The organism is Bacillus sp. 2D03 (assembly GCF_003946765.1).
Taxonomy (GTDB): domain Bacteria; phylum Bacillota; class Bacilli; order Bacillales; family Bacillaceae_G; genus Bacillus_A; species Bacillus_A cereus.
Genome location: NZ_RPSJ01000013.1, coordinates 1 through 57,671 on the forward strand (window position 1 = coordinate 1; position 57,671 = coordinate 57,671).

The following is a 57,671-nucleotide window of genomic DNA, read 5'->3' on the forward strand; positions in this document are numbered from 1 at the left end:
ACAACATTCTTGAAAATAAGAATACATACGATGCCCTTTTTTAATCCAAATTTGAAGAGTTTTATAGTTTGACGGATTTTCCTTTGTCATTTTATTCACCTCCTTGTTAAGGATATTATAGCAAAAAAGAACATACGTTTCCGTTTTTTTCTCAAAAATAAAATATTTCTTTCGATTCACCTCACCACCTTCATTTACGTTTAGAGATGGGAGTCCTCTCGAAAGGCATGATAGAAAAAATCGTTTTTATAGCAAAACATATTTATTGTCTGTACACCTAATTAACTATATAATAACATGTAGTAAGAAAGCCTTTTCAAAACATTATTATTCTTCTAGGAGGTACTTATAATGGAGCGAGTTCAAATGGCTGAGACGCTAGAATTTTCTCGTATTATTCAAGGATTTTGGCGTTTAGCAGAATGGAATATGACGAAACAAGAATTACTTTCTTTCATTGAAGATTGTATGGATATGGGAATTACTACTTTTGATCACGCTGATATTTACGGCGCATATACGTGTGAAGGGTTATTTGGCGAAGCTTTACAATTAAAGCCTTCCTTACGAGAAAACATGCAAATTATTACAAAGTGTGGAATCGCTCCCCCATCACCGAAATTTCCAGAGCGATATGTTGCTCACTACAATACTAGTACAGAGCATATTATGCAAAGTGTAGAAGCATCACTTAAAAATTTACATACAGATTATATTGACGTATTACTTATTCATCGTCCCGATCCTTTTATGGATCCAAATGAAGTGGCAAAAGCATTTTCACAATTAAAACAAGAAGGGAAAGTTCGTCACTTCGGTGTATCTAACTTCTTACCTTCACAATTTAATATGTTAAGTTCGTACTTAGATTTCCCACTTATTACGAACCAGATTGAAGTTTCTGCATTACAGCTTGAGCATTTTGAAAAAGGGACAATTGATTTATGCCAAGAAAAACGAATCAATCCAATGATTTGGTCACCTCTTGCTGGTGGGGAGATTTTTACTGGTCAATCAGAACGCGCCGTACGTGTACGTGAAACTGTGCAAAAAGTTGCTACTGAGCTAGGTGTTTCTAGTATCGATACGGTTATGTATGCTTGGTTACTTGCTCATCCAGCTAATATGATGCCAATCGTTGGCTCTGGTAAATTAGATCGCGTAAAAACTGCCGCTCTTGCTACAAAAGTTAACTTAGACCGTCAACAATGGTTTACAATTTTCGAAAGCTCTAATGGACATCCTGTACCATAATGCATAAAAAGAAGAGCTGTTTTTTTACAGCTCTTCTTTTTCATATGTATTTCTAGTCATGGCAAATACACACATATCCCTTAATCCGTTTCCATCTACCGCAACACTCGCACTTTCTAACGTACCTTCTAACTTAAACCCTAATTTCTCAGGTATCGCTCTACTCTTCTTATTTAAAGAATCACAACGAATTTCTACACGGTTTGCTTTTAATTCAGAAAAAGCGTAATCCGTTATACCTTTCGCAGCCTCTACCATATAGCCTTTTCCGCTAAACCTTGTATCAATCCAATATCCGATTTCAAATTGAGGTATATCCCAATTAATACGATGTAATCCGGCTGAAGCAATAAATTCACCTGTTTCTTTCGAAAATACTAGTAATCTTAAATCCTCACGTTGCAAAAATTGAATATGTGATTTTCTAATACTTTCTTCTACTTCTTGCTCTGTTTGCTCTTTTTGTGCAAACATCATCCAAGGTTTTAGTTCTTGTATTGAAGCCTGAATTGCATCATATACAACTTTACCATCTCCTGGTTTCGGCATTCGAATAAAAAGCCTGTCAGTATAAAATTCAGAAGGAAAATCGAATAATAACGGATTCACTGTAAACACTCCCTATATTTCTTTTATATATAATAATATCCATCTCAAGTTATATGGTAAAGAATTTTCTGAATTAAAAACCTTTTACTCATTCACTTCCACCGCTACACGAATTCCAGATTCAATCGCACCTTGAATCCATCCGTGATATAGCGTTGTATGATCTCCAGCGAAGAATATTCTCCCCTCTGGTTTGACAATCGCTGGTTGCAGCTCAGATTCTTGACCTGCTTGAAAAAGTGCAAATCCTCCAAGCGCATACGGATCCAATGTCCAGCTTTTTGAAATTCCAGATATGAACTCATCATACACTTGACCACCTAATATTGTTGCTAAGTTGTGTAATGCGTAATAAATACGATCCCCTTTTGATAAACCATCCCATAACAACGCGTCATAAGACCATGTATAGCTACCTAACATCATAGCCGGTCCTTTCTCCCCAATTCCATAACTTGGATAATAGGCATAACGAATTGGCAAATCTGTTATAATTCTGCCACCTAATTGTCCTTGTTCTTCCCAAAATCGGCTTTTAAATTGAATTCCTATTTTCGTTGCAGGCATATAATGTAATTCACGAATTGCTTTCCATTTTTCATGAGATATAGAATCAAACGGATCTACTTCTACAAAACGCATTGTCGAAAACGGAATGGTAACAATAACTAAATCTCCTGTAATACTACTATATTCAAAAGTTTCCTCGTTCCGATAGAAAGCTGTCACACCATTATCGTGTTGATGTAACTTCATTAATTTTTGATTATATATAATATTTTCTTCTAATTGCGGTAAAAATGACTTTGGCAATCTATCATTCCCGCCCACAATTTCACAAAATCCGCTCTCCTCTTGCATAATGTATAGAAAGCGTAAAGTCTCTACAAACGATCGTTCCAAAAAACCTTCTAAATCTAATAGAACACCAATCATCTCAATTGTTACTGGCGAAAAGTAAGTATTATACTGATAAGGATGATACTTTAAAAATTGTCCAGTAGAGTATCTTCCAAAATCCTTTACAACAATATCCCAATTTTTTTCTGGGTTCTTTTTTATAAAATTTATAATGGGCTGTACCGCTAACATTAATAATTCCTCTGACGTTTTTCCAACTTCATTCATTTCCACAGGATATCTTAGAATACTTGGATCTTTTTCATATTGTTTTAACGTCGTTTTCCGTCCATTTACGTATATAATATCCGTCTCATTCCTATTAATAAAAGGTCTCACCTGTAGCCCAAATTTTCTTATATATGCCATCGTTAATGTATGCGAATACGGAATCCTCATTGCTCCAACATCTAAATATAATCCGGTATCTTCCATTCTCACTGTTTCTATACGGCCACCTACCCGGTTATTTGCTTCAAAAATTTTCACATCATGTCCTGCAGCCTTTAATAAAGATGCTGAAACTAACCCAGCCATACCAGCTCCCACTACAATAATCTGTTTTGGGCTTATCGTCTTCTTCAATCCTTTATCTATAACTTTTAACGCTTCATCCATTTCAGTGTTATACATTATATCTTTCTGCACAATTCCACCCCTTACTTCATCAAATGGACGTTAGTGGTTTAGTGCATTTTATTCATAAATCCCCATAAACATAACACCATTGCAATTTGAATATTCACTAAAAGTACATAAGAGACAGATCTCACTTTTCTTTATACTTCGTATAATATAGCAATTGCAAAGAAGGAGTGGTTAAAAATGAAACATACTTATGACTACGATGCTACAAAAAAACATTTAGAATTAAAGAAACAAAGCTTATGTAAAAAACTTAGCAATATGAAGCTATCTGAAAAAGAACGTGAACAACTAAAACGTGAAATTGACAACTATGAATATATTTTAAATCTAGTCGAAATGAATCATTACGAACGCGGATTTTCTCGTTAAAAGCGGAAATAAGATTATCCGCTTTTCATTTTGAGCATTTCACTACGCATTTTTCATAAGTAAATATATAATAGGATGTACATTAAGATTGAGAGGTATATTCTATGATCAAGTTAAGTGTATTAGACCAATCACCTATTTCAGATGGTAGCACAGCAGCCCAAGCTTTTTCACATACAGTTACGCTTGCACAAGAAGTTGAAAAACTCGGATTCACACGTTTTTGGGTATCCGAACATCATAATTCCGTAAGCTTAGCTGGTTCAAGTCCAGAAATACTTATTTCTCATATTGCCGCAAAAACGGAACGTATTAGAGTCGGTTCAGGTGGTGTTATGTTACCGCATTATAGCCCATATAAAGTTGCTGAGAATTTCCGTGTTCTAGAAGCACTGTATCCGAACCGCATCGATCTCGGTGTTGGTAGAGCTCCTGGTGGTATGCCAATAGCAACTCGCGCACTTCAAGAAGGGAAAATGGTCTCACTTGATCAATACCCAGAACAAATTGCAGACGTTGCAATGTACTTACATGATCAAGTACCAGAAAACCATCACTATGCAAACTTAAAAGCCACTCCAGTTATCCCAACGTCTCCTGAAATGTGGATGCTCGGTTCTAGCGGAGAGAGCGCTAAAATTGCTGCAAACAACGGAGCTTCTTTCGCATTTGCACAATTTATTAACGGCTTCGGAGGCCCTGAAGTTATGAGGGCTTACCAAGAACAATATGAGCCTTCATTTTTAGGAGATAAGCCTAATTCAATCGTTGCCATCTTTGTTATATGCGGAGAAACAAATGAAGAAGCGGAAAAAATTGCTTCTAGTTTAGATTTATCAATCTTATTATTAGAGCAAGGAAAACGAACTACTGGTACACCTTCTATTGAAACTGCTCAAAATTATTCATACAGCGCTTATGATTTATTCCGTATAAAAGAAAATCGTCAACGTATGATTGTTGGTGATCCGTCTTCTGTAAAAGAAAAAATAATAAACTTAAGCAAAGCATACAATACTGACGAATTTATGATTGTCACGATTACTCATCAATTTGAACATAAATTAAATTCTTATCGCTTACTAGCAAATGCTTTTAATTTATAATTCTAAAAAGAGATGCATCACATGTGATGCATCTCTTTTTCTTACTACTTATTGTTTTCATTTCCTATATATTCAATAGCTTCTTTTAATAGCTCTTCAAAGTTAATAGGATAATCATGATCTAAGTCAGACACAACTTTATACTTATGTTCTATATTTTTCTCTCTTAATAGTTGTACAAATTGCTGCGTGGATTCGAAACAATCTTCATCTTGATCCCCGCATACTATATATCCTTTTATATGTTTATCCTTCAGCACTCTTAGCAACTCATCCCATTCTTCAATCTCGGGAAGCCATGGTGCAATAAAAACAAAACCATCTACATTTATATCTTGTTGTAAAATCGTATATAAAGCTACTCTCGCCCCTGCAGAAAAACCACCAATGATTACACTTTCTACTATATGATTTTCTATAAACTTATTGTAATGCTCTTTTAATTCCTCTTTCCCTCTCTCTATATCCTCCCAAACAAATCCATCTGAAAACTCAATTTGTGAAGACTGTGGTAAAGCTAACGTATAATCTTGTATCAAAACAGATTTCCAATATGGTTCTACTATTTGCATATTTTCTTGGTTACCATGCAATGTAAGTAGTAGATTTCCTTCTTTCTTGCTGTATATATATTTCACATCTGGTCTTTCCTTTTTATGTGCTAATTCTTCTCTTTCTTTACATAATTGCACCATTGTATGAAATTCTTCAAATTTATGTAGTGATTTTAAATCTTCGTCGGAAATTAAATACTCATTTCCATACCAGAATCCCTTTTCTATAATGGCCTCTCTCATTAAATGTAATGCTTCTTTTTCAAGTCCCGATGCACTTGCGAGTGCATACTTAAAATTATATATTTGCGCCTCATTCCCTATTACACCTGTAGCGTTTTCCATTATATAATTGTACGCTTCAAAACTTCCTTTATTTACATAACAACGTAACGTTTCATTTAATAATTGAATGTAAGTCATACTATTTTTCATGTACCAATTCCCCCGCAACTTTTTATAATATTTATTTTGCGAATCTTTATACCACTTTGTATAACCCACGCTAACAATACCTTATTCTCAGAATGATGCTTAATAGTTGCTCTTCCCTGTCCAATACATTTAGTATAAATAAGAATAGACTGAAAAATCAATATTTTAACAAACAAAAAAAGACAACAATATATGTATTGTTGTTTTCATTACGTCTACCCACTCTTTTGTTTTTTTCTATCTGGTTTACTTGAAACTAAATAATGTTTTTCTGAAATATATAAGTCTCTTTTTAAGCTACGATTTAAGTAAGGTCCTAATTTCATTCCACATATGAGGCGATCTTCGCTACCTTCAACAATTGGGAACATTTCTTTTTCTGTTACGTATTGATCTACTGCTTTTTGTACGACATCAATTTCTTTCACTAGGTTTAAATTTTCTGCTGTATGTTCAAATACCTCAAGCGTTTCCTTCGTTATGAGAAAAACATTTGTTGGAAATGCAGGTAAATATGGTTTTAACAAATCATAATTTACTGTATAATCATCATTTACTAATACTGTATAAACGATATTAGCATTCGTTTCTAAAAACTGAGCCATCGCTTGTTCTAATTCATCTTTCGTAATTTCCCGCTCTTCTTTTCCAGTTCTGAAAAAGCGAAACATCGCATCGCCTCCTTTTTACTATATTATAGCATAAAAGAAAACTGAAAAATCATAAAAAAACCCATTGAAATAATTTTTCAATGGGTTTCTATATATTTATCGTTATTTTAAGAATGCACTTAGCATCCATACATGCTGTTCTAATGTTGTATGAATTGCTAACAGCATGTCAGCTGATGTTTCATCGCCAGCTTCACCCGCAACTTCCATACCTTCTTTTAATTCTTGAATAAGTGCAGAATAATCATTCACTAATGTTTGCACCATTTCTTCTGCAGATTCTTTGCTTGTCCCTTCGCTGACACTAGATGTTGCGAGATATTCTTTCATTGTCGCTAATGGTTTACCTTCTAAAGCTAAAATACGTTCTGCTAACTCATCAATATACGTTCCAGCCTCATTATAAAACTCTTCAAATTTCTCATGTAATGTAAAGAAGTGTGGCCCTGTCACATACCAGTGATAATTATGTAGTTTAACATATAACACATTCCAGTTTGCTACCTGCTTGTTTAATACTTCAACAACATTTGTTTTCGTACTCATACAATCACTCCTCTTATCATTTTGTAATGTTTATCTTTTAATAACTTAATTACATTTTACCATACATTCCCTTTCCTTTCGAACAATTGGCTTATATGTAACAAAGTTTTAACACCTTTAATGCTTCCCTAATATCATTTAATTCATGTATTTTTTCAAACACTTCATACGTCTAATTGTCCAAGCTCATACATATGCATAATAGTACATCAAGCTCATCATAGTAGAAAGAGGGATAACATGGACAATCAACAATGGCAAGTAGCAAAGAAAGTAGCTGCTACTTATATCGGAACTGTCGTTGGAGCTGGATTTGCTACTGGACGAGAAATTGTTGAATTTTTCACAGTGAATGGATTATACGGGACAATTGGCATATGTGTAAGTGGATTTTTTTTTATTTGGCTTGGCACAAAGATGATGTTACTTTCATCACAAATCGGGGCATTTTCAGCGCAAGAATTTAACAAATATTTATTTGGGGATGTATTTGGGAATGTTGTAAACACATTATTATTACTCGTTTTATTCGGCGTAACGAGCGTTATGTTATCAGGGGCTGGTGCAGTATTTGAAGAGCAACTTCGCTTACCAAGACAACTCGGTATTCTCATTACAGTTATCGCTTGTCTCATTATAAGTAGCCGCGGGTTACAAGGTGTTTTTGAAGTAAATACACTTGTCGTACCTATTATGATGATTTTTATTATAGGACTTGCTATTACAACCTTTTTTCACGGTACACCTCCTATTAATAACACTATTCCTGCAGAGAGCTGGAATATGAAATGGATTACTAGCCCTATTACATATGTCGCCTTAAACCTTTCTCTCGCCCAAAGTGTTCTCGTCCCATTAGCCAGTGAAGTAAAGGATCGAAAAGCCATTTTTTGGGGTGGGATTTTAGGTGGTGCTGGACTTTCTTTAATTTTATTATGCAGCCATTTAGCAATCTTATCAGTCGATCAATTTTATCAATATAACATCCCAATGGCTGAAGTCATAAGAAGATTTAATGCAACTTTTCACTTCTTCTTCGTCCTCATTATTTTCGGTGAAGTTTTCACAACTTTAGTTGGTAATGTGTTCGGAATGACAAAACAGATGCAATCTATTACTGGGTGGAAGAATCACAATATTATTTTCTTCATTTTACTAATTAGTTATTGCTTTAGTTACATCGGTTACAGTGACTTACTTCACATTCTATATCCTATCATCGGATGGGTAAGTATTGTTATACTTCCAATCATTGCGTTTAAACAACTTCAAAAAACATAAAAAAGCATCCATGTTATTGGATGCTTTTTTATGTTCATTCACAATCATCACATACTTCCCAGTACAGTCCCATTTCTAATGCTAAATACGGCTTTAACTGCAACCGAATCATTCGACTAGGCATGCGTTCTAAAACAAATTGAATACCTTCTTCATCTTCGTCTAATTCAACTTTTGAAATCGTAATTTTTTGCATAGTCGTAATGGGAATTCCATCTTTATATAAAGTGATTTTCACCTCATCGTATTCATTAAAATACAATTCGACACTCATTTGATTTTTCAGTATTTCATCATCAATTTTAAATGTATCATTTTGTTCTTGGATTATATATTTCCATCCGCCTCTATCTTCTTTCGGAGCTGTTTGAAATAATGTCTCCAAATCCTCGTATAGCATAAGATAACCCCTCTCTTACTAAAAAACGATGAGTATTTTATATACCCTTTATCTCTATCACTATCCATAGCTATTGTACCATATATCACCGTTCTTACCGTATTCATTTGCTTCATACACACTTATAAAATAACTAATTCTATCTCCATTATTATGTATATTACCTCATTACTCCATACACTCTTATAAGTTCAAATAACGACAGACTTTAATCCATGCAAATATTGTCTACTCTCCGCTTTTATTAGCTCACAGCATTCACAACTTTTACATATAGTAAGACTACCACAAATAAAAAAGGAGAGTGACTTATACCACTCCCCTTAAAAGAACTTCCCTATAGCTGCTAAAACTAATACGATTATTAAAATTGCAAATAATAATGAGACAATGAAACTAAAAATAGGTAACGCTTTCTTTTCATTTTTCTTAAATAGTAACTTTAAACTAAGAAAAATATTTACTGGTACAAGTATAAAATAAAAATATTTAACAATTTGCACCGAGCTATTCGAAAGTGTTTTTAATATAAACACTTCAATTAGAAAAACAATAAAAAATGAAATACTTAGCCAAAATGAGACGTAACTAAGCCAAGAATGTCTTTTTGTCCCCCAATACACTCCCATAATACTCTCCTTTTATTTGTATTCTATAGGTTAATAATTATACACAAAGCTAACAAATACCTCTATTTTTCGACAAATATTATACAAAATACCATTTTAAACGTCATAAAGGAAGTTTACATCTCCATTTGATTTTACATAATAAAACAGACTACCCTCTAGTGTCATAATGCTACTAGGGGTAGTCTGTTCTTTATTAAACTTTAAATCTCTCAATTAATACTTGCAACTCTTCAGCCATTTGAGATAGCGTACCCGCCGCTGATCCAATTTCCTCCATCGAAGCTAGCTGTTCTTCAGCTGAAGCCGCAACATTTTGTGTGCTTGTCGCATTATTTTGTGCTGTCATTGCAATTTGTCCTACTGAAATAGATACTTCATTTGCCCCTTTTGACATTCCATTAGCCGTTTCAACCATCGTCTTAATTTGATTAGCTATTTCATTTGTAGATTGTAAAATTTCAGCAAAATTTTGCTTTGTTTCATTTGCAATAACAAGTCCAGATTGAACTTCTTCATTTACATGATTCATTGATTTGACTGTCTTACCCATATCGTCTTGTATTTCGCCTATTAATTTACTAATTTCACTGGAAGATATGCTAGACTGCTCTGCCAATTTACGTACTTCATCTGCAACAATTGCAAAACCTCTTCCATGTTCACCAGCTCTTGCAGCTTCAATTGCCGCATTTAAAGCTAGAAGATTTGTTTGATCTGCAATGTTTTGAATTACTTCTAATATATCACCAATTTGTTTTGATTTATTATTTAATAACTGTATAACAGCATCTGATTGTGAAACCGATTCTGCAATAGACTGCATCTGGTTTACTGTTCTTCCTACTAGTTTCCCACCATCTTCTGCTTTTTCACGAGTATGAGCAGAAGCGATATTAATAGATGATGAACTATTTGCTACATGCTGAATTCCTTCCGTTACATCAAACAGTAACATAGCACCATTTTCTACACTTGTTGTTTGCGTCGTTGCCCCACTTGATATTTCATCCATTGCTGTTGTAATTTGCTCAGTTGCTTCACTCGCTTGTCTTACACTTGCAGTTAGTTCTTCTGATGCTGCTGCAACATGTCCTGCCGAAGTGTTAATCCTTCCAATTAACGTCCGTAATGAATTTGTCATCTCGTTAAAACCTTTCGCAAGTTGACCAATTTCATCATTAGAATGAATTTCAATTGTTTGCGTTAAATCCCCTTCACTTATTTCTTTAGAAGTGATAACTAATCTCTTTAAAGGCTTCGTAATTGAAAGTGTCACAAAATAAATAAGTACTCCACCTACTACTAACGAAATAAGCATAACAATTAACATATTATAAAATACAGGTTGAGCAGCTTCAATTACTTCAGTTGCGTACATCGTCCCACCAATTTTCCAACCTGTTTTTACGTTTGTAGCAAATACCATATTCTTTTCACTACCACCATAAGAATATGTAAAAGCACCATGATTATCTTCATAAATTTTCTTTGCCCAAGAATCAGCTGCTTTATCCCCTGATTTTTCTTGTGGATGAGCAATGATTTTTTGCTTTCCATCTAAAATGAAGGCATATCCTTTTTTACCAATATTGATTAACTTTGTTGTTTTTAATAAATTGTCTAAACTTAAATCTAGCGCAACAACCCCATTTTTATCTTCTGTTTGTTTTGCAATCGTTACGACAATATGTCCATTTCCTTTTGCCTTATATGGCTCGCTAACAACAATACCACCTTGTTTTGCCACTGCATCTTTATACCAAGGTCGTGTTGTTGGATCATAATCTGCTGCCATTTGTATATTTGGTTCCTGTACAAATTTCTTATCATTACCGGCAACATACACTTGTTCAACATCTATATTCAAATTGATATACTGAGATAACGTCTTTCTTAGCTCATCCTGATTATCCCCTTGATACATATTCCCTTGAATTACTCGTGCAAAGTTATTCACATCGTTAAATTTTGCTTCAATCATTTGATTGATTAAATTATCTAATATTTTTATATTATCGTTAGCACTACTCGTAATTTGTGATTCAAAATTCTTTTTAGCAGTTTGATAAGACATGCCCCCGATTATAGAAACGGCTGCAATTAAAATTACAAAGAATGAAATTAATAGCTTTTTTGCTACTTTCATATCACGAAACAAATTTAATAGTTTACCCATTATGAACCTCCTAATTTTCAAATTTAAAAGTTAAATTGAGTTAATTATGAATATTTCCCATTCCTTAATTATTATTTTCATAACCTATTATGGTGAATACTTTGTAAAGTTTAAACAATTAATTTCCCTTTGTCTATATATATGAATAATATTATTATAAAATTTACAAATAGAAAAAACCAAAGGGGCCCCTTTGGTTTTTACATTTTTTTATGTTGTTTAGAAATTTTCTTCCATTTATCACGCTCTGCTCTGGCAAGGATGGCATCTTGTTTCCTCATAAAATACGCCAGTTCTCTTTGTAATTTTTTATAGCTTTTCAAACGATCTATCGTAATAAGTCCGTTTTCAATTGCACTATACACCGCGCATCCTGGTTCATTCTCATGCTTACAATCACGGAAACGACATGTTGTCGCAAGTTCTTCAATATCAGAGAATGCTGTTTGAATCGCTTCGCTGCCTTCCCAAAGTTGCAATTCCCTCATGCCAGGCGTATCAATAACGAGAGCGCCACTAGGCAATTGGAATAATTCTCGATGCGTTGTCGTATGCCTCCCCCTACTATCCTCTTCACGTATATCTCCCGTTTTTGCTACATCAATTCCTATTAAAGCATTTAACAAAGTTGACTTTCCTACCCCTGATGATCCAACTAAAGCAATTGTTTTCCCTGAAGAAACGAATTGTTTCAACGAATCTATACCTGTATGCTCTAAACTATCAACAACGAAAATAGGAACACCAATTGCTATAGCTTCCGTTTCTACAATTTTCTCTTCCACATCATTACATATACTACTCTTTGTTAAAACAATAACTGGCATAGCGCCGCTTTCATACGCTAATAATAAATAACGTTCCATCCTTCTAACATTAAAATCATGATTAAGTGCATTCACTAAAAATAAATAATCTACATTTGCTGCTATAATCTGTTCTTCTGTTCTTGTTCCAGCCTCTTGTCTTGAGAAAGAGCTTCTTCGCTGGAAAATACGATGAATAATCGCTTTCTTTTCATCTTCTAATTTCTTTATATACACCCAATCACCAACTGCTGGATAATCGCCTTTCGTAACCGCTTCATGCCGAAACTTCCCAGACAGTTCTGCCATATATTCACCATCATTACAAATAATGCGATATATATGCTTATGCTCAAGTAAAATACGACCTACTTCATAATTTTTCTCTGTAACTTGTTCTTCAAAAAATGAATCCCAGCCGAAAGATTCTAAAATATTTTGATTCAAATAAATATCCTCCCTAGTTTGTACTAAGTGGAAGGATTGCGAATTACCTTATATAATATCGCCCTTTCCATCCACCTTTGTATTTGGTTGATTATTCATATAAGTTATTTTCGCCATAATACATCACCCCGTTCTTATTTTAATTATTCTCATTATATGGAATTCTCCTATAAAAAGCTACATTATTTTACGTAATTTTCAAATAACTTGTTTTTGAGCATTCTAATTTGTCCTCGATGACTAATTTCATCTTCTAGCACATGAAACCATAGTTAGGCCACTTTCTTTCTAACATGAGCCACTCATCACCTTGTTCACTTAAATACTTCAGAGATTCTTCTCGAACACTTTGTAGAAGTTGTACATAATATTGTATTTCATGACCACGGATTGCTCTACCCGCTTCCCCTAAATACAGTGCATCTTCCCATATTTCTAATTCTTCTTTTGTAAATTCATGATCTTGAAATGAAATAAGCTGATGAACTTTTTCAATAGCTGCTATATGCTTTAATAAGGCGCCAATTGAATTTCCGCTGCTTTGCATAATTAAATCTAATTGCTCAACTGATAAATTTTTTACTTCGCCTAATGTTACAGCTCTCGTATGCTCAAGCAGGCTTACTAATTCCCCTATTTTTTTTGTATAACCATCTACACTTCTTATTCGATAATCTATATTCATATCACGCACCCCTTTCTGCATTCATATTATTGTAAAAATGATTCATATAATAGACTGAAATATATCTAAATTTTCTGTTACAATTAATTTGAATACAAATTATACCCAAACAAACTTTCTCAATATGCTTATATGAAATATTAAAAGGAATCAATATAAAATAATCGAATCTTATTCACTAAAAGGAGTGGATTCGATGGAGATGTATCAATGGCTAACCGCTGTTCTCGTTGGTGGCATTACCGGCTTCGTTTCCCATCTAATCAATAACCAAGGTAAGTTATTGCTTCCACGCCGTTTGAAAACATTTTTTCATTTTGGATTTTTAACTGATATTTTTACTGGTAGCCTAGCCGCACTTCTTGGGCTCGTTTTATTCGATGTCACCGCAATAAAAGAAATTATAAAAGTATCCATTGTAACTGCTATTTCCGGTCAAACTTTTTTACTACATCAAGCTCTTGGTGGCGAACAGGCTAAAAATACGCAAATTGGGAAAGCTGATGAGAAGATTCAAGAAATTGACAAATTATTGCGACGTTAGTGTATACTTTCTTTTAAAATTATTGTTATAATGAGAAATAAATATTTTCTATTGCGTCGTTTGTCAGGAGAAAGGGTGTTTCGTATGACAAAAAAGAAAATAGAAGATTTCTTAACAAACTCCGAAAAAGAGGAACTGCTAGAAAACTATAAATGTTTACGAGAAGCCCGCACAAAAAGCGAAGCTAACTATTTTGGCGAAGCAGTAAACCATCTATTAAATAAAGCAAAACAACGAATTATAAAAGATGCAGGTATACATGATGAAAATGCTGCAACTGTTCAATCAAAGAGAAAAGCACTGTTTTAGCTACATTAGCTAAAACAGTGCTTTTTATTACAATACTTTTCACATTACTTTCACATCTATTTCACAATTATAAGTACTCCTATATGTTAAACTAAGTATATCCTTTTCCAAGGAACTATATGCCGATATATAAATCCCTATCTTTATAGGGATTTTTATTTTTTGATTCCTCATAACTTTGTTACAATACATTTCTTCTACTATTTCTATACTTTTAGTAACCACTTTAATTAAAAGCACATTCATGTATTCACACTCTTATTAATTCTGATTTGCGAAATATTTATACAAGCTTTATGATGCAATTCCTGTTTCACTATTTTCAGTAATTTTTTCACTTTTTCTAAACAAAAATAAAGCTCCTATATATAGTAACGCAGTAAAACTACCTATAAGTATAAAATTGTGAGATATTGCAAATAACATTCCAGCTATTGCCGCACCAATCATTTGACCAATGTACATAGAAGCATTTGCAAGCGCGGCTCCTGTTCCTCTTGCTACACTAGACATGTTTTGTAAGTGCCTCATCATTAATACAAACAAAATTCCTGTCACAAAAAATAAAGCAAAGAACAATAACTCCACCAATACAATGTTCTTTACATGAGGAAGTAATACATATAGCACTGCTGTAAATATAATTCCACCATAGAAAGAAAGGTTATAACCAATTTTATTTACGATTCTAGGACCAAAAATATTACCAATTAAATTTCCTAATCCTAATACGAGCATAGCTGTACCTACTTCATCAACTTGTAAGCCAAATTGAATGGAAAGCCATACACCAAAAAATGAAAATGCAGCAAAATTTCCGGTTTGAAAAACAAAGTATGCAAAATAAGAAAGTGAAACCTTTGAATCTGTAAGTAATTGTTTATAACGCTGTAAAATCGCTTTTTTATTTCCACCTATATGAACCGACTGTATTTCTGGTAATACAACATAAATAAGAATGACAAGTAGTGCTGATAATATACCAATGAAATAGAATGGAATTGTATAATGTATCGTTGCTAAATAAGCTCCCAGTGGCAGCCCTAAAATTTGAGAGATTGATAACCCTGCTGTTGCAACCCCAATTGCTTTCACAATTTGCTTCTTCTCTATAAGGAGCGGAATAGATGCCCACACTTGTGGAGATACAAAAGCTGCACTTACACCTGCTAAAAATCTAAATGTTAGCATCCATAAAAAACTCGGTGCAATTCCACAAAAAAACGTACTTATTGCAAAAAAACTCATACCTAGTACCATTACTTTTTTTCTGTTTAATCCATCTGATATAGGACCAGCCACAAGTGCAAATCCAGCATACCCTAAAGCATACGAACTCACCATCCATCCTGACAACTCAGTTGAAACATGATACGCCTGTTGCAATGTCGGCAACAGTGGTGAAATTAAGAAAGTATCTGTACCGATCATAAACATTATCATAAAAAATACAGCTAGTACTCTGTTCATTTAGACCTTCTCCTTATATAAACAGAGGGTACTCTCCCTCTGTTTAACTAATCTTCTAAAATAGATTGGATTTCTTTCATGACTCTTTCATTCAATGCAACATCTACCGCTTTCACACTTTCTCTTACCTGCTCTGCCCGCTTTCCACCAGGTATAACAGTATCAATCCCTTCTTTATTTAATAACCATGCTAACGCTAAATGAGACACTTCAATATCATTTTCTTTAGCTAGCCCTTTTAACTTATTCACTTTCTTAAAATTACTCTTATATGTATTTTCTTCAAATAGATTTACATTTTGACGCCAATCGACTTCATTTAATTTAAAATCTTCTGTATATTTTCCGCCTAATATTCCAAAAGCAAGAGGCCCATATGGAATAAATGAAATACCCGCTTCTATACAATACGGCAACAGTTCTTCCTCAGCTGTACGTTCTAACATATTGTATGGAGATTGTACAACATCTATATGACCATGTTGATTCGCCTCTTTTAATTGTTCTATGTTTACGTTCGATATTCCAATTGAACGAATTTTCCCTTCTTCTTTTAAATGAGTAAGCTCTCCGATTGAATCTATGTAACTTGTTTCAGGATTTGTAAAGTGTAAATAATATAAATCAATATATTCAGTCTGTAATCTTCTTAAGCTATTTTCCACAGCATTCCTTAAATAACTTGGTTCATTGTTAATATAAGTTTCTCCATTTAACAACGGTTGAATTCCACCTTTTGTAGCAAGTATAAACTCATGACGTTTTCCCTTTAATACTTCTCCTACTAATTCCTCCGATCTACCGAAACCATATGAATCTGCTGTATCAAAAAATGTAATCCCTTGCTGAATAGCTTCTTCTACTAATCGCTTTCCTTCTTCTTCATTCACATCAGCATATAAATTATGTCCCCCTACTGCATTTGTACCTAAACCCAACTTTGAAATATTTAATCCTGCCTTTTGCAATTTTATATACTTCATTTTTTCTCCCCCTATATTTCTATTGTTCGAATATATTCGAACAATAGAAATATACCACTTTATATGTTATAGTGCAAATATCTTAACTTATACAAGTAGGTGAAATATGCGTACACTCTATCATCCAAATCGAGAAGAAATTCAATTTTCTTCTGTCTTATATGCACTTAGCGATCAAATTCGTTTACAAATTGTAAATATGTTACTAGAGAAAAATGAACAATCTTGTGGTGCTTTAAACATCCCTGTTGCAAAATCAACTTTATCTCACCATTTCAAAGTTTTACGTGAGTCAGGTGTTATGTACACGCGCCTTGAAGGAACACAACGTTTCATTTCAATTCGTGAAGAAGATTTAAACGCTAGATTCCCAGGTTTATTACAAGTTGTATTACATGCGACAGAGCCATATTAAAAAAACATCTCATATTCATATGAGATGTTTTTTTAATATGGCTATTCTTTTAATAAATCTATTAATCCATTCCCTTCAGATGTACGTTCGTACCCTAAAGGTACAGTTCTTTTAATGAGTTGTGCATATATTTCCGGCTCCGATAACTTTCGACCGTATTCTTTCTCACACTGTTTAATGAGCAAGGCGAGCGCTCCAGCAACATGCGGCGTCGCCATGGAAGTTCCACTTAACACAGCATATTTTCCTTCTGGATACGTAGATAATATTTCATCACCTGGCGCTACTAGATCAATTTCTTGATTTGAATTACTAAAACATGCAATCTTCCGCTCTAAATTAACGGCACCAACTTCAATTACCTCGGAGTACGCACCCGGAAAGTCTAGTTCCTCTGTTTCATCATCGCAATCTCCATTATTTCCAGCAGCACATACAACGAGAACATCCTGCTTTACCGCATTTTGAATTGCTTCATGTAATTCTGGAACATCTTGCGGACCACCAAGTGACATTGAAATAATTCTCACTTTCTCTTGATTCGGCCCTCTCCAATTTACAGCATAATGAATTGCCTCAATAATTTGCTCATAACTTCCAGAACCATCTCCCGCTAAAACTTTTAATACTAACATTTTAGCAAGTGGTGCAACTCCTAATACACCGACACCATTTTCAGTCGCGGCAATCGTTCCCGCAACATGAGTACCATGTCCGTTATTATCAAGATACACATTTGGATCAGCTTCATAATCTTTTGTGAAATTTCTTCCGCCGATAATACGATCTTTTAAATCTATATGATTAGTATCACACCCTGTATCTAATACGGCAACGACTACATCTTGCCCCTTCACACTCTTTTCCCATACTTGCGGAGCGTGAATCAGTTGTACACCTGGTGGAATTTCATTTACTTGTTCTACCACCTTATTTACGGTAAACGGAATCAATTGTATACCTTTTTGTTTATTCACTGTACTACTCATCGTAATCCCTCCTGAAAATGTATTATTTTCATTTCAGACCACTTTTGAATACGTGTAAATGTAACATTCGTTTTATTCTTTTTGTTTTCCTTCTTTTCAAATATTTCTCAACATCATTTACTACCTCTATAATACTTCTTTATTTTCCCTATGATTTGTAGGAAGTAACAACCCGAGTCGTTCAACTACTAACCAAAATAAGAGGACCAATTAATGGTCCTCTTACAGTCTTTTAAAAGAATGATATGTATTTGAAAAATAATATAAATTAAGACTAAACCTCACTCTTGTTTAAAAACTTTTCTATTTCTTTTACTAAATATTCCGCTCCCTCTATGCCAACTGTAATATTTCCATTTGCTAATGTAATATTCTGCCCTGAAACATCACCTGTGATTTGGCAAGCATTGTAAGGTTGATATTTTTGTAAAATGATTTTATCTGCTTCTACAAAAATTTCAAGCGGTGATTTGATTTGTATTCCCAATACATCGCGTAATTCTTTAGGGATAACAATTCGTCCTAATTCGTCTACTTTTCGAATAACTCCTGTTGCTTTCATATTTCTCCCCCCTTACTCTCTATTAATTTTTTCACCTCGCTTTTTCCATTTTATCACTTTTTGACAATACTTGCCTCTTTTTAGAAAATTTTGTACTCGAGTTAAAAAAACACATTTAATGCATACGTAATCTCTCTTTTAATTGTTTTACATAACGGGATCTTATAAGTAAGAAGTATACAACTTGAATAACTATGAAAATACTTAATACAACTGTATTTTCTTTAAACAATGAGTACTCAAACATTTGCCCTAACGCCGTTAAGGCTACTGCTCCATGTAATGTTGCAACACCAATTGGAACGAAGAATAAAAGCGCCAATCGAATTGTAACTACCTTCGATAATTCCCTACTTGTCAATCCAACTTTACGAATCATTTCGAACAAACGAACATCATCCTCCAAATCGGAGAATAAACGGAAGTAAAGGAAACTTCCTGCGCAAACGAAAAATACTATACCTATAAAGAAACCTACAAATAAAATCGGTCCTGCAATTTGTAAACTTTGGTTTTGCTCGTACTCTTCCGCACTAAACGTTGAATATTCTTGATACGGTTTAATTTGATGCGTAAGCTCTTTACCAATTTCAATCTCATCTTTCGTTCTTTCAGTTTTATACATATAATCTTTTGTCTCTATAAACCCATCTTGTAATGAATCATATTGACTATTAGAGATTACATAAACATTTCCTCTTAATATTTTCCCCAATGAAGATGAAGTAACTTTTTTCACTTTTAAATTTTCATTCATATTAGGTAAAGTAATTTCTTTTCTTTCTTTCATCGTTGGCCCTGGTATATTAGCTGACAAAAATACAACTTCTTTATTTGCTACAGTATTAAATGGTTCTTCTGTTAACTTTGCATATTTCTTATAGTCTGATTCTTTTATAAAAATGGCGCTTCTTAACGACTGTTCCTCCGTTTTCTTTGTCGAAATATTAGTTTTTGAAGCTGCTATACTATGTTTCTTTAATCCTTTGTCAATCATTTGTATATGCTGTGATTCGTTACTATTCCCTTGCTTAGAATGGTAATGAAACGAAATCGGTCTCTCCATTATCCCTTTCGTCATGGATGCGAAGCCAACTAATGTCCCTATTGCGGAAAATGCTACAGTAGAAATAATGGTTACAATAAAGAACATTCTTGCGTTATCTCTCATGCGATACGCTAAATCTGATAACGTAATAATATTAGTCTGTGTCCAATAGAAACGTTTACTTTTTTTACATAATCGAATAATAAAGACACTCAGCTGCTTGTACAACAAATACGTCCCAATAATAACTACCGTTGTAACAGGAATCATCATAATAAATACCATTGCTCCATGTGATAGAAGAGCTCCTACATAGCCAGCACTAAGCAATACTACTGCTAATATGGAAGAAATGATTGATGCTTTCGGTTCCGGTTTCGCCTCTGCCGATCCTCTAAACAACTTCATAATCTTATTTTTACGAATCATTCCTGCACTAAACAATGATATGATCATAAATAAAATAAAAAACATAATACTCGTTACAACAATTGCTTTCATCGGTATGTAATAGGATAAGGAGATATCTAGTTTCAATATCATCGGAGCGAAAAATAGTAATACCCCTGAAAATAACATACCTGAAAGAATACCAAAAATAATTGCCCCTATTCCAATCATAATATTTTCAAAAAAGATTAGACGCTTTAATTGATATTTCGTCATACCTAACATCATTAAAATCCCTAGTTCACGCTTTCTCGTTTTTAAAAACATTCCCATCGAATATAAAATAAAGAAGAATGTAAATAAGTAAATAATAGACTGTGCAAAAGACATACTTACGAATACGTACTGACCTAATTCTCCTGCACTTAATGCCGGATGAAACGCAAAAAATGAATACACAAAAAAGGCCATAATTGCAAATGCACTACTCAAAAAATAGGCTGAGTATGTCCGTCTATTTCGGGTTACATTCCGATATGCTAGTTCTCTAATGTTCATATTACTTCTCCGCCCTTCTACTATCTATGTTTTTATATTAGTAAAGTGCGGAAATACCTTCCATCGATTCAAATGACAAAAACCTTACATTTTTGAAAGGTTTAAAAAAATTGCTTATACGTAGTACTTTATTTATAATGACTACATTCATATTCATACACACATCCTATTGTATATTCGTTAATTTTGCGAAATAATAAAGGATAGAAGTATGTACCATTATACATATAAACTTAATTACCGCTTTAATATGAATAGGAGGAAACATAATGACATTACAAGAACAGATTATGAAAGCATTACATGTTCAGCCTGTAATTGATCCAAAAATTGAAATTCGTAAACGAGTTGATTTCTTAAAGGATTATGTAAAAAAAACAGGTGCAAAAGGATTTGTACTTGGTATTAGCGGCGGACAAGACTCTACATTAGCAGGACGCTTAGCACAACTTGCAGTTGAAGAAATTCGTAACGAAGGTGGTAATGCAACGTTTATCGCCGTGCGTCTTCCTTATAAAGTACAAAAAGATGAAGATGATGCACAATTAGCATTACAATTCATTCAAGCAGATCAATCTGTTGCATTTGATATTGCTTCAACTGTTGATGCTTTTTCAAATCAATATGAAAACTTATTGGGTGAATCATTAACAGATTTCAATAAAGGTAACGTGAAAGCACGTATCCGTATGGTTACTCAATATGCAATTGGTGGACAAAAAGGGCTACTTGTTATCGGAACAGATCACGCTGCAGAAGCTGTAACAGGGTTCTTTACAAAATTCGGAGATGGTGGTGCAGATTTATTACCATTAACGGGATTAACGAAGCGTCAAGGACGTGCATTATTACAAGAGTTAGGTGCAGACGAGCGACTGTACTTAAAAATGCCAACAGCTGATTTATTAGATGAAAAACCAGGTCAAGCTGATGAAACAGAGTTAGGTATTACTTATGATCAATTAGATGATTATTTAGAAGGTAAAGCAGTTCCAGCTGACGTTGCAGAGAAAATTGAAAAACGTTACACAGTGAGTGAGCATAAAAGACAAGTACCAGCGTCAATGTTTGATGATTGGTGGAAATAAATGAAACATAAAAAAGAAGCTAATCTTCATTTAGCTTCTTTTTTATATGTTAACGATATACCCCTACTCTTTTCTCCAATAAATCTTGCAGGCAATCTTCATGTTGTTTACAAAATAACGGTGGCATGTCGTCTAACGGGAAAAACTTCAAATCCAACGTTTCATCACCATCTACTTTTTTGTCACCTCCAACTATTGAGAATGAAAAGAACATCACAATTGACTGGGCCTTGTCTCCATTTGGATATGATTGAAAATATTTTGTATACACTCCAATAAGCTCATTTATTTCTACATCATACCCGGTTTCTTCTTTTATTTCTCGGATTGCAGTTTCCGCAGCTGATTCTCCTATCTCCATTGCACCACCTGGAAATCCCCAAGCGTTAAAGTCTCCTCTTTTTTGCAGTAATACTTCTCCTTCTTTATTAAATACACAACCACCGGCAAAGTTTAAGAAAACATAATCATGTCCTACTTTTTCACGTAATTCTTTTATATAATTGGCCATTCTCTTTCCCCTTTTCATACCTCTTCTATCGCTATTTCTTATCTTTTTCAAGCAATTCAATGATTCGATCTAGCTTCTGGTTCATATTAATCACGTGGTGTTTCTTTGCAGCACTGCTTTGTAATACTCTTCTAATAAACAAAGTAAATGATATGAAAAACAAAACGATAAGTCCGATTACTAAACAAGTATATATCAATGTGAAAATATTACTTTCGAACAAGTTCATTCAGCATTCACATCCTCTCCTTTTTATTTTATCACATAATTCCCAAAATTTTAAAGTGATCGATAAATATAAAAAGAGCATCTTTTACAGATGCTCTTTCTCATTGCTTAATACGTAAATGTAATTGTCGCTAATGAATAACCCGCCAATGCACTGTAAGGCGCTACTTGATAAGACACACGCTTTGCACCTTTTGGCCAATTTATTTCATTTAATACTTTCTTTATATCTTGCATCGTCCCATCCATGGACTGCTTATATCGTACTTCTACTTTTTCTGGTTTAGCTGCAAACTGTTGCTGCAACTTTTGCTTAAATTCATTATAATTTTCTGCTCCGTATTCTGCAGATAAGTATTGTAAATTTGTTTCTTTTAACATCTGCTCATATACGACAGTTTTTGAGCTACCAGCTTTTATTTTATTTGTTAATTCACCAAAATAACTTGTAGTTGCCGCTGGATATTTGCTACGATCCCATTCATGATCTTTACTTAACTGTTCGTCAGACATATTAAAATATGAGTAAGTTGCACGCCCTGCTTTATCTGGTACTGGATCATCAAATGTAGTATCTAGGTGATACCATTTGTTTTCAATGTTCACTAAATTCCACGCGTGAGCTTGTCCGTTTCCTGTGCCTGTTACAATATGATTTTGAATACCTGCCTCTTTTAACAACTCATACGTCAATAATGTATATCCTTGGCAAACGGCAGAACGATTCGCTAATGCTTCATATGCTGTATACGCTTGATAAGACGTATCATAAGACACATGCTTAACAACGTAATCGTGAATAGCTTTTACTTTCTCATGCTCATCCATCCCTGGTTTTACAATTGATCCAACAATTGATTTCGCCTGAGCTTTTACATATTGAGTTTGTTCTTTTGATTCACGGTATTTTACTTGCAGTGTAAACGTATAGTCCCCTGGCATTCCTTTAATGGAATATCTAGTAGACGCTACATTATATTTTACATACTCATCAGCATCTACAATTTTATTAAACTCACCATACAATTGATCCATAATATTTCTAGCATTTCTATCTTTTGTTTTATATGTGATTGTAATATTTTCTTCTCGATTATCAATCTGTTTTTTTAATTCTTTTCTGAAATCATCTAATAACTTTACATCTGATTGTGCTGTCACTGTAGTCGGATTTGTAGCTGCATAAGATACAGATGACGCTTGTAAGCCTCCCATTACTATAGTTGAACAAAGTGCGGCAGCTGTCACATACTTACTTGTCTTTCCCATCTTGTCACTCCTTATATTCTATAACTATACGAAAAAGTATCGTATAGTTTCAGAGTATACAATACTTTTTCGTATAGGTCATATGAGATTATGCATATTAACTAATTCACATAAAAAGGTTGTTCTTTTAAAAAGAACAACCTTTTTTCATTAGCATGTTTGTAATACGCAGCATGTATTTTCAAAACGTTGATTTTTCAAATCTTCATTACTAATACAGAAATATAGCATCCCTAGTTCTCCCCAAACCATATTACAATTTTTATGATCTGAATCAATTTGGAATAAAAGAGTCATTTGCTGCGGGTCTACTCCCATATATTCTCCCGTCTCATATAACACTTCTTCTTGTACAGAGAATGGCTCACCAAACATTTGATGGTTATCGTAGTTATCCGGAATTAGCTCTTCAAGTAATTGCAAGAAACGATCTGAATCAGCCTCATCTTCAATGAAAAGTTCTGGTAATTTGTATGTCAGTTCAAAAGTAATTGCACACTGGTTATATTTCGCTTGTACTTCATTTCCTCTTCGTAATTGCTCTACAGGAACATCATAATAAAGTACACGCCCAGCCTCTGTTAGCTTCACATTTTCTTCAAAATAATTTTCAATGCAAAAGAAATACAGCATCCCCGTCTTAGGAAGATTGTGATCCATACCAACGTTTTGTAAATCACTTAAGTTAAATTGCGCGATAAATTGTAGTGGATTTCCTTTATGCTTTGGATATTCAAATAAAGCTGGTAAATCAGGAACTCCTCCCATTTTCGAACTACCTATCGCAACAGTTTCCTGCTGCTTTGGCACAACTTTTATACAAGGAAATACAGTATTAATAAGTTCCTCTTTCAAGTGTGTTAGTTCATATTTATCAATTAATACTTCAATTTTTTTATTCATAAATTCTCCTTACATTTACATACTTATTTATATCATAGTACAAAGATTATACTTCATTCTTTACAAAATCAACAAGCCTTCAAAAACGGGCTTATCCTTCGTACGCGAACAAGTTTAAAAAAGCATACTATACATTGTTCCTACAAACACGATAGTTCTTTAGTTCTTCCAGTACATTTTCCCCTCGTTCATTTTTATTTTTAATATAAGGAGGAATTCCACATGGGTTACGGATATAGTTGCGGCGGTTACGGTTACGGCGGTAGCTGTGGTGGTTGTGGTTACGGAGGTTTCGCTTTATTAATCGTTTTATTCATCCTTCTAATCATCATCGGAGCTAGCTGTTGGGGCGGCTTTGTAGGCTGCTAGTAAACTTAAAAACCATTGTAAAAAAGCACGTACAATACGTGCTTTTTTGCCATTTCCAAATCTTTTATTTGAAAGGAAGTATGTTTAATGAAGATTGATGGTGTTTTTGAAGGAGGCGGTGTGCGCGGTATTGCGCATGTTGGGGCAATTTGCGCGTTAGCCGAAAAAGGTTATGAATGGGAACGTGTAGCTGGAACATCAGCTGGTGCAATTATCGCGGCACTTTTAGCTGCAGGATATTCTTGTTCAGAGCTAAAAACCATTATAACTGATATCGATTATAACAAATTTACGAAGAAAACCTTTATTGACAAAATCCCCTTTATCGGAAAAGGACTAAGTGCATGGACTACTCTAGGTATATACTCTAATGTATTTATAGAAGAATGGATTGAAGAATTACTTCGAAAAAAAGGTGTTCATTTATTTACTGATTTACCGGATCTAAACAAACTCAAAATCATCGCTTCTGATATTAGTAATGGTAAAATGGTTGTCTTTCCTGACGACTTACCAAACTACGGATTTTTAAATTATCGCTTCTCTATCGCTAAAGCGGTAAGAATGAGTAGTACAATCCCCTTCTTCTTTGAACCCGTAAAATGGAGAACTCCAAAATGGAAGCAGCCTTGTTATATGGTTGACGGAGGAATTCTAAGTAATTATCCAATTTGGATCTTCGATTCACCTACCGCTCCTCGCTGGCCGACTTTCGGATTTCATTTTGTAAAAGATGAGATTCAAGCTGACCCTGCTCACTATAACGAGCCTATTTCCATGTTCAAAGGACTATTTAAAACAATGATGCAAGCTCATGATTTACGTCATTTAGATAAGGAATCAAAAGCAAGAACGATTACAATTCCAACAGGAACGATTACAAGTACTAATTTTGAACTGACGAAGGAAGAAAAAGACTGGCTTTACAATTCTGGTTATAACTCTGCTAATAAATTTTTACAAGCTTGGAACTTTAGGCAATATATTGATGAGTATAGAAAAGGTAATCAAGACCGAAAGACAAATCGATTTTTTCGTCAACTTGACTCATAATATTATTACTTTGCGTATAAATACGAGAACGTTTAACAACTTAATAGTAAATAAGCCTAGTAAATTCTTATATTACTAGACTTATTTACTTCCTATATAATCTCATACATTGTTTAAGGATACGTTAAGCCTTCGGCTTCTTCTGCAGTTATAACTATGTAACGATTTCCCGTTCTTAATCCTAACAGTTCTGCTTTTTCAATCGCCTCTTGCTTCGTCTCCGCATAAGCAGCTAAATATTTTTCTCCATTGATCATTTGGCAAATTACATATTGTTTCATTACTTTCTCCTCTTACTTTTTCATTAGTTGTGCAAGTTTTTTTATACCTATTTCAATTTCTTCTAACGTTGCGTATGAATACGATAGGCGCAAAAATTGATTTGCACTTCTATCATATAAAGTACCTGGGTTTAATAAAACCTTTTCTTGCAGAGCTTTATCAAATAAACTGCGATATGAAATGGGTACTTTTATATGTACCCATATATAAAACCCGCCTGTTGGTTCATGCCAAGTTGCTATTTCACGAAGATATTTATCTAACATTAGTAACATAAAATCTCTTCGTTTTTTCAATTCACTTCTTACAAATCGCAAATGCTCATCATATAGACCATTTGTAAACCACTCTGCTGCAATTTGCTGGGATATAGTGCTTGAACCATAATCTGTTTGCATCTTTATGTCTGACAATCTTTGAATTACTGGCTCAGGTCCAACAATCCATCCAATTCTTAAACCTGGACTAATGACTTTGGACATGCTTCCAATATGTAGTACGATTCCATTTTTATCATAGGCTTTTAAAGGTTTCGAACAAGGTGCATCAAACCATAAGTCTTGATACACTGCGTCCTCTATAATAGGTAATCCAATTTCATTACATATTTCCATCACTTCTATTCGTTTCTTCGCATTCATACTAAAGTTCGTTGGATTATGAAAAGACGGGATTGTATATAAAATAGAGGCATTAAATTGCTTCTTATATTTTGTAATATATGATGCATTTAAACCGTTCTCATCCATTGGTATTCCAATGAAACGCATTCCTGCGGATTGAAAAACATTAAGCGAATATAAATAGGATGGTTTTTCTAATAAGATGGATGCGCCTTTTGGAAGAAGCCCCATAGAGATAAGTTGCAGCGCTTGAATTGCTCCTGAAACAATTAATATAGAGTCAGGAGATACATATACACCATGCCCCTTTAAGTATTCGGAAATCTTTTCCCTTAAATAAAAATTTCCTTTTGGCTCTTCATACCCAAGCGTCACATTTGACTTTAAAAGCTTATTCATAATTTCTTTCATCTTTTTCTCAGGTAAGAGACTCGGCGCGAGCTCACCTGTTCCTAATCGAATTACATGTGGATAAAATTCAGCTTGATTAATCTCCTGAATAGCTGGGAGATTCGGATAATGAAGTCCTGTTTCTACATAAGACTGCCAATTAGGCGGGGGTGCGTAAGTTGAAACATTCTCATTATTATTTACAACAATTGTTCCTTTCCTGCCATTCCCTTCAATGTATCCCTTTGCAACTAGTTCATCGAAAGCCATTACAATTGTGCTTCGATTCACACCAAATGTATGGGCCAAATCTCTTTGTGAAGGTAATTTCGTTCCAACGGTCCATTCTCCATTAACGATCTTTTCTTTTATATACGTTTCTATTTGTTTATACAGCGGCGTCGCTAGAGACATATCCGGTTTCCAAACGAATCTTTCCATCATATCACCTTATATTCTTTTTGGTTGGTAACCTCCCCAACCATATGGATGGATACAAATTTTCATTTCTTCTATACAATATACACTATCATAATGAATTAAAATAGGAGGTAATATGATGAGTGAAGCAATTATTCATGGTATCATTCTTGCATTTGGACTTATCATTCCATTAGGTGTACAAAATGTTTTTGTCTTTAACCAAGGTGCGAGCCAACCAAACATTTGGAGGGCAGCCCCTGTAGTATTAACTGCCTCTATATGTGATACGTTACTCATATTGATTGCAGTGCAAGGTGTCTCCCTTGTACTCCTTACTTTTTCTTGGCTAACTAACTCATTATATATAATTGGATTTTTCTTTCTCCTATACATGGGCTTTGTTATTTGGAGAAGTAATCCTTCCAACGATGTAAAACAAGAAAAAAGTATGCCCTTAAAAAAGCAAATCCTTTTCGCAGCATCAGTTTCGTTATTAAATCCACATGCTATTTTAGACACAATCGGTGTAATTGGAACAAATTCTATTCAATACATAGGAAGTGAAAAATGGGCTTTCACACTTGCAACTATTATCGTTTCTTGGATTTGGTTTATAAGCTTAGCTTTAGCGGGGAAATTTCTAAAAAGACTAGACTCAACTGGAAAGACAATTTTATTATTAAATAAATTTTCTGGCCTCATCATATGGGGTGTCGCACTTTATATGTTAAAACAAGTTATTTATTCTTAATGAACGAAAGAGAATTGCATGTTTCTCAAAACATCATGCAATTCTCTTACAAATTATGAAGTAGGTTCCGGTTTCTGTTTTACCGCCTTTGCATCCTTTGCTGGTTTAATCCAAATGATTGCTATGACAGCACCAATGGCAGCGAAAATACTTGTCAAATAAAACACTTCATGGTCCGCCCCTTTCATGAAAAAAGAATATAAAGGTGGTCCAGCTGCTACACCGATAAATCGCATTGAACTGTAAAATGACGTAACCGTTCCCCTTTGCTCCTTTTCAATTCCTTGTGTAATGAGGGCATCTAAACATGGGAGTGCCATACCAATCCCTATCCCCATAATAACGAGACAAAGAAGTAGTAAATAAATCCCTTTTATAAATAAAGGAATGATGACTGATGCAGCTGCCATTAAAAAACCAATATAAATACACTTCTTCATAACATTTTGATTATCTCCAATTTTTTTACCGGCCATATATGAACTAAGTGACAGTACAAGTAACGGAATAGCAAGCACACACCCTTTCCATATACCATGAATGTCATACTTTGATTCCAGTATAGTCGACAAATAAAAGAGAATTCCGAATAAAATAAGCATAATAATTGCACCTAATGCAAAAATGGCAATTAACCATCTTCCTTTTTCTCGAAACGTAGACAGAATAGATTTTATAAACTCTTTAAGTGGTGGGACTTCTCCTTCTTGTTTCTTTGCCTTTACTAGAACAAGTAATAAAACAATTGATACTACGCATAAAATTGGAATCGCCCAAAATGGTAAGAACCATACAACGGCAGCAAGAGCAGACCCTAAAATAGGGCTCAGTACTTTCCCAAATGTATTGGATGTTTCTATGATTCCTAAACCTGTACTAACTTGTTTTTCGTCTTTGTATAAATCACCAACACACGGTATAACAACTGGCATTGCACCAGCAGCACCAATACCTTGAATCGCTCTACCAATCAATATCCAATTGTAGGGATTATCAACTTTCCAAGATACCCAACCAGTTATCGCTCCTCCTATAGCTGCAATCAGCAAACTCGGAACCATTACCATCTTTCGTCCCCATCTATCTGATAAATAACCAGCAATCGGTATAAGTAGAATAGCTACGATAGAGTAAATTGTAATAATCATGGATACTTGAAACGATGAAATATGTAATTTCTTTTCAATAGTCGGCAGAATTGGGATGAGCATTGAATTCCCTAATGTCATAACAAGTGGAACTGATGCAAGCGCAATTAAACAACAGTTTTCTTTTTTTAACATGTTGGCTTCGAAACCTTTCATCATATATTTCTTACCATATAATAGCCCCGCTGGAACGTAACTTTTCATTCCACCAGGGCTATTACATCTTTACTACTTCCCATTCACAACAAAAGAAATTGGGGAAATTATAGTATTATTCCTATTCTTTGAATCCAGTTCACAATATATCCATACCAATTAATTGAAAAAAAAAGAAAGGAAGAATCCTTCCTTTCTCCTATAACCTTCTACAATTAGCGAGTATATCCGCCACCAAGTTGTTGTTCTGCCATCGCTACAAGGCGTTTTGTAATTTCACCGCCTACAGAACCGTTTGCACGTGAAGAAGTATCAGCGCCAAGTTGTACACCAAACTCTTGTGCAATTTCATATTTCATTTGATCTAAAGCTGCTTGTGCTCCATGTGATGCTAATTGATTAGAATTACGATTTCTAGCCATTACCAATCACCTCCTTATTTATATATAAATTGTGTTAAATTCAAATTAAAATACATGGAAATTTTTGGTTATTTTTTACCATAAAAAAAGAGCCTCTAAAACGAGACTCTCACATCATTTCACATTACGAAGTTACTACTTCTAATTTTCTATTTATTAATACTTTCATTTCTTCTTTTAATATCTCTTTTGAATTATGTCCAAACCATTCTAAGGAAGCAAAAAGATCCGTACCTCTCACTTCCTGAATAATCTCATCATAATTTACAATACCTTCAAATAACGGAACCATACCAATACGACTTCCTGCTGCAGCATATACATTGTTAGGTTCAAACACATGCAAATAATCCGCTGAAGATATATTCTTAAAATGGTAATGTAGTGTCCACGGCTTTAATCGATGGAAACTGTCTATTGGATCTGCGCCAGACTCCCATATATGAAGAAAATCAAGATTTATTTTTAAATTCGGATGATTTACTTCTTCTAATAGTTCTATAGTAGAAGGCAATGTGTCCGTTAGTGTATTGGGATGTGTTTCTAACAGCACATACATATTGTGCTGAGCAAACACATCACAAATCTTACGTATTCGCTTCACATACTCTTTTCTCTCTTGTTCCGAGAAGTCCTTGCTCCCTTTTTGCCCAGCAAACGTGCGAATTTTATTCGTATTAAACCAATTAGCTAGTACTACAAGTTGTTCACTTTTCTCTATCGTTTTTTCAAAATCTGCTGATAATGATATATCTAAGTAATCACTTATCATCGTAATTTCTAAGTTTTTATCCTTTAGAAAAGTCAATTCTCGTTCTGTCGTTTCGCGTTCTTGTATATACAAATTTTGTGCATGAGTCCCCCACAATTCAATTCCTTCAAAACCGTTTTCATATGCAAATTGAACAATATCAGTAAATGAAATTAATTGATGACGAAATGAAATGGTACATAGCGAATATTTCATAGCATTAAACTCCCCTATCTTAAATTCAGTTAGCTTATTAAAAAGTTGCGACAGACTGATTTGTTTTCATACCTTTCCATGATAGAAACTGTCTCTCTAATTCCTTCTTAATTTGCAGTTCAATTGCATTCATTTCATCCAGTTTTTCAATAATCGATACTAGCATACCTTTATTATTCGTCATTGCCATTTTAATTGCACGATACTGTACATTTGTAAATCCTTGTACAATATCCTCTACCCGATCACACCAATAATCAAATTCTTGCTCCGAATATTGCAACGTTTCACGGAAGTATGCAAAGGCATGCTCATAACTATATTTACGAATTGCAAGTACTGGTATTTGTTTTACTGCTGCTACAAGTCCAGAAAGCGCATATCCTTCTTCCTCATTTGCCATTTTTACAATTAAATTTTTCAGCTCCATAGTCAGTTCATTGTCGTTCTTTTTGAATGTTTTTGTGAAATAACTAGCTACTGTTTCTTGCGTTGGCTCCCCAATTCCTTCTATATCAATAAAATACCCTCCACCAAATGGGTTATCTTGAATAGAGTGAAGTACTTTTTCTCTTTCCATATTTCCTTCCCAACGAAAATCAGGATCTAGCATGAACCACTCTTCTTCTTTCTCTGTTTTTGATATCATTAAATAATGTGGAAACGGTTTTTGATGAAATTTATTTTCCCTCTCTGGTAATAGAGACATATCAACCATTACAATGACATAACGATTTTCCGGCTTGTTTTCTACTAATTCTAAAAACGTTTCTACATTGCTATCTTTATCTTTTGCATGATCATACCATTCGTTTACTTTAATACCGTACAATTTTTCAAACCAAAGTAAATAATGATCATGGTTAATGTTTTCAGAGTGATATGAAATAATTCCGCCTTCTGTTATATCAAAATCTCCATCCCATAGTCCAAAATAAAATGGACGAAAATCAATGTCGCTACGCCTTTTTATAATTTCACAAAAACAACTCACTAAACAGTGCACTTTAATTGAAGTCATACTCTCATCCACTTTCCTAAAGGTTAGTTATTCACATTTATTTCCTGTAACTCCTCCATAAAATCAAGCAAAGATCCTACAGTAAGAAATGCCTTTGGATCTACCTCATCCTCTGGAACGCATAGCTTTACATCCATTTCTATGTATACAATAAGCTGTAACATCATTACCGAATCTATATATAAATCTTGATTTAAGCGCATCGTTTCTTCTAAATGCGTTACATTTTTTAGTTCCATTTTTTCAATCATAATTTTTAACACGGCATTCTTTAACGCTTCCCGTCTCATGTTGTAACCTCTCCCATCTCTAGTAACTTTCTACTTACTTTTCCAGTTTTATTTTTAGGAATTTCATTTACACTTTCAATTTCATGGGGAACTTTATAAGAAGGTAAGTGCTGAATACACCATTCTCTTATTTGTACTGGATCAACATGAGAGATCACTTTCGCTTTAACTATTTCGCCCATGACAGGATGTTTCCCTCGATATACAATTGCCTCTTGAACACCTTCCAATCGAAGCATCGTTTCTTCTACCTCTATAGGAAAGACTTTTAATCCCGAAACATTAATTACATCGTCCATACGCCCCATAAAATGAATGCCACGCTCAGATTTATACCCTAAATCTTTCGTGAAGATTTCCTTATCATTCATTTTCACGACGATTTCTTCCGGTGCATTTTCATCTGAACCTATGCTTATACTCGCATGAGGTAGAGGGTTTCCTAAATCTAAATGGCTCTTCATATCATGACATATACTAATACAACCTGCTTCAGAACAACCATATTGCTGCATCATATATGTTGTCATTTCTTTTAGTTTATAAAATAGTGCTTCTGGCAAAGGCGATCCTGATGTCATAATTTTATGAAACTGGAACGTTCCTAATGGAAAACTCCCCATAATGTGTAACATAAGTGGTACTGCATATATAATATGTTTTTCTGTATTGCGAACTATATTTAATGCGAATTTAGGATTTTTATTCGTAATGATTACAGGCTGGCTCCCCCTCGTAATTGCTGATAAAGTACCACATATTAGTCCGTATGAATGTGAAACAGGAGCCATAACGATTGGCACTTCATCTACTTCACAGTTTAAAGCTTCATTATAAGCGGTAATTTCCGTATCAACTTCCGTCCATGCTCTACGAATTAGTTTCGGTTCCCCTGTAGTTCCAGAACTATATTGCAGTAAAGAAGGCTCTTCTAGTAAAAAGTTCCCTACTTCTAATTTTGTACAATCGCCATATTCTCCATATAAAATTCCTACACAATTTGCACGCTTTGCCATTTCAATAGCTGTTTCTTTTGGTGTATCTTCATGTATAAGTAATACTGATGATTTCTTTTCTTTTAAGAAAAACACAATCGTAATAATATCGAATGGATCTTTCAGACAAAGTGCAAATCTATTTCCTTCTGCTTCTTTAAATTGTTCCATTTCCTCATAAACTTGTAATCTCGATTCAAAATCACTTTTGCTATACTCTTGTTTATTAACGATTAGCATAATTTCCCCCTGTAACAGCTGATTTTTGTTTCATAAGTTGTCTTACTCTATACAATGGATTTGGAACTTCATGAACAAGCGATTCCAGATCCATATATAATCGACGTTTCGTTAATTGTTCAGCATAGAATGTAGGTGCATATAATTGAATATTTTCAAATCTACCTTTCAAATGTGGATATATTCTTAAATGATTTTCAATTTCTTCAACAACCATCATCCAAAAATGTTCTTCTTTCAATCCATATTCATCCGCAAGTACGAATGCTAATTCTCCTAAATTAAACAGGAATAGTGCATCTAACACCATCTCTTGCAAACATTCAATGCGATCCATTTCAAAGAAATCATTCATTTTTCCATTCGCATATGTTTTATGCATTTTAGTAAAGTCGGGACATTTGTCAACCGTTTTCAAATATGGACGATAAAACTCAAGCCCTTCATGAAAATCCTTTAACGCAATACGAACAGGCACCCCTTCTTTATGGACTAGAATCATATTTTGTCCATGTGATTCCAGTGCGATGCCATGCTCTACAACAAGATGTATAACTGGTATTATCGCTTTTTGAATAAGTAATTGTAGCCAATCCTTCATTCCATATTTATTCAACCACGCATCAATAATTGGTGTACCATTTTTCTCTTTAGCGTATAAACCATTAAAAGGAATTGCATCTTCTTGTGCATCTAAATACTTATGAATGCTTTCGCGCCAAATACATCCTAATGAACCATATATAGCTTTCTTATTCGTGTCATACGTTACACTGGAAAACTCATTTAACAAGATTAAACGTGCTTCATCCATTAAATAGGCGTCATTACTTACAACATCATTTAACCAATTTGATATTGCTGGTGCACTCACAACAGAGTATGGTTTCAGCGTACGAAGTGTTGAAGTGTTGAGTAAATTCATCGATAATTTAACGTACGGTTTCTTTGGACTCGTAATATTTCTTAATGTTCTCATTGACTGTTGCGCGCAATAATCGTCCTCAGATGTTCCTAAATAAATAATAAATTTCCCCTGTATATGATCCGCATAATTTGAAATGATGAAATTCACCCACTGCCATGGGTGAACAGGTATAAACACGTACTGTTTTGGATTACATCCCTTATTACGAATTCGTTCCATAAACTCTTCTAATTTACGATCGCCAATCTCCTCTTTTAAAAGGTTGTTATACATCACTTCATTCTCATAACCTACAGTCGCATAATTCTTATGCGCTGCAATCCATATGAGTTTTATTGGCTGCATAAATTCATAACCATATTGAAAATTGTCACGATATTGAAATCCAACACGTGCTTTATAACTAGGATGATATGGATGGCCGTCTATTAAATGGCTTTCAAACTTATCGTAAGATTTTTGAGTATATTCTCTCTTATTATTTCTTTCATATTGTGCAATCGTGTCTTTAAATATTGTTTGTTCTAATTCGTGTATAAAAGAATCTAATTTAGCTTGTTCTACACTAGTAACCCGAAAAACTTCTTCTAGAAATTGCGAGACAGATTGTATTTCTTGCTGTTCATCTTGAACTCTTACTATTAATGAGTCTAACGAAATACGTCCAAATGTCATCCGTTCCCTGCCATAGCATTTGTACGTGACACTTTTGCCTTCTTCATCAAGTCCTTGTATTAGAAAAAGAAGTTGTTCTTCTTTTTCTATGCGAACCGGTGTAATAATCCCCTCATAAATTAACGATTCTACTAATTGACGTAGCACTCTTCTTCGTACTGAAATGTAATCTTCTGATTCGAGCGCCTTCAATACTTTCGTATGATACATGTCCACTCTCATAAAACCCTCCACCTTATGACAAAATACCATTATTTGTATTACGTGAAATTTTAACGTTATTTATGAACGAACAGCCACTTCTCTAACGAGTGGATTATGTACTTGCACATAAATAGCTTGCTCCAATGGATTACTTAACTCATCGACATCGAAAAATCTCGTTAGTAAATTTGCTTTACACGCTAACTTATCTTCGTCCTATAATTCTCTTAAAAATGTAGAAGGTTCCCGGTTATATGGAAGGAATGATTCAAGTACAGACCTTAATTCCGAGAGAAGAATTTCCTCCTTAATTAATCCTGCTGTGCCAAAACCATTAATGAGGCCAAACATATGATTGAAAATTAAGTAGTAACGAAATCTCTCATCCACAATATAGTCGTCATATAAATTTCCAGTACGTTCTCCAATACCAGCTAATTCATTATTAAGCATCTCTTTCATTGAATTACAGAAATAAAATCCTTGATTATCACGGAAATAATATTTGACCGGATAACCATCTTTTAGCTGAACAACGCTATTTTGCTGATGAGCTTCTAATGCAACACCATACTGTAAATACATCCATACCATTGGCTTTAAAGAAATATTCATATATCGTCTAAACCACTCTAAGCTTACTTCTTCACAGCTTTTACTTTCTAAATCTGCTAGGCGATGAATAATATTCGATAACCGCGTACGCTCCCCAGGTATAGCGTCTTGAACTAGCCCAGCAATTAATGTTGCGTCGTTTGCATGTTCGCTATAAAAAGGATTCTCACGAATAATCACTTCAAATCCAGATTCTTGTGTTCCATAATTTAATGTAATAAAGGCTGGATCACAAATAAAATCAAATCCTGGAAATCTTTCTCGTACTTCACCAATAGCCGTATTTAACATTTCCTTCCCTTCAAGACCACTCTCAAGTTCTTTCAGTTTATTAATACGCATTGAATTCGTTACTTTCACCGGAAATGAAAACTTAAGCATATACTTCGAATTGGGATGATATAGCGTCCTTAGTGATGATGTTGCCATATAATACTTACCTACAGGACCAATATACTCAAGCAATTCTTGAATTATCCAATCTTGTACGTAAGCTTGATGCAAGAGCCATTCTGCCTGAAGCGGATGAATTGGAATTAATGCATATTGATCTTCCTTACAGTACTTCGCTATAAATTCCTTACTAACCATCTCATCATTACTTAATTCTTCTTTTATAATCGTTGTTGTAGAATCTGATAATAATGATTTTTCATTTACTATACTTTTATGTGCCCGAAAATAATGAAGCTGACATTCCCCTTTTAATTCTGGAGAATACATTGCACTTTTCCAATCCAATATCCCCTGTCTACTCTTTGGTGTAGGATGAGTTAAATGCCCAAATAATAAAGACTGCTCCGCTTCTATAAAAGTTGTATGGAAACCGTATAATGCGGATGTATCTTCTATTCTCTCTTTTGTAAATTCCTCAATATTTTGACAACTACGGATAACTCGAAGCATAAGTTCCGCAGGATTCGTTCCTTCTCCGTAGTTGATCGACATCTCTTTTATTAAAAACGTAATAACTGTAACGTAATCTGCTGTAATAACAGAATTACTATCTCCAATTTGATAATAAAATTGTTCTCCAAACAAATGGCGATCTGTTGGTGATTTATATATAACTTCTCCATACAAAGTAACGTTCTGTGCCGATAGCCGACAACATAAATATGTGGGGACTGTATCTCTATTCAACGTATTACTGAAGATACTTTTCATTCTTTCATCCTCTGTAATCCATTCTCCACTCCCTGTTTCTCTTAAATAACAGTTTAAAAAGCTTTGTAATGTTGCATGTTCTGCGATTTGTTTCGCAAGCTGCATGTTGGTCCTCCTCTTTATATTAAAGCTATCGAAATTTTATATAATAAACGATAATTGAATGTCGTTATCAATTATGATTCTAATTGATAATAATATTCAATTCAAGAGTATATTTCAGAATTTTTTTATCTGATTTAATTTTCCTTGTTTTCCCCCTTTTCTTTAATCTAGTTAAAAATACACAAAAAAAATACTCAGCTTCAAACTACATACTTACTATTTTTCATTAGTAATCTATCCAAAATGGTTAAACAAAAGAGGTATACCTTAATTGGTATACCTCTTTCAAACATAAAGTTTACATAATAATATTATTTATATCTCTCCAGCAATATGCTGTCTCTTCTACCTGTAATCGCTCTAAAAATTTTGTATCAATTTTTTCTGGGTTAAATTTTTCATAAAACTTTTTAGAAGGATTATTCGTAACAACCCAAACTAAAAGTGATTGCATATCATTCTTTACACATTCTGATAGTAACGCTTGAAATAACTTTTGTCCTATTTTCATTCCTTGATACTGTTGTAAAAGGTAGATTGCATATAATTCTCCATCACAATTATATGTATCAGTTCTTTCTATCCCCCCATCGATGAATCCAACTATTTCTCCATTTAAATTCTCTGCTACAAATCTAAATTGATGATTACCTTCTTTTTGAAAAATATCTTCCCATTGTTTTTCTCGTTTCTCATATGCTATATTATCTAGAATTTCGTCAGCAAATATCCCTTTATACGCTGTCTTCCAACTATCGACATGCACCTTTGCTATACCTTGTATATCATCCTTTATTGCTCTTCTAATATGTATTCCCATCATTTCTCTCCCCTTATTACTCATCATTATATCAATTTCATTCCTTAAAAATCCAAATAAAAAAGAGTGAATTCACTTCACTCTTTTTTATCACAATTATCTACTTTCCACTTCAACTGAAACTACTCGATCAATCTCTTTCAGGGAACTATATAACTCTGTTGTATATAAATCTTCTGGAGCTAAAATAACCATCTCCAGTTGCTGAAATGCTCCACTATCTATATCTTTAATTTTCACGCGTTTCACATGCATGCCTAAATTTTTAATTTGCTTAAATATACCATCTAATTCATGATGCTCTTTAACAGTAATTTTTATAGATAAATCCTTTTGTCTTAATGAATACGGTCCTGCAATTTTCACAAGTTGCGGAAGTACATTAATCGCTAAAATAATTAAAACCATAGCAACTGTCGCTTGTAAATAAAATCCTGCACCAATTGCGATTCCTAAAGCTGAAGCAGCCCACACCATAGAAGCTGTTGTTAATCCAGAAATAACGTCATTACTTCTTCGTAAAATGACACCTGCGCCAAGAAAACCAATTCCACTAACAATTTGAGCGGCCAGTCGCATCGGATCCATATTTGTATGTCCTGGAACAGAATATACATGCACAGATTCAATTGAAACCATCGTAATTAAACAACTTGCTACAGAAATAACCATACTTGTTTTCACACCAAGTGGTTTATTCTTTAGCTGCCTATCTATCCCGATGAATAATCCTAAAAAGAGTGCTAAACCTAATTTGAGTAAAAATTCATATGACATATTCCCATTCTCCTTACTTTACAATGTTTCCCTTAGAATAACTCACTATAACTCTTTTATGATATCAATTCCAGTCTTTTCTATTCATTTAACGTAAAAAACCGAAAAAACATTTATAACGATGTTTCTCCGGCTTTTTATTACACTTTAGATTCTTCTTTATTTCTGATCTTTAATCTTAATTTCTGCATCTTTGTAGAATGCTAATTTACTGTCATTATACTCTTTTGTAAATTTGTTAAACTGCTCTTTCGACTTTTGTGCTTCCACATTTAATTCATTAACAGTTTTAACTTTTTCACCGATTTCTTTTAATTTCGTTTCTTTTACTTTTAATTTTTCATACAGTTCTTTTTCAGTCGCTAACACTTTCGTGTAATTTTCATTCATCTTTTGGAATGCATCATAACGATTCTTATACGACTCTTCTACTGCTTTTGCTTGTTTTTGTAACTTTTTATCTTCAAGCTTCTCTATATTTCCTTGTACAGATTTTGTTTCTTTCTGAGCTTTTTCTAGCATTTCTTTTTCATTTTTCAATACTTTTTCACGATCATCTACATTTGCAGTAGCTTGCTCTAGTTTCTTCACAACTGCTTCATTATGATCTTTGCCTTCTTGCAAAATTTGAGAATATAATTCTTGGCCTTGTTTCTCTAACTGCTCTAATTTTTTTGCTTCATCCACTAAAGATTTTTCTTGTGTTGCTGCTGTTTCAAAAGCTGTATATAAATTTTCTTCTGGCTTTTCACCGAAACAACCTGTTAACAACCCTACTGATAACGCTCCAACTACTGCTACTTTTCCATACTTCAACGTCAATTCCTCCATTACATACGGTTATCATGCCAGAAGTTCACTGGGAAGTGACTCTCTTCATGATAAGCTTCAAACTCATAACCTTTTTCTTTTAGCCCCTTTAAAATTGCTGGCACAGCAGCAACTGATTGCGGGTGAATATCATGCATTAAAATTACTTCTTGTGGTTTTGTTGCGTTTGTTAATACGTTTTGAGCAATTTGTGCTGCAGCTGCATCAACTGGCATTTTATTGTATCTCCAATCTAATGAATCAATTGTCCAATCCCATACTTTAAATCCGCCTTCTACCACTTTATTTCGAAGACCTTCATTCAATCCAGGCATCGAACCATATGGAGGACGTGTTAATTTAGGTGATTTCCCAATAATATTAGCGATTAAACCTTGATCTTCTTTCATCTCATTTACATACTCGCCATTTTTATATAACTTTGCGAAATTATGTGTCATACTATGCATGCCTACATAATGACCCTCAGCATTTTCACGTTTCACTAAATCAGGAAATTCTTTTACATTCGCTCCAATTAAAAAGAACGTCGCCTTCGCATCATGTTGTTTTAGCGTATTTAATAATTCAGCCGTATATTTCCCTGGCCCATCGTCAAATGTAAGATAAGCAACTTTTCTTTCTTTTCCATTAAAACGACTTGGTGCCGTTTTATTCATTTCAACTTTCGGCTGTTCACTTGCAAGCTGCACTACATTTTCTTGTTTCGCAACAGCTTTTGCTGGTGAAGTAATTGATTGAAACATGTAATACCCAATAGCTACTGCGGCAATCGCTATTAAAACGACTACTATTTGTTTAATTTTTAAAGCTTTTTCCATTCTATCGAATTCCTCTCCCTATTAATCTTATATATAAATCGCCCAATATAATTATACATCTATTTATTTTTATTTCACCATATAAATAGATTTTATTTGTATTATAATGGGAGTTTTATCAAAATTGTTGTTCCTATTCCTTCTTTGCTTGTAACACTAAGCGCACCGCCATGAAGCTCTACCATTTTTTTAACGATAGCTAAACCAATACCTGCACCTGCAGCATGATTATTAATTTGGTAAAATGATTGCTCAATATATGGTAAATGTTCTTTAGCAATTCCAATCCCTTCGTCTCTTACCTTAATCACTGCTTGTCCTTCTATTTTAGTTGCTTCAATGTGTATTGTGCTTTTTTCATGTGAATACTTAATTGCATTTTGAACAATATTCAAGAAAACTTGCTTTAGCCTATTTCGATCTCCCATCAATTCAATTCGGTCTATAGTAGTAATAAATTGAATTTCCTTCTCTTCCGATTTAGGAGTTAATTGCCAAATCGTCTCCTCTAGTATATCGTACAATTGCACCTTTTGTTTATATAAATTAAAATGATTTGATTGTAATCTTGAAAAATCTAGCAATTCTTCTACTAAATGAATCAACCTATCTGTCTCACCTGAAATAATGCCCATACCTTGCTTTATTTCTTCTTCTGTTAAATGATCTACTGTTTTTAACGTCTCACTCCAACCTTTAATTCCTGTTAAAGGCGTTCGTATTTCGTGCGAAATAGAAGCAATGAATTCATTTTTCATCTGCTCAGCCTTATCTATTTTATAGGCCATATAATTTAAACTATGTGCCAAGTCACCTAATTCTCCAGGATAATCTTCTTTAATTTTTTGCTTTAATGTGCCTTCTGCAATTTGTGAAGAGGCTTGAATAATGGATTCAATTGGCTCAACAAATGAATTTGCCAAACGTCTACTAATTAAGAAGGCGACTCCCGAAATAACAATACCTACAGAAATAGTAAACGTAATAATTTCAATAATCTTTTTATTTACATTTGTTAAAACAGTCGTATATTTTAAAACACCAATAGTTTGTCCTTGATGTATAAGTGGGCTTAGCACCTCTAGTTGTTTTTTATTACCTTTCGTAGTAACTTGATTATACATTTCACCTTCTAATAATGATTGTGGAATATTCACTTTACCTTCTACCTTTTCACCACTTGAAGATTGTATAACCGAGCCGTGACGATCAATTAACTGTAATTCTGTTCCTTCTAATTGAAAGCTACTAATTATGTCACCACTATATTCTTGTAATCGAATAAAGTATAGTGAATTGTATTCTGAAAAAAAACGTGTACTCGTTTTCGCATGAGACTCTATATATTGCACAATACCATTATAATAGTATCGATAAATTGAGACTGAAAATACAACTTCAAATAATACAAGCATAAGTGTAATGACCGTCATAAAATATAAAGTCACTTTCCGTTTCATCTCATACTTTCCTTCCACATATATCCTTTTCCCCACACCGTAAGAATAAATTCAGGTTCTGATGGATTACATTCTATTTTTTGACGTAACCGTCTCATATTTACATCTACTACTTTCGTCTCACCTACGTAATTGGTTCCCCAAATCATATTTAAAATTTCATCACGCGAAACTGGCTTTGAAGCCTGATTCATTAAATACTGTAATATCATATACTCTGTAGGTGTTAAATCGACTAATTGTCCATCTTTATACAATCTTTCTTCTATAATATTTAACGAAAATGGACCTGACGTAACAATATTCGTTTTTTCTTCATGTACTTCTATTCTTCTTAATAAAGACTGTATACGTGCAGTTAATACTACTGGACTAAACGGTTTTGCAATATAATCATCTGCACCTATTCCTAGTCCTTGCACCTTATCTTCATCTTGTACACGTGCGGTTAACATAATAATACCCATTTTTTTATTTTCTTTCCTGATAGCCTTACAAACTTCTAAACCATCAATCCCCGGTAACATTACATCCAGCAGTGCTATATCAACAGTTTGTTCACTCAAAATCTGTAACGCTTCTTCTCCAGTAGTAGCTTCTATTACATAAAATCCAGCACGTTTTAAATTTAAAACAATAAAGCTACGGATCGTTAATTCATCTTCTAAAACTAAAATTTTTGACATAATTCCCACCTCCTACTCTTGTTGATAATCCGCTAGCGGTTTTATATATGCTTTCACTTTTTCAAATTCCGATTGCTTCGGTACTGCATATACGTGAGAAGCCGTTTTAATTGCTGCGCTGTAGCCTTTTATATTGAACCATTCTTTCCGCTTAAAAATATGAACTTCAAGCCATATTTTATTTGTTCTTGTATCCAAAAACTTTTGAGAATTTGATTCTTTTTGCTGATCTGGTATTGTAATTTTCCCTATTAACTCTTTAGGAATTTTCACATAATACCCTTTTTCTATATCTATATATCGTTCTTCAATTGGTTTAATTCCAGATTCACTCCACTGTATGTAACGTTCAAAAAGCGGACTATCACCATGTGATTTATCCTCCCAACCTTTTGGACGTACAGTACGAACAAATTCAATAATGCCGTCTTCATTAACATCTTTACTTTCTACAACATATTCATTAAATAAATCTTCTTTCCCATCTATAGGTAATACTTCATAATGATCCTGATCAAATTTTGCTACATAAGTTATACCTGAATGAGCCCCTGTTCCCGCATCGATTACAACTGCCTTTAATGATTTAGAAATACGGCCCATTTGTATTCTTTGAATACTATTTATATACGGATCAAATGTAACCTCTGACAATACCTTAAACTTTTCAATGAACTGAACCTTCAACTGTTCATCTTTCATATACGAAACAAGGCTTATGTCTTTAAAACCATTTTTGTTTAAATCATCTATAAATAACTTTGTATACTTCTGTCTATAAAATTCCTTTATATCGTCACTCTCATCGGAAAAAACATACATTGTGTTTTCTAATAAATCACGATTGGTAGTTATTCCTATCAATAGTTCCCTTTTCCCACTCCCTGTGAAATCTCCTACCTCAACAATATCTACTTCTTCCCCATCAAATGTATAGGTTGACTTCATATTCCATCCATTATTTTTCTTCTCATATACGGCTAAATATATATGATAATCTTCATTAGGTATTTTATATACGATGACAGCTTCTTTTTTATTATCTCGTTCGAAATTCATTGACCATGTCGTCTGTTTATCTCTATTAGACATTGGAGTAAGTAAGCGATAATTAACAGGTAAATCTTTATCAATTTGTTCCTTTAATTCATTAATCCATTTTTCATTTGTAGGAGCTTCCATTAGACTTGTTGGAGCTTCAGACATTTTACATCCAGTCAATATAAAGATAATTCCCATCATGCTTAACCATTTCTGCATATGATATCTTTCCTTACCACAAATTTTGAATATGTCCTTTTACTTTTTTACCTATCCATTATACTCATACATATGAGTATAATTTTTCTAAACTAAAAAATCGTTACAGAAAAGTTACAAATACATTCCAAAAAAAAAGATTGGCAAAAGCCAATCTTTTTTTATTATTCGTTTCGGACTGATTTTGGCGTTACACCTAAATGATCATTTAATTTTTTTGAAATATCTTTTACATTTTTTTCATTTGGAATGTAATAATAAATACCACCGATACGTTTATCTGTACCTTCTATTTGCAATTTTTCCATTTCCAAATTAGATCCTGCCATATTTTTTGTAATGGCAAGCATATCGTCAAATGTTAAGTTCGTTTTCATATTTTTATCAACCGCATCTAGTAAAGAGCCCATTTTGCTAATTGATTGAACAGACATCGCTTTTTTAGCAATTGCTTCTATTACAAGTTGCTGTCTCTGTCCACGCATTGCGTCACTATCAATTTTACGCGTTCTTGCAAGTGCAAGAGCTTGTTCTCCATTTAAATGTTGGTAACCTTTTTCTAAATGGATCATACCAGCTTGGTCTTTACTATCTTGTTCAGTGAAAGTAACTGGTACATCAATATCAATACCACCAATTGAATCGACAATTTGTACGAATGATTCAAAGTTAAACTTCACATAATAATCAACAGGTACATTCAAAAATCTTTCCACCGTATCGCGTGTGCTTTCTACGCCACCAAATACGTGAGCATGAGTAATTTTATCTAATTTTTTTCTAGTTGGAATGTAAACACGTGAATCACGTGGAATACTTACTAGCTTAACAGACTTATCATCTTTATTAATTGTTGCTAATAAAAGTGCATCTGTTCGAACTGCTTCGCCATATTGGCTTTTTCTCATTTCACTTCCATCTACACCCATGATTAATATTGAAATATTATCCTTTAAAGGTTCGACTTCTTTATCACGCTTTGATGACTTATCAATTTTTGCATACGCATCATTTACAACAGCTTTTGCTTTATTATATATAAACGAACCATATCCTACTCCTCCAAAAATAAGTAGGAAAAATGGAATTAATATGAACCATTTTATTGACTTTCTTTTAGAACGCTTTTTATTACTTCTCGTATTTTGTTCTAATTCAGAGCTCATACCCATTCGCCTCTCTTTCTCTTTACCAAGTATAATGTAAGTCTATTTATCTTCATATTGAATTTCCTTTCACTAACCTTACAATTTTGTAAGGTTACTACTTAAACCCAATACGTATTCCATTTCACATTATACTCTCGTACTTATTTTTGGCAAGTCACTATTTACCAATTTCAAAAATTTAGCACTTCGCAACATATGAATTTACAAATTTATTAACTCTTTCATTTTAAATTAGGATGTCTTTTTCTTAACAAACGATATGAATAAAGAATCCAGCTAATTATAAAATCTCTATGAATACAGTATATTTGACTTTATTATTTCTCAAACGGCGTATACACGCTTTTCTTCCCCTGATTATCAATGTAAGCCGACTTTGCTTTTATTTTCGTTTTTTCTACTTCCATGTCTTCATTTGAGAAGTTCACAATGATTTTAATATCTTTTCCATAAGAAACAGATTGTACTAGCTTATCTTCTGACAAATACGCAAAATTCGTCATCTCTTCTTTTACTGCTTTTTCATGAACTTCATTCCAAACTTTTAGATGCTCTGTAATTTCTTTTTTATGCTTATTCCACTCTACTTCATCTAAATGGTATAACGGAGGAACATTATACAATAATTCAGACAGCATTCGATTTCCAACTTCATCTTTTACCTTTAAACTTCCCCATTCCCAATGATGCGTTGTAATAACGGAATCATTGTATACTAATTTATATAATGGTACCGAATATACTGGGTTTAAATATACTTGTTTATATTCTTCTTTCAATGGTACTTGTTTTGCATATTTTTCAGGCACATTTTGATTTGGTGACCAATATCCACCGACATAATACGGACTTGTTTTATTTTTCCGCATATCTTCATCGTCCCATTTAATAACAGGTGTTTCAATTCCATGTGCAAATGCAATCGTACTACTAGCAAAATCATTTCCGCCTTCAGAACCAACGACCATACCCTTTTCTTGCGCAATGTAGTCCATTCGTTTTAAACGTGCTTTTAAATCTTGCTCTTGTGTCGTTATATGTTTCGCTGAATAGTCATCGTAAATTTCACCTGTCGCATCACAATCAATAAACCATGAATTATATTTAGGGCCATTTTGTAATATATCATTCATGCGTTCCTTTACACTAGGTAGCGATAAAGTCGGGTTTAACTTGCGACCTCTACCTAAAAAGCCTTGCACCTTTTCTCCGTTTTTCTTCGTTACAGTAGCCTCTTCGTATAATGATGGGTCATTAAAGAATGCTGTGTTCCAATTTTTATCACTTTTTTCGTGAATGGAATGATATGAGTCATACGGACCAACTAAATATCCCATTTCCTTAGCTTTTGTCACAAAATTAGGTTGCATAAATCCTTGTTCCCAGTTCGGCAGACCAATCCACGCTTTTTCTATTCCTGTCTCTTTCATTTCCTTTAATATGTCCGTTCCATCTGCATTACCCCATTTACTTACCTCTTCAACCGCATCACCAAGTAGCGACTTTAATAAATGCTTATTTAAGCTATACAATTCTGTCTTCGTTAAGTGACCTACACCTTTCTTTATTAGCGCACCAGCTTCCTGATCAACGTTTTGGAAAATATCCTCTTTATAAAATTCCTTCATCGATAATACTTCGTTTATATAACGTAAAATAACATTTTTTTGATACTTATCAATGAAATCTTGTTTACTTACTTGATCTAATACATTCAGTTCCCCAGGCTCTGAACTATTCTTTTGAATAAGTTCTTTTATATGACTAAACAGCGGGCTATTTATTTGCTCCCTTAGTTTTTGCCAATTTATATTATTTTCTGATAAACCATTTTGATTCCAAAAATAAAAATGCGCCGCTCCATATAACTTTTCGATTTCTTTATTTTTTCTAGCCTTTTCTTGTAATGTTTTAAATTCACCTTTTCGAACAATATCATCCTTATATAGTTTAGCAATACTTACCGCATCATTATTTGTCACATATAATTGAAATCCATATGTTTTATTTTTATTTATGCTCGGAAATTCATGTGTAAAATCAAACCCTATTTTCGGATCCGAATGAAATTTCAATTCATTATTAAACATATTCTTTGCAATATATACAATTGAATATTTCGAACCATTTAATGCGAAAAACTTCATAGAAAATGATTCAGCAAATGAATATGCATCATCCTTTAAAAACTTCTTCCAATTCTCATCATTGCTCGGAATTTGCTTACCCTCCCATAACGGAAGTGTATAATTCTCAGCTTCTACTTTCGGCCATGTAAAGCTTTCTGCACCAGTCGATTCCACTTCAATGTTTAAGTGGTCTTTTTTCTTTTCTAATTTTATTTTTACTTTTTGATCTGGATATTCCCACGATGTACGATCCTTTTCTTTTTTTACATTCGATACCTTCATTTTCGGTAGGGGTTGTGATGCCTGTTCCTTTGCCCCCTCATGTTCTACAGTTAATGTGAATGTTTCTGGATTTACATCATAAGTAAAATCTTTATACGTCGCTTTCTTTATTTTAGACTCTTGTACAGCATTCCTACCTTTTACGTCACAACCGACTAAAGTCGAAAACGACATAGTTGTAAGAAGACATATCGCTATCATTTTTTTCATCCTCTGCACCTCCACCAATGAATATACAGATGCTTTGTTACAGGAATGTGGCAAAAAATAATAGAGCTAGCATTTTGCTAGCTCTGTTTGGAGTATTAAAAGTTGATATGAACAACTATAATTCGCTTAGAAGATATGTAATACAGTAACTACATTTTTTCTCAACAATTATGAAACTAAACAAATCAAAATTTTAACAAGCATTCTTCAACTGAAAAAATAAGTGTATACAATGTATCCTAAAAGTAGTACTAAAATGATTATTCCTGTACCTTTCCAATTCATACCGCCTGCTATATCAACTGGACTACCCGTTTCCGCTCTATTGAGTCCGTCACGTAAAGAACCCGTAGGATTACTTTTTAATTCACTTTGTCTCATACGCTCTCTTTTTTCTTCTGGTGACTCTTTATTCATTTAATCACCTCCAAAATGAATGCACTCTTTACTTACATTATTCAAAATCAACATTTGTTTTATATTTTTCCGAAAAAACCTAATTTAAAATAGGTTTGCAACGTAAAGAAAGCTAGCCATGCCAGCTTTCTTTACGATCCAATATGCTCTTCCTTATTTACAATAATACCTTTATGGTCGATTTCAAGCTCACATACTTTCATATCTGTAAATACTCTCGCTAATTGCTCAGCGATTTCTTGACGCTTCTCATATGGCGTTAATATAAAAATAGATGGCCCCGCACCACTAAGTGCTGTGCCGTACGCACCAAATTCTTTTGCGCATTTACGAATAGATGGTAATAATGGTACGAGTTCTAAACGATATGGTTCGTGAAAATGGTCTCTCTCCATCATTTCACCTACAACTTCCCACCGCTTTTGACATAATGCAGCTACTAATACGTTACTTATCGCACTAGCTTTAACTGCCTCATGAAACGGAAACATCTTTGGTAATACAGATCGACTTTCATCTGTATTTAATTCTGCATTCGGAATGAGAGAAATTACACCCAACTCCTTGCTCTCAATTCTTACGACGGAAACATCCTTTCCATCAAGTGCTCCAATTACAGTTCCACCTAATATAGAAGCAGCAACATTATCAGGATGTCCTTCAAAATTTGTAGCAATTTGAACTTTTTGATCAGCAGTTAAGTTCAAATTGCCTAGTTGATTCGCAAGCTCTATCCCAGCTACAATCGCTGATGCACTACTTCCTAGCCCTCTCGTTAATGGGATATTACTAGTAACTTCTATTATATGGGGTGATATAGAAGGACATACTTTACATGCCGTGCTAACGATTAAATTTTTATCGTCTGTCGGAATTGATTCTTCAAAGGAATGGATTACTTGCCATTTATCAGCTTTTTCTTTAACCACCACACCTAAATACAATGACAAAGCTATTCCAACTGAATCAAATCCAGGACCAACATTCGCCGTACTAGCAGGGACACGAACGCTAAATGGTATCACGACATAATCACCCCTTTAATATGATCTTTAATTTGTTCTATATCATTTGACACACTTGCGATGTCTAGTTGATTTGAAGAAATAGCGATATCAGGATCCTTCAAACCATTTCCAGTTAATACCGCAACAACTGTTTCTCCCTTTTTGATTTTCCCAGATTGAACATGTTTAATTACGCCGGCTAATGAAGCATTTGATCCTGGTTCAGCGAAAACTCCTTCAGTTTTTGCCAATAACCTATACGCATGTAAAATTTCTTCATCTGATACCATATCTATTTCACCACGAGACTGCTCGGCAGCCTCTACTGCATACGACCAACTTGCCGGGTTACCGATGCGAATCGCTGTTGCAATTGTTTCAGGCTCTTCAATTACATGCCCTTTTACAATTGCAGCTGCTCCTTCCGCTTCAAAGCCATGAATTCTTGGCTTTTTATAACCTTTTTCTTTCTCATATTCACAGAAGCCTTTCCAATACGCTGTAATATTCCCTGCATTCCCAACAGGGATAGCTAGAACATCTGGTGCATTTTGCAATTGGTCACAAATTTCAAACGCTGCTGTTTTTTGCCCTTCAATTCGATAAGGATTTACTGAGTTTACTAACGTAATCGGCTCTTCTGCAGCAATATTTCTTACAGCCTTAAGCGCATCATCGAAATTCCCTTCTATTGAAATAATTTCAGCTCCATAAGCGACCGCTTGCGCTAATTTTCCATGTGCAATCTTTCCTTCTGGTATTACGATAATGCATTTCATCCCAAGACGTGCCGCATATGCTGCAGCTGACGCTGATGTATTACCTGTTGATGCACAAATGATTGCTTCTGAACCTTCTTCTTTCGCCTTAGCAACTGCCATAACCATACCACGATCTTTAAAAGAACCTGTCGGATTCGCTCCTTCGTACTTACCATATAGCTGAATCCCTAATTGTTTTGATATATTTAATAATGGAATAAGTGGTGTGTTTCCTTCCATTAAGCTGACATCAGGTGTATTTTCATTCACCGGTAAATAAGACGCATACTGTTTTAATAGTCCTTTATACATATTGTTTTTCCTCCTCAATAATGTAGTAACTGTTTATTTCACTTGCGACAGCTTCTATCGCTTCTAAAACTCGTTCAAATTGATACTTGGAAGTTCGATGTGTCACAACAACGACTTCTGCCAGTTCACGGTTTAAAGGTAATTGAATAACCTCTTTTAAACTTACAGAATAATTAACGAAACATTCTGTTATTTTTCGTAACATCCCAGGCTCATCTTGTAATGAAATACGTAAGAAATATTTCGAAACTACTTCTTCATCACCTTGTAATTCATAAGGAACTGGTTCTTTTAACGCACTTTTATTTTTCGGAACTTGATTCATATTTTTAACGATTGAAATAATATCACTTACTACAGCAGAACCAGTCGGTAACTTCCCAGCTCCGGGTCCATAAAACATCACTTCTCCTACCGCTTGGCCATGGACATACACCGCATTAAATTCATTATTCACATTTGATAATGGATGCTGGCTCGGTAAAAGCGTCGGTTCTACACTTAAATGAATGGCTGGTCCTTGTTTTTCAGCTTTACCAATTAACTTCATAGTAAATCCTAACTTTTCAGCCATTTGTAAATCTTCTTTTTCGACCTTTCGAATCCCTCTTACTTGCACATCATCTAATGAAACATTCATCGAAAAACCTAAGTTTGCAAGAATTGCTACTTTTCTCGCCGCATCTAGTCCATCTACATCTGCTGTCGGATCCGATTCTGCAAAGCCTAATTTTTGTGCTTCCTGTAAAGCCTCTTCATAAGACCATCCATTTTGACTCATTTTTGTTAACATATAATTTGTTGTACCATTTACAATTCCCATTATTTTTTCAATTTGATCTGATGCTAACCCATCAGTTAGTCCTCTTAACACTGGAATACCGCCCGCTACACTCGCTTCGTAACATAAATCACAATCATTATCGTTCGCCAGTTGAAGAAGCTCTGCACCATATACAGCCATTAAATCTTTATTTGCTGTTACGACATGTTTTTTATTTCGTAAAGCCTTAACAATATGCTGTTTTGCTTCTTCAATTCCGCCCATTACCTCTACTACAATATCAATATTTGAATCATTTAGAACTTCATCTGCATGACTTGTTACTGCAATTCCATCAATACAAACATCGCGTTCTTTTTCCAAATCACGTACAACGACTGTTTTCACTTTCACTTCGTATCCTGTATCAAGTGCGATTTTTTTATAATGTTCTTTCAAAATATGAACAACACCACTTCCGACCGTACCTAAACCTAATACCCCAACATTTATAACGTTATTCATCTTCTAATCTCCTCCTAAAAGTTTAATTGTTACATCTATAAATCACCTTACTCTGCTTTTTTGTCATGCAGGTGGTGGTTATTTCCGTACTTATAAATCGTTTCATATTACCGCACCTCCTTTCAAAGTAAAAAAACACACCCATCCCTAGGAAAGGGACGAATGTGTTTTCGTGGTTCCACCCTTGTTCCAATCTAGACGTATTTCCTCCTAGATTGCTCAAGTTCAGATAACGGCTGATACCGCCAATAATTACTAGATTACTCGTTCACTATTGAAGTTCAAAGGTGGTAAAATCATTTCTCGTGTTAGGAAGCTCACACCCTTGGCTTCCCTCTCTGTAAACCGTAAAAATGATTTCGTGTCCTTATCGTTACTTTTTCGTTCATGTTTATTTGTTAACTCATTATACTCGCATAAAAAACAAAATCAATACTATTTTTTAATTATTTTAAATTTTCAATCTCTTATACCATAAAAAACACACTCATCCCTAGGAAAGGGACGAATGTGTTTTCGTGGTTCCACCCTTGTTCCAATCTAGACGTATCTCCTTCTAGATTGCTCAAGTTCAGATAACGGCTGATACCGCCAATAATTACTAGATTACTCGTTCACTATTGAAGTTCAAAGGTGGTAAAATCATTTCTCGTGTTAGGAAGCTCACACCCTCGGCTTCCCTCTCTGTAAACCGTAAAAATGATTTCGTGTCCTTATCATTACTTTTTCGTTCATGTCTATTTGTTAACTTATTATAGTTATCAAATTTTTAAAAAGCAAGCCTATTTTTACTAACTATTTTCAAAATAATTTTTTATTATATTTCACAATAGCATTATGCAACTGCCACTCAATTTACCTATTTTGTCATTTCTCCAGTTTATAAATCAACGGTTCATATATAAAGTGAAACTTTAATCAGTGAGGATTTTGTTCATCCCCACTGATTATTAGCCTTCACCAATCGGGCTTTTACGGGCAGTTGATCCCCACCTAACTTCTTTGCTTTCGCTGAATTTTGAGGTAGGGGTGTTACTGCCCGTTAATGCGGGATAAATCCCCATTCTAAAACCCGTACATACTCACCTTACAAAATTATATCAATAAAATTTTTAATACAATCTTTTTGTATAACTTTCTTCTAAAGAACGTGCAACATCTTCTTCTGAAACATTCACTTTCGCATGCTCTAACAACATTTTTGCTGCTGAAGGTAACTCTTTTTTATGTAACCAAGATTCTGGATCCCATATCTTCGAACGAATAAACGCTTTTGCACAATGAATGTAACACTCTTCTATTTCAACAACAATTCCAAGCAACGGATTACGTCCATTCGCCTGCATTTCTTTCAAAATTTCTTCGTCGTTTGTAATATACGCTCGGCCATTTATTCTAAGTGTCTCCCCAAGACCTGGAATAAAAAAGATTAGTCCTACACGTGGATTTGAAATAATATTCAAAATGGAGTCTATACGACGATTTCCTGGTCTTTCTGGAATGATAATTTTATTATTATTGAGTACGTATACAAATCCAGGTGCGTCTCCTCTCGGCGAGGCGTCACACTCCCCCAACTTATTTGCAGTAGATAATACTAGAAAAGGAGATTTAGAAAGGAAATCTACACCATGGTGGTCTAATGATGAAATAACTTTTTTCAATGCTCGCTCACTTGGTTTCCCCAATATTTTCCGTAACTCTTCCTCTGTTGAAATAATCGATTTTATTTCCATACGCTCTATCTCCACTTATAATCGCCCCTTTTTCTTTATTTTCCCAAAATTCAATACGAATATTGTATAATAAAATTTGCAGAAAGGGGAATTAAAATGACAGAGTGGTTAACAATATTTGATTCTGAAAGAAATACACTTGGGAAGAAATTACGCGATGAAGTGCATCGTGACGGTGATTGGCACGAAACATTTCATTGTTGGTTTGTAGAAAAAGATGCTAAAGATATATTCTTATATTTCCAATTACGCTCTAAAAATAAAAAAGAAGCTCCACTTATATGGGATATTACTTCAGCTGGACATATTATGCATGATGAAGATGTACAAATTGGTGGTCTTCGTGAAATCGAAGAAGAATTGGGGCTTTCCTTTCAAACTACTGATTTAGTATACAAAGGAATCTTTAAAATAGATTATGAAATTTCAAATCTTACTGATCGTGAATTTTGTCATATGTATTTTCACAATGTCATCAATCCACTTCCATTCGCACCAGGTGAAGAAGTAGACGATGTGATGAAAGTACATGCAACTTCTTTTCTACAACTATTAAATGGTGAAATTTCATCTTTTACAGCTACTTCTGTTTTGAGCAATAAACCGATAACGATAACTTTTGATGATATTTATCCATATGATCTTGCATACTATGAATTTGTTGTTGAACAAGGAAAAGACTTACTAGAAAATAATAGTTTATAAATAAAATAGGACTCCTAACATTATATTGCGTGGAGTCCTATTTTTCATTATTGCTCAAGTGCCTTCAATCTTTTCTCTACTCGTATGAATAAGCGAATGATTAGTACTAGCATAAAGATCATTATAGCTAACGTTGTATGGGAGTATCTAAACAGTATACTAATAACACTTCCAATTAACATCATGATGAATCCATTTTGCTTCATCACTTCTGCACTATACCTGTTACCCGCACCCCATAATTCCTTATTTTTCATAGATCGTTTCGTACGATAACCATATGCCGCATTAATATCGGTCGGTGGATTCTTTTGAAGAATAATTGCCGCAAGTACAAAAATAATACCAATCAATATGCTTATTCCTATGTTTACTAGTGCATAAATCAATTATATCCCCCCTAACTTACACTTTCATTATACGACATAAACCTTATTTTCCCAATTCATAACACATTCACTTTCTTTCTTTTGATGTCTGGAACATACTTGGAAGTGTTACAAAACGTGCCCCTTTCGTTTTTAACTGCGGAATGATTTTGTCTAGTGCATCTACAGATCCTTGTAAATGCCCACCTGGTGTTGAATGTTGGAGGATGACACTTCCAGGAAATGAATTCCCTAACACATTATTTGTAATCGTATCAGCACTCACACCTTTCCAATCAACCGTATCAACACTCCACTGTACAATCATAAAATTTTGCTCTGTGGACCATTTTAATTGATTTTCAAGTATTTCACCGTATGGCGGACGTATAAACTTCGGTGCATAACCAGCTAAACGATTTAATATTTCTTCCGTTTTTATAATTTGATTACGGTACTCATCCTCATTTACTTTCGCTAAGTTCGGATGACTATACGTATGATTACCAATTACATGCCCTTCATTTGCAATACGCTTTACTACGTTCGGAAATTTTTCTGCGTTTTCACCAAGTAAGAAAAAAGTAGCTTTTACATTATGTTGTTTTAACTTATCTAATATTTTTGGCGTGAATTCTGAATCTGGTCCATCATCAAATGTAAGAGCTACTTCCGCTTTATTATACGGTCCTGAAAATGCGTACGCATATTTTTCAACCCATGAAAATGGTGTCCACGATCCACGCTCATATGCTTTCATTTGTACTTCATAGCTTTGAGGGATATATGCGTATGGCAATGCGCTTATATATTCTCCATAATAAAGTGAGTTATATGGCATATAAGCATACGAAACATCTCGTTCTAGTCCCCATTGATATGGAGTAAACATTTGTGGCGAATAAAAATAATACATGATAAAAAACCTCCCTAAATTTTCATATGTGATTCATCTGCACTTTGTTAGAGAAATTGTTATTCATAAACAAAAATAAGACTGTCCTTAATTAGGACAGTCTTACTGCTTTATATTATTAATAAATTGATGTACTATCTTTTGGCAAAGTTTTCACATGTTTTAAATAGTTCGTCACTTTATCATCATCTTCTTGCGGATATTGATATTCATACGTGTTAGCGATTTCGTTCGCCACTTCCCTAAATAAATCACTCATGACAAAGAATGACTCCCATATGTTTTCATATTCAGCATTAGAAAATGTCCTTTTAAATTGCTCCCACATATCTTCTTCAATATATTGCTCGAAATGCTTTCCAAACTTCCCTGTATTAACTGTAAAGTCTGTTTTCATACCAATATGCCATTCTAGCATTACGATGAACATATCTCGCACTGGTCCTTCAAGCATTCCTTTTGCATAAGAAAGTTCCTCTCTCCATAACCCTTTTGCCACATTTGTACTACACCACCAAAATTCATTACAGCAATCCAAAAACTCTTTTTCTGTAGGCTTTTTTATTAAGTAATCCTTATCGCTTGCTGGCGGGAATCCTTCCATACAATTATCTTTATCAAGAAGCAGTTTACTTAAACTATCTTGTCCAACGAACTTTTTTATTAACTCAACTGGAACTAGCGTTAAATCAATCCGATTCCCATCCATGAACTGCATTAAATATGGAAACTTCCCATCTTCATCTGGTTGAACTAACGACATTTCTTCTGGCATTTGTACTATCATTATTTCTCCAAATCTATGAACCCAATTATGATTAGACGTAAAAGATTGTATATCATTTACAACATACATAATATCATAGTCTTGAAAACAATCTCTTTTCACATTTGGATTTACACGCGATCCATTCATGATAACTGCTCGAATTCTTTCATCCTCTTTTGCTATATTTATAATTACGTCTAACATTTCTTTTTCAGTTCTCATCTACTTATATCCTCCAATTTTTTAATATATAATATAGTGTTATGTATATTGGAGGTCCACGAGCTAATCTCGTTATACACGATACATGTTATAATTTTTGAAACTTCTTTTTCATCCCTTTTTCCTCCTTACATCACTCTTTTACAACTGCCATCCCTTTCAATTTCCCAATGCTTTCTACCATTCACTTTTAATTATACCGAAAATTCTGTCTCGAATACAAAAAATAAAGAAAGGACATCTACCCCTTACAGAATAGATATCCCTTCTTTTAAAGTTAAATTTAATTCCTATGGATTAGTAGACCAAAGCCCAGCAGATTTAATAAATGTACGTTTATTTAATTTCAGCTGCGCTACGATAAATTCTGCAATATCTTCTGCTTGCATTACTTTATCAGGGTTTCCATCAGTTAATCCTAAATCTACAGCCATATCAGTTGCTACTGTACTTGGAGTTAAAGCTGTTACACGAATGTTATGTTTGCGAACTTCCATCGCTAACGATTCTGTTAAGCCAAGGACACCAAATTTAGAAGCACTATATGCACTTGTTACAGGTGCACCTTTTTGTCCTGCTGTAGATGAAATGTTAATGATATCACCAGATTGTTGTTCAATCATGCTCGGTAAAGCTGCACGAGTTGCATAGTATACACCCATTAAGTTTACTTGAATGATTTTTTCCCAATCAGCAACGTCTAGTTCTAAAAACTTACCGAATTTAGAAATACCAGCGTTATTAATTAAAATATCGATAGATCCTAAACCATTTTTTAACGTTTCAATCGCAGTCGTCACTTCTTCGTATGAAGAAACATCAGCAGTTGCAATAACAGCTTTTACACCTTCTGCTTCTACTTCTTTCGCTACAGCTTTTAAGTTTTCTTCTGAACGAGCTAATAAGCCTACATTTACGCCTTCTTTCGCTAATGCGATTGCTACAGCGCGACCAATCCCTCTACCTGCTCCTGTAATTAAAGCATTTTTACCTTGTAATAATTCTGCCAAGTATAACACTCCTTAATCATCTCAGTTATGTATTATATTAAAATTGTATCTATGTTTATGTAAAAAGGCAATGATGCACTTTCATGTGCGTAGGTTACTTGTAGG

The 57,671-nt window shown here is 34.0% G+C and carries 58 protein-coding genes, 2 pseudogenes and 2 other annotated features; of the genes and pseudogenes, 12 read left to right on the forward strand and 48 right to left on the reverse strand.

All coding sequences use genetic code 11. The features are described 5' to 3' along the window. The first annotated feature begins 351 nt into the window (after positions 1-351). Positions 352-1,254 (forward strand): aldo/keto reductase, encoded by a 903-nt coding sequence (locus EBQ15_RS24195; protein WP_000442785.1) that lies wholly within the window; start codon positions 352-354, stop codon positions 1,252-1,254. 24 nt (positions 1,255-1,278) lie between these two features. Here EBQ15_RS24195 and EBQ15_RS24200 read toward each other — a convergent pair whose 3' ends face one another. Beyond that, complete coding sequence (locus EBQ15_RS24200; RefSeq protein WP_001068740.1) at positions 1,279-1,863, reverse strand: GNAT family N-acetyltransferase; 585 nt, start codon at positions 1,861-1,863, stop codon at positions 1,279-1,281. Between the two features lie 84 nt (positions 1,864-1,947). Further along, the gene (locus tag EBQ15_RS24205) at positions 1,948-3,411 is read right to left on the reverse strand and encodes a flavin monoamine oxidase family protein (RefSeq protein ID WP_001168113.1); all 1,464 of its coding nucleotides are present in this window, start codon (positions 3,409-3,411) and stop codon (positions 1,948-1,950) included. Positions 3,412-3,588: 177 nt separating this feature from the next. On the opposite strand from EBQ15_RS24205, the gene EBQ15_RS24210 reads away from it, so the two are divergent. Both EBQ15_RS24210 and EBQ15_RS24215 read left to right on the forward strand, forming a co-directional pair. After that, on the forward strand, positions 3,589-3,780 hold the full coding sequence (locus tag EBQ15_RS24210; protein ID WP_000683360.1) for a DUF3896 family protein: 192 nt from the start codon (positions 3,589-3,591) through the stop codon (positions 3,778-3,780). Positions 3,781-3,884: 104 nt separating this feature from the next. Further along, complete coding sequence (locus EBQ15_RS24215) at positions 3,885-4,886, forward strand: LLM class flavin-dependent oxidoreductase (protein WP_000594049.1); 1,002 nt, start codon at positions 3,885-3,887, stop codon at positions 4,884-4,886. Positions 4,887-4,930: 44 nt separating this feature from the next. On the opposite strand, the gene EBQ15_RS24220 is transcribed toward EBQ15_RS24215, so the two are convergent. The 3 genes from EBQ15_RS24220 to EBQ15_RS24230 all read right to left on the reverse strand — a co-directional run bounded on the left by EBQ15_RS24220 (position 4,931) and on the right by EBQ15_RS24230 (position 7,092). Further along, the gene (locus EBQ15_RS24220) at positions 4,931-5,875 is read right to left on the reverse strand and encodes an alpha/beta hydrolase (RefSeq protein WP_000798332.1); all 945 of its coding nucleotides are present in this window, start codon (positions 5,873-5,875) and stop codon (positions 4,931-4,933) included. A gap of 215 nt (positions 5,876-6,090) precedes the next feature. After that, positions 6,091-6,546: a DUF3939 domain-containing protein gene (locus tag EBQ15_RS24225; RefSeq protein ID WP_000488206.1), complete on the reverse strand. Its 456-nt coding sequence runs from the start codon at positions 6,544-6,546 to the stop codon at positions 6,091-6,093. 102 nt (positions 6,547-6,648) lie between these two features. Further along, positions 6,649-7,092, reverse strand: a complete 444-nt coding sequence (locus EBQ15_RS24230) for a Dps family protein (protein ID WP_000105199.1) — start codon at positions 7,090-7,092, stop codon at positions 6,649-6,651. 240 nt (positions 7,093-7,332) lie between these two features. Between EBQ15_RS24230 and EBQ15_RS24235 the strand changes: the two genes are divergently transcribed. Further along, complete coding sequence (locus tag EBQ15_RS24235; protein ID WP_000370203.1) at positions 7,333-8,373, forward strand: YkvI family membrane protein; 1,041 nt, start codon at positions 7,333-7,335, stop codon at positions 8,371-8,373. Positions 8,374-8,407: 34 nt separating this feature from the next. On the opposite strand, the gene EBQ15_RS24240 is transcribed toward EBQ15_RS24235, so the two are convergent. From EBQ15_RS24240 to EBQ15_RS24260, 5 genes and pseudogenes are all read right to left on the reverse strand, one after another. After that, positions 8,408-8,773: a DUF3979 family protein gene (locus EBQ15_RS24240; protein WP_000965058.1), complete on the reverse strand. Its 366-nt coding sequence runs from the start codon at positions 8,771-8,773 to the stop codon at positions 8,408-8,410. Positions 8,774-9,096: 323 nt separating this feature from the next. Continuing rightward, positions 9,097-9,402, reverse strand: a complete 306-nt coding sequence (locus EBQ15_RS24245; protein WP_000539571.1) for a hypothetical protein — start codon at positions 9,400-9,402, stop codon at positions 9,097-9,099. A gap of 196 nt (positions 9,403-9,598) precedes the next feature. Beyond that, positions 9,599-11,581 carry a methyl-accepting chemotaxis protein gene (locus tag EBQ15_RS24250; protein ID WP_000517294.1) on the reverse strand — a complete coding sequence of 661 codons (1,983 nt, stop codon included), beginning with the start codon at positions 11,579-11,581 and terminating at the stop codon, positions 9,599-9,601. Positions 11,582-11,781: 200 nt separating this feature from the next. Then, on the reverse strand, positions 11,782-12,834 hold the full coding sequence (gene rsgA / locus EBQ15_RS24255) for a ribosome small subunit-dependent GTPase A (RefSeq protein ID WP_001073077.1): 1,053 nt from the start codon (positions 12,832-12,834) through the stop codon (positions 11,782-11,784). Positions 12,835-13,016: 182 nt separating this feature from the next. After that, a pseudogene (locus EBQ15_RS24260) lies at positions 13,017-13,519 on the reverse strand (DinB family protein). A 196-nt stretch (positions 13,520-13,715) separates the two neighbouring features. On the opposite strand from EBQ15_RS24260, the gene EBQ15_RS24265 reads away from it, so the two are divergent. Both EBQ15_RS24265 and EBQ15_RS24270 read left to right on the forward strand, forming a co-directional pair. Continuing rightward, complete coding sequence (locus EBQ15_RS24265; protein WP_000426317.1) at positions 13,716-14,063, forward strand: DUF4257 domain-containing protein; 348 nt, start codon at positions 13,716-13,718, stop codon at positions 14,061-14,063. 84 nt (positions 14,064-14,147) lie between these two features. After that, a complete protein-coding gene (locus EBQ15_RS24270) occupies positions 14,148-14,372 on the forward strand; it encodes a hypothetical protein (protein ID WP_000162602.1) in 225 nt (74 codons plus the stop codon). A 39-nt stretch (positions 14,373-14,411) separates the two neighbouring features. Here EBQ15_RS24270 and EBQ15_RS31920 read toward each other — a convergent pair whose 3' ends face one another. The 3 genes from EBQ15_RS31920 to EBQ15_RS24285 are packed head-to-tail and all read right to left on the reverse strand — an operon-like array spanning position 14,412 to position 16,825. Beyond that, complete coding sequence (locus EBQ15_RS31920) at positions 14,412-14,618, reverse strand: hypothetical protein (protein ID WP_001101742.1); 207 nt, start codon at positions 14,616-14,618, stop codon at positions 14,412-14,414. 48 nt (positions 14,619-14,666) lie between these two features. Further along, on the reverse strand, positions 14,667-15,842 hold the full coding sequence (locus tag EBQ15_RS24280) for an MFS transporter (RefSeq protein WP_001082487.1): 1,176 nt from the start codon (positions 15,840-15,842) through the stop codon (positions 14,667-14,669). A 47-nt stretch (positions 15,843-15,889) separates the two neighbouring features. Further along, positions 15,890-16,825, reverse strand: coding sequence for an aldo/keto reductase (locus EBQ15_RS24285; protein WP_000874082.1), 936 nt, complete (start codon positions 16,823-16,825; stop codon positions 15,890-15,892). Between the two features lie 106 nt (positions 16,826-16,931). Between EBQ15_RS24285 and EBQ15_RS24290 the strand changes: the two genes are divergently transcribed. Beyond that, positions 16,932-17,240 carry an ArsR/SmtB family transcription factor gene (locus EBQ15_RS24290; RefSeq protein WP_001259906.1) on the forward strand — a complete coding sequence of 103 codons (309 nt, stop codon included), beginning with the start codon at positions 16,932-16,934 and terminating at the stop codon, positions 17,238-17,240. 41 nt (positions 17,241-17,281) lie between these two features. Here EBQ15_RS24290 and EBQ15_RS24295 read toward each other — a convergent pair whose 3' ends face one another. The 3 genes from EBQ15_RS24295 to EBQ15_RS24305 form a co-directional block, all read right to left on the reverse strand. Beyond that, positions 17,282-18,229 carry a serine protease gene (locus tag EBQ15_RS24295; RefSeq protein WP_000099756.1) on the reverse strand — a complete coding sequence of 316 codons (948 nt, stop codon included), beginning with the start codon at positions 18,227-18,229 and terminating at the stop codon, positions 17,282-17,284. A gap of 274 nt (positions 18,230-18,503) precedes the next feature. After that, the gene (locus tag EBQ15_RS24300; RefSeq protein ID WP_000648325.1) at positions 18,504-18,791 is read right to left on the reverse strand and encodes an AbrB/MazE/SpoVT family DNA-binding domain-containing protein; all 288 of its coding nucleotides are present in this window, start codon (positions 18,789-18,791) and stop codon (positions 18,504-18,506) included. A 115-nt stretch (positions 18,792-18,906) separates the two neighbouring features. After that, the gene (locus EBQ15_RS24305; protein WP_001025982.1) at positions 18,907-20,787 is read right to left on the reverse strand and encodes an ABC transporter permease; all 1,881 of its coding nucleotides are present in this window, start codon (positions 20,785-20,787) and stop codon (positions 18,907-18,909) included. Between the two features lie 269 nt (positions 20,788-21,056). Here EBQ15_RS24305 and nadE point away from each other — a divergent pair, with 269 nt between their 5' ends. Then, complete coding sequence (gene nadE, locus EBQ15_RS24310; RefSeq protein ID WP_000174891.1) at positions 21,057-21,875, forward strand: ammonia-dependent NAD(+) synthetase; 819 nt, start codon at positions 21,057-21,059, stop codon at positions 21,873-21,875. A gap of 49 nt (positions 21,876-21,924) precedes the next feature. Here the strand turns inward: nadE and EBQ15_RS24315 are convergent, their stop codons facing one another. From EBQ15_RS24315 to EBQ15_RS24330, 4 genes are all read right to left on the reverse strand, one after another. After that, positions 21,925-22,386, reverse strand: a complete 462-nt coding sequence (locus tag EBQ15_RS24315; RefSeq protein ID WP_000024999.1) for an NUDIX hydrolase — start codon at positions 22,384-22,386, stop codon at positions 21,925-21,927. 31 nt (positions 22,387-22,417) lie between these two features. Then, positions 22,418-22,615, reverse strand: coding sequence for a DUF4083 domain-containing protein (locus EBQ15_RS24320; RefSeq protein WP_001048102.1), 198 nt, complete (start codon positions 22,613-22,615; stop codon positions 22,418-22,420). Positions 22,616-22,722: 107 nt separating this feature from the next. Further along, the gene (locus EBQ15_RS24325) at positions 22,723-23,883 is read right to left on the reverse strand and encodes a transglutaminase domain-containing protein (RefSeq protein ID WP_000520859.1); all 1,161 of its coding nucleotides are present in this window, start codon (positions 23,881-23,883) and stop codon (positions 22,723-22,725) included. Positions 23,884-24,033: 150 nt separating this feature from the next. Further along, the gene (locus EBQ15_RS24330) at positions 24,034-24,786 is read right to left on the reverse strand and encodes a YwqG family protein (RefSeq protein WP_001034836.1); all 753 of its coding nucleotides are present in this window, start codon (positions 24,784-24,786) and stop codon (positions 24,034-24,036) included. Between the two features lie 222 nt (positions 24,787-25,008). Here EBQ15_RS24330 and EBQ15_RS24335 point away from each other — a divergent pair, with 222 nt between their 5' ends. Continuing rightward, positions 25,009-25,155, forward strand: a complete 147-nt coding sequence (locus EBQ15_RS24335) for a YjcZ family sporulation protein (RefSeq protein WP_000540425.1) — start codon at positions 25,009-25,011, stop codon at positions 25,153-25,155. 87 nt (positions 25,156-25,242) lie between these two features. Beyond that, the gene (locus tag EBQ15_RS24340) at positions 25,243-26,208 is read left to right on the forward strand and encodes a patatin-like phospholipase family protein (protein WP_000686789.1); all 966 of its coding nucleotides are present in this window, start codon (positions 25,243-25,245) and stop codon (positions 26,206-26,208) included. Positions 26,209-26,321: 113 nt separating this feature from the next. Here EBQ15_RS24340 and EBQ15_RS24345 read toward each other — a convergent pair whose 3' ends face one another. Next, on the reverse strand, positions 26,322-26,489 hold the full coding sequence (locus EBQ15_RS24345) for a DUF3933 family protein (RefSeq protein ID WP_000816389.1): 168 nt from the start codon (positions 26,487-26,489) through the stop codon (positions 26,322-26,324). 12 nt (positions 26,490-26,501) lie between these two features. Further along, a complete protein-coding gene (locus tag EBQ15_RS24350) occupies positions 26,502-27,944 on the reverse strand; it encodes an aminotransferase-like domain-containing protein (RefSeq protein WP_000439397.1) in 1,443 nt (480 codons plus the stop codon). A gap of 118 nt (positions 27,945-28,062) precedes the next feature. Between EBQ15_RS24350 and EBQ15_RS24355 the strand changes: the two genes are divergently transcribed. Then, on the forward strand, positions 28,063-28,677 hold the full coding sequence (locus tag EBQ15_RS24355) for a LysE/ArgO family amino acid transporter (protein WP_001287303.1): 615 nt from the start codon (positions 28,063-28,065) through the stop codon (positions 28,675-28,677). Positions 28,678-28,730: 53 nt separating this feature from the next. Here the strand turns inward: EBQ15_RS24355 and bcbE are convergent, their stop codons facing one another. The 22 genes and pseudogenes from bcbE to EBQ15_RS24465 form a co-directional block, all read right to left on the reverse strand. Beyond that, positions 28,731-29,960, reverse strand: a complete 1,230-nt coding sequence (gene bcbE / locus EBQ15_RS24360) for a bacillibactin exporter BcbE (RefSeq protein ID WP_033667350.1) — start codon at positions 29,958-29,960, stop codon at positions 28,731-28,733. A gap of 236 nt (positions 29,961-30,196) precedes the next feature. Further along, positions 30,197-30,403, reverse strand: a complete 207-nt coding sequence (locus tag EBQ15_RS24365) for an alpha/beta-type small acid-soluble spore protein (protein ID WP_000113545.1) — start codon at positions 30,401-30,403, stop codon at positions 30,197-30,199. Between the two features lie 124 nt (positions 30,404-30,527). Beyond that, positions 30,528-31,370, reverse strand: coding sequence for a sugar phosphate isomerase/epimerase family protein (locus EBQ15_RS24370; RefSeq protein WP_000877672.1), 843 nt, complete (start codon positions 31,368-31,370; stop codon positions 30,528-30,530). Between the two features lie 37 nt (positions 31,371-31,407). Next, on the reverse strand, positions 31,408-32,391 hold the full coding sequence (locus tag EBQ15_RS24375; RefSeq protein WP_000200706.1) for a DUF6005 family protein: 984 nt from the start codon (positions 32,389-32,391) through the stop codon (positions 31,408-31,410). A gap of 23 nt (positions 32,392-32,414) precedes the next feature. Next, a complete protein-coding gene (asbD, locus tag EBQ15_RS24380) occupies positions 32,415-32,681 on the reverse strand; it encodes a petrobactin biosynthesis protein AsbD (protein ID WP_001250561.1) in 267 nt (88 codons plus the stop codon). After that, positions 32,678-33,916, reverse strand: coding sequence for an AMP-binding protein (locus tag EBQ15_RS24385; protein WP_000909578.1), 1,239 nt, complete (start codon positions 33,914-33,916; stop codon positions 32,678-32,680). The genes asbD and EBQ15_RS24385 overlap by 4 nt, the downstream gene beginning before the upstream one ends. Continuing rightward, positions 33,903-35,741, reverse strand: a complete 1,839-nt coding sequence (locus EBQ15_RS24390; protein WP_001261837.1) for an IucA/IucC family protein — start codon at positions 35,739-35,741, stop codon at positions 33,903-33,905. Before EBQ15_RS24390 ends, EBQ15_RS24385 begins: the two co-directional genes overlap by 14 nt. 60 nt (positions 35,742-35,801) lie before the next feature. Continuing rightward, positions 35,802-37,610: pseudogene (locus EBQ15_RS24395) on the reverse strand (IucA/IucC family protein). 298 nt (positions 37,611-37,908) lie between these two features. Further along, a complete protein-coding gene (locus EBQ15_RS24400; protein WP_033682813.1) occupies positions 37,909-38,433 on the reverse strand; it encodes a GNAT family N-acetyltransferase in 525 nt (174 codons plus the stop codon). Between the two features lie 93 nt (positions 38,434-38,526). Further along, positions 38,527-39,207 (reverse strand): MgtC/SapB family protein, encoded by a 681-nt coding sequence (locus tag EBQ15_RS24405; RefSeq protein WP_000119510.1) that lies wholly within the window; start codon positions 39,205-39,207, stop codon positions 38,527-38,529. Between the two features lie 159 nt (positions 39,208-39,366). Continuing rightward, positions 39,367-40,023 (reverse strand): YkyA family protein, encoded by a 657-nt coding sequence (locus EBQ15_RS24410; RefSeq protein ID WP_000873574.1) that lies wholly within the window; start codon positions 40,021-40,023, stop codon positions 39,367-39,369. A 14-nt stretch (positions 40,024-40,037) separates the two neighbouring features. Beyond that, positions 40,038-40,859 carry a peptidoglycan-N-acetylglucosamine deacetylase gene (locus EBQ15_RS24415; RefSeq protein ID WP_000409484.1) on the reverse strand — a complete coding sequence of 274 codons (822 nt, stop codon included), beginning with the start codon at positions 40,857-40,859 and terminating at the stop codon, positions 40,038-40,040. A gap of 101 nt (positions 40,860-40,960) precedes the next feature. Then, positions 40,961-42,319, reverse strand: coding sequence for a sensor histidine kinase (locus EBQ15_RS24420; protein ID WP_000824531.1), 1,359 nt, complete (start codon positions 42,317-42,319; stop codon positions 40,961-40,963). Further along, entirely contained in the window at positions 42,316-43,005 is a 690-nt protein-coding gene (locus tag EBQ15_RS24425; protein WP_000036069.1) for a response regulator transcription factor, read from the reverse strand. The genes EBQ15_RS24420 and EBQ15_RS24425 overlap by 4 nt, the downstream gene beginning before the upstream one ends. Before the next feature lie 12 nt (positions 43,006-43,017). Further along, on the reverse strand, positions 43,018-44,265 hold the full coding sequence (locus EBQ15_RS24430) for a hypothetical protein (protein WP_001174875.1): 1,248 nt from the start codon (positions 44,263-44,265) through the stop codon (positions 43,018-43,020). Between the two features lie 164 nt (positions 44,266-44,429). After that, positions 44,430-45,431, reverse strand: a complete 1,002-nt coding sequence (locus tag EBQ15_RS24435; protein WP_002163948.1) for an LCP family protein — start codon at positions 45,429-45,431, stop codon at positions 44,430-44,432. Positions 45,432-45,751: 320 nt separating this feature from the next. Beyond that, positions 45,752-48,055 carry a glycoside hydrolase gene (locus EBQ15_RS24440; protein ID WP_000738149.1) on the reverse strand — a complete coding sequence of 768 codons (2,304 nt, stop codon included), beginning with the start codon at positions 48,053-48,055 and terminating at the stop codon, positions 45,752-45,754. Positions 48,056-48,262: 207 nt separating this feature from the next. Beyond that, a complete protein-coding gene (locus tag EBQ15_RS24445; protein WP_001031483.1) occupies positions 48,263-48,472 on the reverse strand; it encodes a DUF6366 family protein in 210 nt (69 codons plus the stop codon). Between the two features lie 131 nt (positions 48,473-48,603). Beyond that, positions 48,604-49,497 (reverse strand): homoserine kinase, encoded by an 894-nt coding sequence (gene thrB / locus EBQ15_RS24450; protein WP_000612105.1) that lies wholly within the window; start codon positions 49,495-49,497, stop codon positions 48,604-48,606. Then, the gene (gene thrC / locus EBQ15_RS24455) at positions 49,494-50,552 is read right to left on the reverse strand and encodes a threonine synthase (RefSeq protein WP_000276439.1); all 1,059 of its coding nucleotides are present in this window, start codon (positions 50,550-50,552) and stop codon (positions 49,494-49,496) included. Before thrC ends, thrB begins: the two co-directional genes overlap by 4 nt. Beyond that, on the reverse strand, positions 50,545-51,840 hold the full coding sequence (locus EBQ15_RS24460; RefSeq protein ID WP_001066900.1) for a homoserine dehydrogenase: 1,296 nt from the start codon (positions 51,838-51,840) through the stop codon (positions 50,545-50,547). The genes thrC and EBQ15_RS24460 overlap by 8 nt, the downstream gene beginning before the upstream one ends. Positions 51,841-51,991: 151 nt before the next feature. Continuing rightward, positions 51,992-52,223, reverse strand: a binding site (T-box leader). A gap of 114 nt (positions 52,224-52,337) precedes the next feature. After that, positions 52,338-52,569, reverse strand: a binding site (T-box leader). A gap of 383 nt (positions 52,570-52,952) precedes the next feature. Then, positions 52,953-53,591 (reverse strand): pyridoxamine 5'-phosphate oxidase family protein, encoded by a 639-nt coding sequence (locus EBQ15_RS24465; RefSeq protein ID WP_000402138.1) that lies wholly within the window; start codon positions 53,589-53,591, stop codon positions 52,953-52,955. Between the two features lie 81 nt (positions 53,592-53,672). On the opposite strand from EBQ15_RS24465, the gene EBQ15_RS24470 reads away from it, so the two are divergent. Further along, positions 53,673-54,281, forward strand: coding sequence for an NUDIX hydrolase (locus EBQ15_RS24470; protein WP_000141384.1), 609 nt, complete (start codon positions 53,673-53,675; stop codon positions 54,279-54,281). Between the two features lie 47 nt (positions 54,282-54,328). Here EBQ15_RS24470 and EBQ15_RS24475 read toward each other — a convergent pair whose 3' ends face one another. The 4 genes from EBQ15_RS24475 to EBQ15_RS24490 form a co-directional block, all read right to left on the reverse strand. Further along, positions 54,329-54,667: an SdpI family protein gene (locus tag EBQ15_RS24475; protein WP_033667343.1), complete on the reverse strand. Its 339-nt coding sequence runs from the start codon at positions 54,665-54,667 to the stop codon at positions 54,329-54,331. A gap of 70 nt (positions 54,668-54,737) precedes the next feature. Next, on the reverse strand, positions 54,738-55,565 hold the full coding sequence (locus EBQ15_RS24480; RefSeq protein WP_000291227.1) for a peptidoglycan-N-acetylglucosamine deacetylase: 828 nt from the start codon (positions 55,563-55,565) through the stop codon (positions 54,738-54,740). 118 nt (positions 55,566-55,683) lie between these two features. Further along, entirely contained in the window at positions 55,684-56,556 is an 873-nt protein-coding gene (locus tag EBQ15_RS24485; protein WP_001258541.1) for an aminoglycoside 6-adenylyltransferase, read from the reverse strand. A gap of 290 nt (positions 56,557-56,846) precedes the next feature. Continuing rightward, entirely contained in the window at positions 56,847-57,566 is a 720-nt protein-coding gene (locus tag EBQ15_RS24490) for a 3-ketoacyl-ACP reductase (RefSeq protein ID WP_000818985.1), read from the reverse strand. Positions 57,567-57,671: the final 105 nt, after the last annotated feature.

Excerpts from the sequence above, each read along its gene's own strand:
- EBQ15_RS24195 (WP_000442785.1), top strand. The coding sequence starts at position 352 with ATGGAGCGAGTTCAAATGGCTGAGACGCTAGAATTTTCTCGTATTATT.
- EBQ15_RS24210 (WP_000683360.1), top strand. The coding sequence starts at position 3,589 with ATGAAACATACTTATGACTACGATGCTACAAAAAAACATTTAGAATTA.
- EBQ15_RS24215 (WP_000594049.1), top strand. The coding sequence starts at position 3,885 with ATGATCAAGTTAAGTGTATTAGACCAATCACCTATTTCAGATGGTAGC.
- EBQ15_RS24220 (WP_000798332.1), bottom strand. The coding sequence starts at position 5,875 with ATGAAAAATAGTATGACTTACATTCAATTATTAAATGAAACGTTACGT.
- EBQ15_RS24225 (WP_000488206.1), bottom strand. The coding sequence starts at position 6,546 with ATGTTTCGCTTTTTCAGAACTGGAAAAGAAGAGCGGGAAATTACGAAA.
- EBQ15_RS24230 (WP_000105199.1), bottom strand. The coding sequence starts at position 7,092 with ATGAGTACGAAAACAAATGTTGTTGAAGTATTAAACAAGCAGGTAGCA.
- EBQ15_RS24235 (WP_000370203.1), top strand. The coding sequence starts at position 7,333 with ATGGACAATCAACAATGGCAAGTAGCAAAGAAAGTAGCTGCTACTTAT.
- EBQ15_RS24240 (WP_000965058.1), bottom strand. The coding sequence starts at position 8,773 with ATGCTATACGAGGATTTGGAGACATTATTTCAAACAGCTCCGAAAGAA.
- EBQ15_RS24245 (WP_000539571.1), bottom strand. The coding sequence starts at position 9,402 with ATGGGAGTGTATTGGGGGACAAAAAGACATTCTTGGCTTAGTTACGTC.
- EBQ15_RS24250 (WP_000517294.1), bottom strand. The coding sequence starts at position 11,581 with ATGGGTAAACTATTAAATTTGTTTCGTGATATGAAAGTAGCAAAAAAG.
- EBQ15_RS24265 (WP_000426317.1), top strand. The coding sequence starts at position 13,716 with ATGGAGATGTATCAATGGCTAACCGCTGTTCTCGTTGGTGGCATTACC.
- EBQ15_RS24270 (WP_000162602.1), top strand. The coding sequence starts at position 14,148 with ATGACAAAAAAGAAAATAGAAGATTTCTTAACAAACTCCGAAAAAGAG.
- EBQ15_RS31920 (WP_001101742.1), bottom strand. The coding sequence starts at position 14,618 with ATGAATGTGCTTTTAATTAAAGTGGTTACTAAAAGTATAGAAATAGTA.
- EBQ15_RS24280 (WP_001082487.1), bottom strand. The coding sequence starts at position 15,842 with ATGAACAGAGTACTAGCTGTATTTTTTATGATAATGTTTATGATCGGT.
- EBQ15_RS24285 (WP_000874082.1), bottom strand. The coding sequence starts at position 16,825 with ATGAAGTATATAAAATTGCAAAAGGCAGGATTAAATATTTCAAAGTTG.
- EBQ15_RS24290 (WP_001259906.1), top strand. The coding sequence starts at position 16,932 with ATGCGTACACTCTATCATCCAAATCGAGAAGAAATTCAATTTTCTTCT.
- EBQ15_RS24295 (WP_000099756.1), bottom strand. The coding sequence starts at position 18,229 with ATGAGTAGTACAGTGAATAAACAAAAAGGTATACAATTGATTCCGTTT.
- EBQ15_RS24300 (WP_000648325.1), bottom strand. The coding sequence starts at position 18,791 with ATGAAAGCAACAGGAGTTATTCGAAAAGTAGACGAATTAGGACGAATT.
- EBQ15_RS24305 (WP_001025982.1), bottom strand. The coding sequence starts at position 20,787 with ATGAACATTAGAGAACTAGCATATCGGAATGTAACCCGAAATAGACGG.
- nadE (WP_000174891.1), top strand. The coding sequence starts at position 21,057 with ATGACATTACAAGAACAGATTATGAAAGCATTACATGTTCAGCCTGTA.
- EBQ15_RS24315 (WP_000024999.1), bottom strand. The coding sequence starts at position 22,386 with ATGGCCAATTATATAAAAGAATTACGTGAAAAAGTAGGACATGATTAT.
- EBQ15_RS24320 (WP_001048102.1), bottom strand. The coding sequence starts at position 22,615 with ATGAACTTGTTCGAAAGTAATATTTTCACATTGATATATACTTGTTTA.
- EBQ15_RS24325 (WP_000520859.1), bottom strand. The coding sequence starts at position 23,883 with ATGGGAAAGACAAGTAAGTATGTGACAGCTGCCGCACTTTGTTCAACT.
- EBQ15_RS24330 (WP_001034836.1), bottom strand. The coding sequence starts at position 24,786 with ATGAATAAAAAAATTGAAGTATTAATTGATAAATATGAACTAACACAC.
- EBQ15_RS24335 (WP_000540425.1), top strand. The coding sequence starts at position 25,009 with ATGGGTTACGGATATAGTTGCGGCGGTTACGGTTACGGCGGTAGCTGT.
- EBQ15_RS24340 (WP_000686789.1), top strand. The coding sequence starts at position 25,243 with ATGAAGATTGATGGTGTTTTTGAAGGAGGCGGTGTGCGCGGTATTGCG.
- EBQ15_RS24345 (WP_000816389.1), bottom strand. The coding sequence starts at position 26,489 with ATGAAACAATATGTAATTTGCCAAATGATCAATGGAGAAAAATATTTA.
- EBQ15_RS24350 (WP_000439397.1), bottom strand. The coding sequence starts at position 27,944 with ATGGAAAGATTCGTTTGGAAACCGGATATGTCTCTAGCGACGCCGCTG.
- EBQ15_RS24355 (WP_001287303.1), top strand. The coding sequence starts at position 28,063 with ATGAGTGAAGCAATTATTCATGGTATCATTCTTGCATTTGGACTTATC.
- bcbE (WP_033667350.1), bottom strand. The coding sequence starts at position 29,960 with ATGTTAAAAAAAGAAAACTGTTGTTTAATTGCGCTTGCATCAGTTCCA.
- EBQ15_RS24365 (WP_000113545.1), bottom strand. The coding sequence starts at position 30,403 with ATGGCTAGAAATCGTAATTCTAATCAATTAGCATCACATGGAGCACAA.
- EBQ15_RS24370 (WP_000877672.1), bottom strand. The coding sequence starts at position 31,370 with ATGAAATATTCGCTATGTACCATTTCATTTCGTCATCAATTAATTTCA.
- EBQ15_RS24375 (WP_000200706.1), bottom strand. The coding sequence starts at position 32,391 with ATGACTTCAATTAAAGTGCACTGTTTAGTGAGTTGTTTTTGTGAAATT.
- asbD (WP_001250561.1), bottom strand. The coding sequence starts at position 32,681 with ATGAGACGGGAAGCGTTAAAGAATGCCGTGTTAAAAATTATGATTGAA.
- EBQ15_RS24385 (WP_000909578.1), bottom strand. The coding sequence starts at position 33,916 with ATGCTAATCGTTAATAAACAAGAGTATAGCAAAAGTGATTTTGAATCG.
- EBQ15_RS24390 (WP_001261837.1), bottom strand. The coding sequence starts at position 35,741 with ATGAGAGTGGACATGTATCATACGAAAGTATTGAAGGCGCTCGAATCA.
- EBQ15_RS24400 (WP_033682813.1), bottom strand. The coding sequence starts at position 38,433 with ATGATGGGAATACATATTAGAAGAGCAATAAAGGATGATATACAAGGT.
- EBQ15_RS24405 (WP_000119510.1), bottom strand. The coding sequence starts at position 39,207 with ATGTCATATGAATTTTTACTCAAATTAGGTTTAGCACTCTTTTTAGGA.
- EBQ15_RS24415 (WP_000409484.1), bottom strand. The coding sequence starts at position 40,859 with ATGGAAAAAGCTTTAAAAATTAAACAAATAGTAGTCGTTTTAATAGCG.
- EBQ15_RS24420 (WP_000824531.1), bottom strand. The coding sequence starts at position 42,319 with ATGAAACGGAAAGTGACTTTATATTTTATGACGGTCATTACACTTATG.
- EBQ15_RS24425 (WP_000036069.1), bottom strand. The coding sequence starts at position 43,005 with ATGTCAAAAATTTTAGTTTTAGAAGATGAATTAACGATCCGTAGCTTT.
- EBQ15_RS24430 (WP_001174875.1), bottom strand. The coding sequence starts at position 44,265 with ATGCAGAAATGGTTAAGCATGATGGGAATTATCTTTATATTGACTGGA.
- EBQ15_RS24435 (WP_002163948.1), bottom strand. The coding sequence starts at position 45,431 with ATGAGCTCTGAATTAGAACAAAATACGAGAAGTAATAAAAAGCGTTCT.
- EBQ15_RS24440 (WP_000738149.1), bottom strand. The coding sequence starts at position 48,055 with ATGAAAAAAATGATAGCGATATGTCTTCTTACAACTATGTCGTTTTCG.
- EBQ15_RS24445 (WP_001031483.1), bottom strand. The coding sequence starts at position 48,472 with ATGAATAAAGAGTCACCAGAAGAAAAAAGAGAGCGTATGAGACAAAGT.
- thrC (WP_000276439.1), bottom strand. The coding sequence starts at position 50,552 with ATGTATAAAGGACTATTAAAACAGTATGCGTCTTATTTACCGGTGAAT.
- EBQ15_RS24460 (WP_001066900.1), bottom strand. The coding sequence starts at position 51,840 with ATGAATAACGTTATAAATGTTGGGGTATTAGGTTTAGGTACGGTCGGA.
- EBQ15_RS24470 (WP_000141384.1), top strand. The coding sequence starts at position 53,673 with ATGACAGAGTGGTTAACAATATTTGATTCTGAAAGAAATACACTTGGG.
- EBQ15_RS24480 (WP_000291227.1), bottom strand. The coding sequence starts at position 55,565 with ATGTATTATTTTTATTCGCCACAAATGTTTACTCCATATCAATGGGGA.
- EBQ15_RS24485 (WP_001258541.1), bottom strand. The coding sequence starts at position 56,556 with ATGAGAACTGAAAAAGAAATGTTAGACGTAATTATAAATATAGCAAAA.